The 55980-nt window shown below is 69.9% G+C and carries 55 protein-coding genes (2 of these 55 running past the window's edge); 23 read left to right on the top strand and 32 right to left on the bottom strand.

All coding sequences use genetic code 11. The annotated features are described in order from the left end of the window. Both ACFHYQ_RS16040 and ACFHYQ_RS16035 read left to right on the top strand, forming a co-directional pair. Window positions 1-2297, top strand: part of the annotated coding region (locus ACFHYQ_RS16040) for an RHS repeat domain-containing protein (protein WP_394301946.1) (this coding region is incomplete at its 5' end). Its footprint begins 251 nt before the window's first position; 2297 of its 2548 annotated nt are in view. A gap of 73 nt (window positions 2298-2370) precedes the next feature. Next, window positions 2371-2757 (top strand): pentapeptide repeat-containing protein, encoded by a 387-nt coding sequence (locus ACFHYQ_RS16035; protein WP_394301945.1) that lies wholly within the window; start codon window positions 2371-2373, stop codon window positions 2755-2757. A 203-nt stretch (window positions 2758-2960) separates the two neighbouring features. Here ACFHYQ_RS16035 and ACFHYQ_RS16030 read toward each other — a convergent pair whose 3' ends face one another. Together ACFHYQ_RS16030 and yczE are read right to left on the bottom strand one after the other, a co-directional pair. After that, window positions 2961-4715: a glycoside hydrolase family 15 protein gene (locus ACFHYQ_RS16030; protein ID WP_394301944.1), complete on the bottom strand. Its 1755-nt coding sequence runs from the start codon at window positions 4713-4715 to the stop codon at window positions 2961-2963. A gap of 12 nt (window positions 4716-4727) precedes the next feature. Further along, window positions 4728-5345 carry a membrane protein YczE gene (gene yczE, locus ACFHYQ_RS16025; RefSeq protein ID WP_394301943.1) on the bottom strand — a complete coding sequence of 206 codons (618 nt, stop codon included), beginning with the start codon at window positions 5343-5345 and terminating at the stop codon, window positions 4728-4730. A gap of 63 nt (window positions 5346-5408) precedes the next feature. Between yczE and yczR the strand changes: the two genes are divergently transcribed. Next, entirely contained in the window at window positions 5409-6848 is a 1440-nt protein-coding gene (yczR, locus tag ACFHYQ_RS16020; protein ID WP_394301942.1) for a MocR-like transcription factor YczR, read from the top strand. A gap of 12 nt (window positions 6849-6860) precedes the next feature. Here yczR and ACFHYQ_RS16015 read toward each other — a convergent pair whose 3' ends face one another. Next, window positions 6861-8327, bottom strand: coding sequence for a peptide MFS transporter (locus ACFHYQ_RS16015; RefSeq protein ID WP_204015704.1), 1467 nt, complete (start codon window positions 8325-8327; stop codon window positions 6861-6863). 154 nt (window positions 8328-8481) lie between these two features. Here ACFHYQ_RS16015 and ACFHYQ_RS16010 point away from each other — a divergent pair, with 154 nt between their 5' ends. The 3 genes from ACFHYQ_RS16010 (at window position 8482) to ACFHYQ_RS16000 (ending at window position 11357) form a co-directional block, all read left to right on the top strand. Further along, entirely contained in the window at window positions 8482-9423 is a 942-nt protein-coding gene (locus ACFHYQ_RS16010; protein WP_394301941.1) for a hypothetical protein, read from the top strand. Between the two features lie 174 nt (window positions 9424-9597). Beyond that, on the top strand, window positions 9598-10494 hold the full coding sequence (locus tag ACFHYQ_RS16005; protein ID WP_394301940.1) for a hypothetical protein: 897 nt from the start codon (window positions 9598-9600) through the stop codon (window positions 10492-10494). Between the two features lie 212 nt (window positions 10495-10706). Then, entirely contained in the window at window positions 10707-11357 is a 651-nt protein-coding gene (locus ACFHYQ_RS16000; protein ID WP_394301939.1) for a response regulator transcription factor, read from the top strand. Here ACFHYQ_RS16000 and ACFHYQ_RS15995 read toward each other — a convergent pair. From ACFHYQ_RS15995 to ACFHYQ_RS15915, 17 genes are all read right to left on the bottom strand, one after another. After that, complete coding sequence (locus ACFHYQ_RS15995) at window positions 11265-13085, bottom strand: ATP-binding cassette domain-containing protein (RefSeq protein WP_394301938.1); 1821 nt, start codon at window positions 13083-13085, stop codon at window positions 11265-11267. The genes ACFHYQ_RS16000 and ACFHYQ_RS15995 overlap by 93 nt on opposite strands. A 32-nt stretch (window positions 13086-13117) precedes the next feature. Next, complete coding sequence (locus ACFHYQ_RS15990; protein ID WP_394301937.1) at window positions 13118-14971, bottom strand: ATP-binding cassette domain-containing protein; 1854 nt, start codon at window positions 14969-14971, stop codon at window positions 13118-13120. Between the two features lie 82 nt (window positions 14972-15053). Next, window positions 15054-15185 carry a SapB/AmfS family lanthipeptide gene (locus tag ACFHYQ_RS15985; protein WP_394301936.1) on the bottom strand — a complete coding sequence of 44 codons (132 nt, stop codon included), beginning with the start codon at window positions 15183-15185 and terminating at the stop codon, window positions 15054-15056. A gap of 85 nt (window positions 15186-15270) precedes the next feature. Further along, on the bottom strand, window positions 15271-15408 hold the full coding sequence (locus ACFHYQ_RS15980; RefSeq protein ID WP_394301935.1) for a SapB/AmfS family lanthipeptide: 138 nt from the start codon (window positions 15406-15408) through the stop codon (window positions 15271-15273). After that, window positions 15408-18128, bottom strand: a complete 2721-nt coding sequence (lanKC, locus tag ACFHYQ_RS15975; RefSeq protein WP_394301934.1) for a class III lanthionine synthetase LanKC — start codon at window positions 18126-18128, stop codon at window positions 15408-15410. Before lanKC ends, ACFHYQ_RS15980 begins: the two co-directional genes overlap by 1 nt. Window positions 18129-18595: 467 nt before the next feature. Then, on the bottom strand, window positions 18596-19336 hold the full coding sequence (locus ACFHYQ_RS15970) for a sensor histidine kinase (RefSeq protein WP_394301933.1): 741 nt from the start codon (window positions 19334-19336) through the stop codon (window positions 18596-18598). A gap of 238 nt (window positions 19337-19574) precedes the next feature. Next, a complete protein-coding gene (locus ACFHYQ_RS15965; protein WP_394301932.1) occupies window positions 19575-20651 on the bottom strand; it encodes a hypothetical protein in 1077 nt (358 codons plus the stop codon). 114 nt (window positions 20652-20765) lie between these two features. Then, window positions 20766-21932, bottom strand: a complete 1167-nt coding sequence (locus ACFHYQ_RS15960) for an MAB_1171c family putative transporter (RefSeq protein WP_394301931.1) — start codon at window positions 21930-21932, stop codon at window positions 20766-20768. A gap of 3 nt (window positions 21933-21935) precedes the next feature. Next, on the bottom strand, window positions 21936-22436 hold the full coding sequence (locus tag ACFHYQ_RS15955; RefSeq protein WP_394301930.1) for a hypothetical protein: 501 nt from the start codon (window positions 22434-22436) through the stop codon (window positions 21936-21938). After that, window positions 22429-22869, bottom strand: coding sequence for a helix-turn-helix domain-containing protein (locus tag ACFHYQ_RS15950; protein WP_394301929.1), 441 nt, complete (start codon window positions 22867-22869; stop codon window positions 22429-22431). The genes ACFHYQ_RS15955 and ACFHYQ_RS15950 overlap by 8 nt, the downstream gene beginning before the upstream one ends. A gap of 109 nt (window positions 22870-22978) precedes the next feature. After that, window positions 22979-24514: a phytoene desaturase family protein gene (locus ACFHYQ_RS15945; RefSeq protein ID WP_394301928.1), complete on the bottom strand. Its 1536-nt coding sequence runs from the start codon at window positions 24512-24514 to the stop codon at window positions 22979-22981. After that, on the bottom strand, window positions 24511-26415 hold the full coding sequence (locus ACFHYQ_RS15940; protein WP_394301927.1) for an ABC transporter ATP-binding protein: 1905 nt from the start codon (window positions 26413-26415) through the stop codon (window positions 24511-24513). The genes ACFHYQ_RS15945 and ACFHYQ_RS15940 overlap by 4 nt, the downstream gene beginning before the upstream one ends. Then, the gene (locus ACFHYQ_RS15935; protein ID WP_394301926.1) at window positions 26415-27179 is read right to left on the bottom strand and encodes a class I SAM-dependent DNA methyltransferase; all 765 of its coding nucleotides are present in this window, start codon (window positions 27177-27179) and stop codon (window positions 26415-26417) included. Before ACFHYQ_RS15935 ends, ACFHYQ_RS15940 begins: the two co-directional genes overlap by 1 nt. After that, complete coding sequence (locus tag ACFHYQ_RS15930; RefSeq protein WP_394301925.1) at window positions 27172-27747, bottom strand: hypothetical protein; 576 nt, start codon at window positions 27745-27747, stop codon at window positions 27172-27174. The genes ACFHYQ_RS15935 and ACFHYQ_RS15930 overlap by 8 nt, the downstream gene beginning before the upstream one ends. After that, a complete protein-coding gene (locus ACFHYQ_RS15925; RefSeq protein ID WP_394301924.1) occupies window positions 27744-29693 on the bottom strand; it encodes an alpha/beta fold hydrolase in 1950 nt (649 codons plus the stop codon). Before ACFHYQ_RS15925 ends, ACFHYQ_RS15930 begins: the two co-directional genes overlap by 4 nt. A gap of 82 nt (window positions 29694-29775) precedes the next feature. Further along, complete coding sequence (locus tag ACFHYQ_RS15920) at window positions 29776-30021, bottom strand: hypothetical protein (RefSeq protein WP_394301923.1); 246 nt, start codon at window positions 30019-30021, stop codon at window positions 29776-29778. 26 nt (window positions 30022-30047) lie between these two features. Then, a complete protein-coding gene (locus ACFHYQ_RS15915; RefSeq protein WP_204015738.1) occupies window positions 30048-30284 on the bottom strand; it encodes a hypothetical protein in 237 nt (78 codons plus the stop codon). A 289-nt stretch (window positions 30285-30573) separates the two neighbouring features. Between ACFHYQ_RS15915 and ACFHYQ_RS15910 the strand changes: the two genes are divergently transcribed. The 4 genes from ACFHYQ_RS15910 (at window position 30574) to ACFHYQ_RS15895 (ending at window position 35004) form a co-directional block, all read left to right on the top strand. Beyond that, entirely contained in the window at window positions 30574-31746 is a 1173-nt protein-coding gene (locus tag ACFHYQ_RS15910; protein WP_394301922.1) for a cellulose binding domain-containing protein, read from the top strand. A 106-nt stretch (window positions 31747-31852) separates the two neighbouring features. Continuing rightward, window positions 31853-32866: a MurR/RpiR family transcriptional regulator gene (locus ACFHYQ_RS15905; protein WP_394301921.1), complete on the top strand. Its 1014-nt coding sequence runs from the start codon at window positions 31853-31855 to the stop codon at window positions 32864-32866. A 57-nt stretch (window positions 32867-32923) separates the two neighbouring features. Further along, window positions 32924-34354 carry an aldehyde dehydrogenase family protein gene (locus ACFHYQ_RS15900; protein WP_394301920.1) on the top strand — a complete coding sequence of 477 codons (1431 nt, stop codon included), beginning with the start codon at window positions 32924-32926 and terminating at the stop codon, window positions 34352-34354. Window positions 34355-34386: 32 nt separating this feature from the next. Further along, on the top strand, window positions 34387-35004 hold the full coding sequence (locus tag ACFHYQ_RS15895; RefSeq protein WP_394301919.1) for a class I SAM-dependent methyltransferase: 618 nt from the start codon (window positions 34387-34389) through the stop codon (window positions 35002-35004). A gap of 131 nt (window positions 35005-35135) precedes the next feature. Here the strand turns inward: ACFHYQ_RS15895 and ACFHYQ_RS15890 are convergent, their stop codons facing one another. Together ACFHYQ_RS15890 and ACFHYQ_RS15885 are read right to left on the bottom strand one after the other, a co-directional pair. Further along, window positions 35136-35549: a hypothetical protein gene (locus ACFHYQ_RS15890; RefSeq protein WP_394301918.1), complete on the bottom strand. Its 414-nt coding sequence runs from the start codon at window positions 35547-35549 to the stop codon at window positions 35136-35138. A gap of 389 nt (window positions 35550-35938) precedes the next feature. Beyond that, complete coding sequence (locus ACFHYQ_RS15885) at window positions 35939-36400, bottom strand: hypothetical protein (RefSeq protein WP_394301917.1); 462 nt, start codon at window positions 36398-36400, stop codon at window positions 35939-35941. Window positions 36401-36803: 403 nt separating this feature from the next. On the opposite strand from ACFHYQ_RS15885, the gene ACFHYQ_RS15880 reads away from it, so the two are divergent. Then, window positions 36804-37091, top strand: a complete 288-nt coding sequence (locus ACFHYQ_RS15880) for an SLOG cluster 4 domain-containing protein (RefSeq protein ID WP_394301916.1) — start codon at window positions 36804-36806, stop codon at window positions 37089-37091. 111 nt (window positions 37092-37202) lie between these two features. Here ACFHYQ_RS15880 and ACFHYQ_RS15875 read toward each other — a convergent pair whose 3' ends face one another. Both ACFHYQ_RS15875 and ACFHYQ_RS15870 read right to left on the bottom strand, forming a co-directional pair. Next, complete coding sequence (locus ACFHYQ_RS15875; RefSeq protein ID WP_394301915.1) at window positions 37203-37352, bottom strand: hypothetical protein; 150 nt, start codon at window positions 37350-37352, stop codon at window positions 37203-37205. A gap of 163 nt (window positions 37353-37515) precedes the next feature. Next, a complete protein-coding gene (locus ACFHYQ_RS15870) occupies window positions 37516-38670 on the bottom strand; it encodes an RtcB family protein (RefSeq protein ID WP_394301914.1) in 1155 nt (384 codons plus the stop codon). A gap of 211 nt (window positions 38671-38881) precedes the next feature. Between ACFHYQ_RS15870 and moaA the strand changes: the two genes are divergently transcribed. From moaA to ACFHYQ_RS15855, 3 genes are read left to right on the top strand one after another with little or no spacing between them, the layout of a single operon-like run. After that, the gene (gene moaA / locus ACFHYQ_RS15865) at window positions 38882-39871 is read left to right on the top strand and encodes a GTP 3',8-cyclase MoaA (protein ID WP_394301913.1); all 990 of its coding nucleotides are present in this window, start codon (window positions 38882-38884) and stop codon (window positions 39869-39871) included. Between the two features lie 14 nt (window positions 39872-39885). After that, window positions 39886-40542, top strand: coding sequence for a molybdenum cofactor guanylyltransferase (gene mobA, locus ACFHYQ_RS15860; RefSeq protein ID WP_394301912.1), 657 nt, complete (start codon window positions 39886-39888; stop codon window positions 40540-40542). Beyond that, complete coding sequence (locus tag ACFHYQ_RS15855) at window positions 40539-40796, top strand: DUF6457 domain-containing protein (RefSeq protein ID WP_394301911.1); 258 nt, start codon at window positions 40539-40541, stop codon at window positions 40794-40796. Before mobA ends, ACFHYQ_RS15855 begins: the two co-directional genes overlap by 4 nt. 230 nt (window positions 40797-41026) lie before the next feature. Here ACFHYQ_RS15855 and ACFHYQ_RS15850 read toward each other — a convergent pair whose 3' ends face one another. Continuing rightward, window positions 41027-41350, bottom strand: a complete 324-nt coding sequence (locus tag ACFHYQ_RS15850) for a DUF3099 domain-containing protein (protein ID WP_394301910.1) — start codon at window positions 41348-41350, stop codon at window positions 41027-41029. A 113-nt stretch (window positions 41351-41463) separates the two neighbouring features. On the opposite strand from ACFHYQ_RS15850, the gene ACFHYQ_RS15845 reads away from it, so the two are divergent. After that, window positions 41464-41679, top strand: a complete 216-nt coding sequence (locus tag ACFHYQ_RS15845) for a dodecin (RefSeq protein WP_394301909.1) — start codon at window positions 41464-41466, stop codon at window positions 41677-41679. 265 nt (window positions 41680-41944) lie between these two features. Here the strand turns inward: ACFHYQ_RS15845 and ACFHYQ_RS15840 are convergent, their stop codons facing one another. Continuing rightward, window positions 41945-43342: a metallopeptidase TldD-related protein gene (locus tag ACFHYQ_RS15840; RefSeq protein ID WP_394301908.1), complete on the bottom strand. Its 1398-nt coding sequence runs from the start codon at window positions 43340-43342 to the stop codon at window positions 41945-41947. After that, window positions 43339-44832, bottom strand: coding sequence for a TldD/PmbA family protein (locus ACFHYQ_RS15835; protein ID WP_394301907.1), 1494 nt, complete (start codon window positions 44830-44832; stop codon window positions 43339-43341). Before ACFHYQ_RS15835 ends, ACFHYQ_RS15840 begins: the two co-directional genes overlap by 4 nt. A 77-nt stretch (window positions 44833-44909) precedes the next feature. On the opposite strand from ACFHYQ_RS15835, the gene ACFHYQ_RS15830 reads away from it, so the two are divergent. Together ACFHYQ_RS15830 and fabI are read left to right on the top strand one after the other, a co-directional pair. After that, complete coding sequence (locus ACFHYQ_RS15830; RefSeq protein WP_394301906.1) at window positions 44910-45614, top strand: beta-ketoacyl-ACP reductase; 705 nt, start codon at window positions 44910-44912, stop codon at window positions 45612-45614. Between the two features lie 50 nt (window positions 45615-45664). Then, window positions 45665-46429, top strand: a complete 765-nt coding sequence (gene fabI / locus ACFHYQ_RS15825) for an enoyl-ACP reductase FabI (protein ID WP_394301905.1) — start codon at window positions 45665-45667, stop codon at window positions 46427-46429. Between the two features lie 23 nt (window positions 46430-46452). Here the strand turns inward: fabI and ACFHYQ_RS15820 are convergent, their stop codons facing one another. Both ACFHYQ_RS15820 and ACFHYQ_RS15815 read right to left on the bottom strand, forming a co-directional pair. After that, window positions 46453-47442, bottom strand: coding sequence for a hypothetical protein (locus ACFHYQ_RS15820; protein WP_394301904.1), 990 nt, complete (start codon window positions 47440-47442; stop codon window positions 46453-46455). A 206-nt stretch (window positions 47443-47648) separates the two neighbouring features. After that, window positions 47649-48587, bottom strand: coding sequence for an aldo/keto reductase (locus ACFHYQ_RS15815; protein ID WP_394301903.1), 939 nt, complete (start codon window positions 48585-48587; stop codon window positions 47649-47651). Window positions 48588-48622: 35 nt separating this feature from the next. Here ACFHYQ_RS15815 and ACFHYQ_RS15810 point away from each other — a divergent pair, with 35 nt between their 5' ends. From ACFHYQ_RS15810 to mshC, 6 genes are all read left to right on the top strand, one after another. Continuing rightward, window positions 48623-49441, top strand: coding sequence for an undecaprenyl-diphosphate phosphatase (locus ACFHYQ_RS15810; RefSeq protein ID WP_394301902.1), 819 nt, complete (start codon window positions 48623-48625; stop codon window positions 49439-49441). Next, a complete protein-coding gene (locus ACFHYQ_RS15805) occupies window positions 49438-50139 on the top strand; it encodes a histidine phosphatase family protein (RefSeq protein ID WP_394301901.1) in 702 nt (233 codons plus the stop codon). The genes ACFHYQ_RS15810 and ACFHYQ_RS15805 overlap by 4 nt, the downstream gene beginning before the upstream one ends. A 9-nt stretch (window positions 50140-50148) precedes the next feature. After that, a complete protein-coding gene (locus ACFHYQ_RS15800; RefSeq protein ID WP_394301900.1) occupies window positions 50149-50757 on the top strand; it encodes an Rv2134c family protein in 609 nt (202 codons plus the stop codon). A gap of 29 nt (window positions 50758-50786) precedes the next feature. Then, window positions 50787-51530 (top strand): Rv2133c family protein, encoded by a 744-nt coding sequence (locus ACFHYQ_RS15795; RefSeq protein WP_394301899.1) that lies wholly within the window; start codon window positions 50787-50789, stop codon window positions 51528-51530. A 324-nt stretch (window positions 51531-51854) separates the two neighbouring features. Next, entirely contained in the window at window positions 51855-52580 is a 726-nt protein-coding gene (locus ACFHYQ_RS15790; protein ID WP_394301898.1) for an NRDE family protein, read from the top strand. A gap of 28 nt (window positions 52581-52608) precedes the next feature. Continuing rightward, a complete protein-coding gene (mshC, locus tag ACFHYQ_RS15785) occupies window positions 52609-53820 on the top strand; it encodes a cysteine--1-D-myo-inosityl 2-amino-2-deoxy-alpha-D-glucopyranoside ligase (RefSeq protein WP_394301897.1) in 1212 nt (403 codons plus the stop codon). Between the two features lie 46 nt (window positions 53821-53866). Here mshC and ACFHYQ_RS15780 read toward each other — a convergent pair whose 3' ends face one another. From ACFHYQ_RS15780 to ACFHYQ_RS15770, 3 genes are all read right to left on the bottom strand, one after another. After that, window positions 53867-54610 carry a peptidoglycan recognition protein family protein gene (locus tag ACFHYQ_RS15780; RefSeq protein ID WP_394301896.1) on the bottom strand — a complete coding sequence of 248 codons (744 nt, stop codon included), beginning with the start codon at window positions 54608-54610 and terminating at the stop codon, window positions 53867-53869. 177 nt (window positions 54611-54787) lie between these two features. Next, window positions 54788-55267, bottom strand: coding sequence for a peptide deformylase (locus ACFHYQ_RS15775; RefSeq protein WP_394301895.1), 480 nt, complete (start codon window positions 55265-55267; stop codon window positions 54788-54790). 95 nt (window positions 55268-55362) lie between these two features. Further along, window positions 55363-55980, bottom strand: partial view of a PAC2 family protein gene (locus ACFHYQ_RS15770; RefSeq protein WP_394301894.1) — the 3' portion only. Its footprint extends 237 nt past the window's final position; only the last 618 of its 855 coding nucleotides appear in the window; its start codon lies off the right edge, out of view; the stop codon is at window positions 55363-55365.

The following is a 55980-nucleotide window of genomic DNA, read 5'->3' as shown; positions in this document are numbered from 1 at the left end:
GGATGGTCAAGCAGGTCGACGCGAACGGCAACGTCCGCACGTTCACCTACGACCTGCTCGGCCGCCGCACCGGCGGCCACGACCCCGACGCGGGCGACTCCCAGCAGGCCTACGACGACGCCGGGCACCTGCTGTGGGCGACCGATGGCAAGGGACAGAAGGTCTCCTACACCTACGACGACCTCGGCCGGAAGATCGCTACGTGGTCCGGGGAACCCGGCTCCGGGACCAAGCTCGCTGAATGGACCTACGACACGGCCACCAAGGGCAAGGGGCTGCTGGCCTCCGCCACCCGCTACACCGGCGGCAACGCCTACACAGACGCGATCACCAGCTACGACAGCATGAGCCGCCGCACCGGCTCCACCCTGACCGTCCCCTCCTCCGAGGGATTGCTGGCCGGGACGTATGCCTTCGCCACCGGCTACACCCTCACCGGGCAGGTCGCTACGTACACCATGCCCGCCGCCGGCGGCCTCCCAGCCGAGGTGGTCACCTCCACCTACGCCGACCTCGACCTCGACCTCCCCCACGCGATGACTTCCGATGTCGGCGGTGGGTTCACCTACGTGAACGCCACCGCCTACTCACCCACCGGACGGCTGACCGAACGGACCTACGGCGCGGGCGGGAAGATCAAACGCGCGTTGGAGTGGGACGAGTCGACCGGATGGCTCAGGGGGGTCACCACCTCGACCAAGGCCGACACCCTCAACCCGGTGATCACCCAGGACGACCGCTACACCTACGACATCTCCGGTGAGATCACCCGCATCCTGGACGCCGTCACCGCCACCGGCACCAGCCCCGGCCAATCCGAGTGCTTCACCTACGACGGGCTGCACCGGCTGTCCCAGGCCTGGACCACCACCGCCAGCGCCTGCGGGACGGGAACCGGCTCGGCCGACAACCAGGGCATCGACCCCTACGCCCAGTCCTTCGCCTACGACGGTGTCGGCAACATCACCGGCCTGACCGATGGCGGGCAGACCGCCGCCTATACCTACCCCCAGGCCGGTGCATCGGCTGTGCGGCCTAACGCGGTCGCCTCTATCACCCGCCCCACTGGCACGGATCCTTACTCCTATGACGGCTCCGGTCAGCTCATCTCCCGCGAAGTAGGAGGTATGAGCAGCGTCTTCACCTGGAATGAACTCGGTGAATTGGAGAAGGCAACCGTCGACGGCCAGGACACCACCATGGTCTACGGCGCCGACGGCGAACGCCTCATCCGGCGCGACCCGAACGGAAAGACCACCCTGTATCTGGGCTTGATGGAGATCGAGGTCAAGGGACAGACCATTACCGGCAAGCGCTACTACATCACCTCCGACGGTGCCACCGTGGCCATGAGGATCGGCGGGGACGGTGTTACCTGGCTCATGGCCGGTCTGCACGGCTCCACCCAGATTGCCGTCGATGACAATACTGGGCAGGTTTTTCGCCAACGTTACCTGCCCTTCGGTCGGCGTCGGGGCGCGGATAGCCTGCCATTTACAGATCACGGGTTTTTAGGTAAAACCGAAGACAAATCAACAGGCTTGGATTATCTCTCAGCCCGCTACTATGATCCGGACATCGGTAAGTTCGCATCCACCGATCCGGTCCTTGACCTTCGCTTGCCTCAATGGGCGAATCCCTACAGCTATGCCGGTGATAACCCCGTGGGCCTTTCTGATCCCACTGGCTTGACAATATGTACGAAAGAAAATTATCCCTCTGCAGACGATCGGAATCGATGTCGAGATCGTGAGACTGCCAAAATCCGGCATGCAAGCTGTGTGCAGGCACGTGGCGAGAAGCAGTGTTCCGAGGGCTCCAGTGAGCGTGATCGCTGTAAGGGAATTCATAAGGCATCCTGCAGCAAGGGGGGAGGGGCAGCCTATCGTCCTGGTAAGCAAAGGCCGCCAACTCTTTCTGCAGCCGAAAAGGAAGCGCTTAAGGCGCACGACGAGGGTAAGTCAAACTATGATAAAAAAGCATACAAGCGAGCTCTGCAGAAGCAAAAGCAAGGTGGTAAATATGAGAATAACCGAAATAGCGCTAAAAGAGATAACAATAAAAGGAATAATGGAAAAAAGAAAAAAGGAAAAATTAGAGAAAATGGCAATAAGGGAGAAGAGGGGAAGGGTAATAAATCTCACAGTGATGAGGTAGAGGATGATGGCGTGTCAGAATCGTCCGAGTCCTCGACTGCAGGTGATTTGTTCGGTACGGTTCTTGGAGGACTGGTCGCGGGGATAGCAATCGGAGCCGCATTCGTGGGAGGTGCTCTCACGGGAGGTGCTATGGCTTAACGATGCGAGGCATCGAACAAGTGGATCATCTAGAAAGGAAGAGATGGCAGCGAGTCCTGGTCGACTGGAGATCATGAATGCCCGCGTTCATAAATTCTTCGTCGCTGTTTCATTTGATCGACAGAACCTTGCTTCGGTCGCCGGTAACGAGTTGTTCTTTCGGCGTTGTTCATTCATTGAGAGCGACCTGCGGTTGGCCACTCTTGACGGGTGCTCGTTTATTCGTTGCGACTTCCAAGGGGCCAATCTTAGAGGAGCTTCTCTTCGCCATGCCAGTTTCGCCGGATGCTCCTTTCGGGATGCTGATTTGCGGGATACTGATCTGACCGGAGTTCAAATCACCTTCGCGGGCAGTCGCAACGATCCGAACCGCAGGGTGAGCAGCCTCCTGGGAGCGATGCTCGACAGGGCTGTCCTGGCCGAAGCCGAGATCGAAGCGGAGGCATGGCCGATGCCATAATCGGTCAGGATTAGATCATGATGGTTCGACTGGTGTCCTGATGTAGTGAGTATGAAACGGCCGACTCCGGTTTTGTCGGTAGCACTTGTGTTGCTCGATGGATGGAATCCGGAGCCCTGTCCCGGCTGAGTGACGGTCAACATGCATCGATACCTGCTCCTCGGACAGGCTGCCGGAGAGGAGGCTCAGCTCAGGGCCCGTGGTCAGCTGAGGGCCAGGGCGGTGCGGATGAGGTGGATGTGGCTGAAGGCCTGGGGGAAGTTGCCGAGTTGGCGTTCGGCGCCGGGGTCGTATTCCTCGGCGAGCAGGCCGACGTCGTTGCGCAGTTCCAGCAGGCGTTCGAACAGCTCGACGGCCTCGTCCTTGCGGCCGATCATGGCTCGGGCCTGGGCGAGCCAGAAGCTGCAGGCCAGGAAGGCGCCCTCGCCGCCGGGCAGGCCGTCCACGGCGTTGTCCTCGGCGACGGGGTAGCGCAGCACGAATCCGTCGACCAGCAGTTCCCGTTCGATGGCCTCGATAGTGCCCACCACGCGGGGGTCGTCGGGCGGCAGGAACCCGACGATCGGGATCAGCAGCAGTGACGCGTCCAGCTCGTGTGAGCCGTACGACTGGGTGAAGGTGTTGCGGGCTGGGTCGTAGCCCTTGTCGCAGACCTCGGCGTGGATGCGGTCGCGGATGGCCCGCCAGCGTTCGACCGGTCCTTCGCGGCCGAGTTCCTCCACGGAGCGCACCATCCGGTCGAAGGCCACCCAGACCAGGACCTTGGAGTGGACGAAGTGCCGCCGGGGTCCGCGGACCTCCCACAGGCCCTCGTCGGGCTGGTCCCAGTTGTGTTCCAGGTAGCGCATCAGTTTGCCGATCAACGCCCAGGTGTGGCTGTCGGCCGCGAGGCCCTCCCGGCGCGCCTCGTACAACGCGTTGACGACCTCGCCGTAGATGTCGAGTTGGAGTTGGCCGGCCGCGCCGTTGCCGAGCCGCACCGGGCGGGCGCCCTCATAGCCCGACAGCCAGTCGAGCGTGAGCTCCGGCAGCCGCCGCTCGCCGGCCACGCCGTACAGCACCTGGATGTCCTCGGGCCGGCCCGCGATGGCGCGCAGCAGCCAGGTGCGCCAGGCGCCGGCCTCCTCGACATAGCCCGAGCCGGTCAGCGCGTCGAGCGTCATCGCGGCGTCGCGCAGCCAGCAGTAGCGGTAGTCCCAGTTGCGCACACCGCCGAGGTGCTCGGGCAGCGAGGTCGTCGGCGCGGCGACGATCCCGCCGGTCGGGCTGTAGGTGAGCGCCTTGAGTGTGATCAGCGAGCGGACCACCGCCTCCCGCCAGCGGCCCTGATGTGCGCATCGGGAGACCCACTCCTCCCACAGCCGCCGGGTCTCGACGAACTCCTCGATCGGGTCGATCACCTCGGGTTGCGGCTGATGGGAGGGGTGCCAGGTGAAGACGAACGGCAGCCGCTGCCCGGCCGACACGGTGAACTCGGCGGTGTGCCGGAAGCCGCCGCCCTTCAACGGCACGGGGGAGTGGATCCACACCGAGTCGGGGCCGCCGATCGCGTGCAGGTGGCCGTCGATGCGGCGGACCCACGGCACGATGCGGCCGTAGTCGAACCGGATGCGGATCTCCGTGGTCATGTCCACGGTCCCGGACAGGCCCTCGACGATGCGCACCATGTCCGGGTTGGCGTGCCGGGGCGGCATGAAGTCGATCACCCGGGCGGCCCCGGTCTCGGTCTCCCACACTGTCTCCAGGATCAGCGTGTCCTCCAGATAGGCACGCCGTACGGCACGCTCCCGGCCGGCCGCCGCGAGGCGCCAGAAGCCGTTGGACTCGTCGCCGAGCAGCCGGGTGAAGCACGACGGGGAGTCGAACCTGGGCAGGCACAGCCAGTCGACCGAGCCGTCGACGCCGACGAGCGCCGCCGACTGCATGTCACCGATCAGGGCGTAGTCCTCGATCCGCATGCCGCCACGCTACTACCCGGCCTCCCGCCGGCGCGCCGGCCACAGTTTCATGAAGACCTGGGTGAGCGGGCCGATGGCGGCGGCGAAGACGAGCGTGCCCACGCCCACCGTGCCGCCGAGCAGCCATCCGGCGGCGAGCACGGTGATCTCCACGATCGTACGGCTCAGCCGGATCGAAAGACCGAGCCGGTTGAGGCCGGTCATCAGCCCGTCGCGCGGTCCCGGCCCGAAACCGGCGTTGATGTACAGCGCGGTGGCGGAGGCGATGGCCACGACGCCGCCGATCAGGAAGGCCCACTGGATCGGCCACGCCGACGGCGCGGGCACCAGCCACATGAAGAGGTCGGCGCAGGTGCCGACCAGCAGCACGTTGCTGATCGTGCCGAGGCCGGGCCGCTCCCGCAGGGGGATCCAGAGAAGCAGCACCAGCGCGCCGACCAGGGTGATGCACAGCCCGATCGACCATCCCGTGCGCACGGACAGGCCCTGGTGAAAGGCGTCCCACGGGGCGAGACCGAGATCGGCCCGCACGAGCAGCCCGATGCCGGAGCCGTACAGGGCGAGCCCCGCGTAGAGACGGACGAGCCTGACCGGAAGCGATCCCAGACGGGGGAGGGAGAGTTCACTCATAGCGGGCTTCATTTTCCAGGCCAGTGGCTTGAGATTAAAGAGCCAATTCGACAAAATGGCCTGATGGATCGGTACGTCACAAACCGATATGTCACCGAGACCCAGCTCGCGCGGCTGGTCCGGGTGCCCGCGGACGCCCGGCCGTACTACCGGGCGCTGGCGGAAGCCGTACGGAACCTGATCCTGGACGGGCGGCTGCCCGTGCGCGTACGCGTCCCGCCGGAGCGGCGGCTCGCCGACGCACTGGGGGTGAGCCGCACCACGGTCACCACCGCCTACGACCGGCTCCGCGAGCAGGGCTACCTGGAGAGCCGCCAGGGGGCGGGCAGCTGGACCGCCCTGCCCGACGCCGGCTCGCTCGGCACGGACAATCTGTGGATCGCCCCCGACGACGACGGCCTGCTGCCGCTGCACGTCGCCGCGCCGCCGGCGACGGCCCTGCTGGGCGAGGCGGTCGCCGAGGCGGGCCGCACCTACCACCGGTACGCGCTGGGGATGGGCTACGACCCGCTCGGTGTGGCCGCGCTGCGCGAGGCCGTCGCGCGGCGCTACCGGGAGCGGGGGCTGCCCACCCGGCCCGACCAGATCATGATCACCGCGGGGGCCCAGCACGCCACGCACCTGCTGCTGACCATGCTGGCCGGGCCCGGTGACCCGGTGCTGCTGGAGTCGCCGACCTACCCCCACGCCATCGAGGCGGTACGGCTGCGCGGCGCCCGCCTGGTGCCGGTGGGGATCCCGGAGGACGGCCGGCACGTCGACCTGATGATCTCCGCGATGCGGCAGTCGGCGGCCCGGCTCGGCTACCTCATCCCGGACTTCCAGAACCCCACCGGCCACCTGATGTCCGGCGAGGACCGCGCCGCGCTGGTGGCGGCCGCGCGGCGGCAGGGCGCCACGCTGCTCGCGGACGAGAGCTGGGCGGAGCTGGCCCTGGAAGAAGGGGAGGGGGCGCCGCCCCTGGCGGCCTTCGACACCGACGACCGGGTGATCAGCGTCGGGTCCGGTTCCAAACTGTGGTGGGGCGGCCTGCGCGTCGGCTGGATCCGCGCCGCCCCGGGGCTGCTGCGCCGCCTGGCCGTGCTGCGCTCGGTGGTCGACATCGCGGGCCCGGTCTTCGAGCAGCTCGTGGCCGCGCGGCTGTTCGACCGGATAGGGGAGGCCCGCGCCGAGCGCCGCCGCACGCTCGGCGCTTCGCTGTCGGCCCTGGTCGCGGCGCTGAATGCGGAGCTGCCCGCCTGGACGTTCACGGTCCCGCGCGGCGGCGGTTCGCTGTGGATCAGGCTCGGCGCCCCGGTCGCCGGCGCGGTGGCCGACGCCGCGGCCTCCCGTGGCGTACGGCTCGCGCCCGGCCCGTGGTTCGGCGTGGACGGGACGCTCGAACGGTACCTGCGCCTGCCGTTCACCCAGCCGCCCGACGTCCTGCGGGAGGCGGTGCGGCGCATCGCCAACGGGCAGCCCGGAACCTTCCACCCCCGCGAGCCGCTCATCCACGCCCTGTAAGCGGTGTACGGCTCAGCGCATGAGCGTCCGGAGCCGCCGGGAGAACGCGCCGAGGACCAGACCGGCGGCGATCGCGGCGAGGGCAAGGGTGAGGTAGTAGACCGGCATCGGCACCACGGACGTCATCCGGTAGACCTGGCCGCCGACCGCGTCGCCGAGCGCGACGGCGAGGAACCACACGCCCATCATCTGGTTCTCGAAGGCCCGGGGGGCGAGCTTCTGGGTGATGGACAGCCCGACCGGGCTGAGGAACAGCTCGCCGATGGTCTGGATGAGGTACACCGACAGCAGCCACATGACCGACACCCGGACACCCCCGGTGGCCAGGCTCGACGCGACGGACATCACGACGAAGCTCAGCCCGACCAGGACCAGCGCCACCGCGAACTTGAACGGCTCGCTGATCCGGTCGCCGGCCTTCAGGAAGACGTCGGCGAAGATCGGGGCGAGGACCACGATCGCGATCGAGTTGATGTTCGACACCCAGCCCGGGGGGATGTCGACGCCGAGGATGTTCAGATCGGTGTGGTTCTTGGCGAACAGCAGCAGCGCGCTGCCCGCCTGGTCGTAGATCAACCAGAAGATCGCGGCGGCGAGGAAGAGCCACACGTAGGCGCGCAGCCGGACCCGCTCCTCCGGCGTGATCTCGTGGGTGCCGGTGAACAGGAAGGCGAAGTACGCCACCGGCACGGCGGCCGTCACGATCGCCAGGACGAGCGCGAACCGCGCGACCGTGAATCCGCCCAGCCACACCCACAGCGCCAGGCCCATCGCCACGCTGGCCAGCCCGAGGCCGAACAGCGTCCTGAAGTGCCGCTTCTCCTCCGGGGTGAGCCGGTGGTCGGGCTCCTCGCCGACACCGCCGAGATGGCGGCGGCCCAGCACGTACTGCGCCAGACCGACGGCCATGCCGACGGCCGCCGCCCCGAAGGCCAGGTGCCAGCGGTCGCCCCGCTGCAGCCAGGGCACGATCAGAATGCCGACGAAGGCCCCGATGTTGATGCCCATGTAGAACAGGGTGTAGCCCGAGTCGCGCCGGGCGTCGGCCCCGTCCCGGTAGAGCTCGCCGACCAGGGTCGCGATGTTCGGTTTCAGCAGGCCGCTGCCGAGTGCGATGAGCAGCAGGCCGAGCCAGACGAATCCGCCTCCGATGGGAACGGCCAGGCTCATGTGCCCGCACATGATGGTGACCGCGGCCCACAGGACGGCCCGGCGCGGGCCGAGGAGCCGGTCGGACACCCAGCCGCCGACCAGTGCCAGGAGGTAGACCGAGGCGATGTAGATGCTGTAGATGCTGACCGCGGTCGTCTCCGGGAGCCCCATGCCGCCGCGCACCTCGGGCGCCGAGAGGAAGAGCACCAGGATCGCCCGCATGCCGTAGTAGCTGAAACGCTCCCACATCTCGGTGCCGAACAGCGTCGCCAGGCCCCGAGGATGGCCGAAGAACGTTTTCTCCCGAACGCGCTGCTGGGCCGTCATGCGCTCTCCCCCCGATTGCGCGGTGCCCTGTTCCTACCCGCTCGATCGGGGGCAGGTCCTTGCCCAGCGTACGACTGGCCGGGTTGAGGTTTTGCCTGGTGGGGAGTGTGTCGGGTCCGGGGTGATTGCCGGGGATTGCGTACCGTCCTGGGACATGATGAGACATACGCTGGCGACGTTGGCCCTCGCCGCGGCGACCCTGCCGGGCTCGGCCGGCGCCGCCGCCGCCTCCGCCGACGCGGATCTGGCCATCCGGTCCATCACGGTACGGCCGTCCGACCCCGTGGTCGGGCCGAACGATTCCGTCAAGCTCGTGATCGACGTGGTGGCGCGGGGCGCCGACAAGGTCGACGTCGTGCTCAATCCCACTCCCAAGAAGCCGGGAGAGCCCAAGGAGCCCAAGGAACCCAAGGAACCCAAGGAACCCAAGGAACCCAAGGAACCCAAGGAACCCAAGGAGCCGGAGGAGCCGGAACCCGCAGGAGACGAGGATGGCCCGGCCCCCGATCCGGCTCCCGATTCGGCGCAGGAGCCGGCGGCCCCGGCGCTGGTCTCCGCCCTTCCGCCGGCCACCCGGCTGGTGCCCGGCGGACAGGACCCCGCGCCGGAGTCATCCGACGTGGACGACGTGGACGACGCCGCGACGGGGCACGGGGATGGGTGGGAGGTCTGGCGCTTCCTGCCGCAGAAGGAACTGTCGCGGTGGTATCCCAGCGGCCCGTGGACGGTCACCGCCACCGCCGGGAACGGAGACGGCGACACCGTCACCGCCCAGACCACCTTCTCCCTCAGGCGCGCCACCGAGCTGGAAGGAGTGAAGGTGGCCCGCGACGGAGACGACGTGCGGATCACCGGCACCCTGCTGCGGGTGGACCCGCGGGGCCGGGTCGACTACCGGCCGTACGCCAAGCAGCGAGTGGTGTTCTGCTTCCGCCCCGCCGGATCGGACGACTGGCAGGACCTGGGCGGCGCCGTCACCAGGAGGGACGGCTGGTTCAGCGGCCGGGTGCGCGACGCGGGTGACGGAGAATGGCGCGCGAAATATGCCGGAAACCGACGCTATGCCCAAAATGTCAGTCCCAGCAAAAGCGCATAACTCCCCATGAAACCACTCATATGGTTGCTGGGGGATATCGCGTTATGGATTCGTTACTACCTGTGCCGGATTGACCCGGCAACTTTTCCCTTCCTTTGCGCGTCTCTTACATAGACGCGACCCACTCGGGGGTGCGTTCCTAACGGGGAAGGAAGTGCCGAAATGGTAAAGCGCGTGGCTACCGCGCTGGTGGCGGCCGCTCTGGGCACGGCGACGCTCGCGACGTCTCCCGCGTACGCGGCCCACCCAACGCCCACTCCGTCGAGTCATCACCCGGACTCCGGGGACAAGTCCTACGTGCCGGATCCGAGGATCCTGTCCGTCGACGTCAGCCCCAGCACGGTCGTCGTCGGGCGGCACGGCTCGGTCAAGGTCACCGCCACGGTGCGGACCAAGGACGTACAGAGCGTCTCCATCGAGCTGCGCGGGCCCTCGGGCCGGCACGGAGGAGACCACGGACGCGACTGGTTCGGCAAGAAGGGCGGTGGGAAGCACGACAGGGCGCGATACGACGTCGCCTCGAAGTCCTGGACGCTCACCTCTCGCGACAAGAGCGGCCTGTGGAAGGTCCACGTCGAAGCCGTCGGCGTGGACGGCAAGCGGGTGTCCGCCGACCGCGCCTTCAATGTGAAGCAGGACCGGTGGCGGCCGCAGCCGCCGAAGGGCCCGAAGGCGACCAAGATTGTCGGCTTCACCGCCAAGCCTGATCCGGTGCGCCGCGGCCACAAGCTCACCCTCCAGGGCAAGCTCCAGGTCGCCCAGTGCTACAGCGACTGGTACTACCGGGACTGGAACCGCCCCACCGGCGTCTACGGCGGCAGCAGGTGCCATAACGACCGCGCCTACTGGCACGACTGGAATGGGCTGGGCTACCAGAACATCGGCGTCTACTTCCGGCCCAGCGGTTCGCACAGCTGGAAGCACGTCGACACGCTCAAGACCAACCGCGACGGCGGCTTCTCCACCAGGGTCCGGGCCTCCCAGTCCGGCACCTGGGCGGTGAAGTTCGACGGCAACGGGCAGCTCAAGGGCTCCGAGGCGTCCGACTCCGTCCGGGTCGTCCGCTGGTAGTAGCTGTCGCGGATCCCTCAGGCATCCGCTCCGAACGCCCGGTTACCCCGTGGAGCCGGGCGTTCGGCATGCCAGAGGCGATCGGGGAGGCGCCGTCTGGGCGACCGCGGTAGGCCAAGAAGATCTACGGGACACGACTTACCGCCGGAAATATGGGTAGTCGGGGCCGGGTTTCCGCGTGGGCGACACCAAGTGCTTGGGGGACAGAAGAGTTGATCCGGTTGCTGCTCGCCGAGGACATGCACCTGATCCGCAAGGCCCTGATCACCCTGCTGGACTGTGAGGACGACCTCGAGGTGGTGGCCGAGACCGACACGGGCGAGGACATCGTACGGCTGGCCTGTCTGCGGCGGCCCGACGTCGCGATCCTCGACATCGGGATGCCGGGGAAGGACGGGCTGACCGCGGCCGCCGAACTCCGCCGGCGCCTGCCGAGCTGTCAGACGATCGTCCTGACCGGCCTGGGCACGCCGGTCGCCCTGCGTAAGGCCCTGGACGCGGGCGTGCGCGGCTTCGTGGTGAAGGACGCCCAGCCCGGTCACCTGGTCGACTGCATCCGCCGGGTGGCGGCGGGGGAGCGGGTCATCGACCCCGAGCTCGCCGTCGCCGCGCTCGACGCCGACGCCAACCCGCTCACCAGCCGGGAGCTGGCCGTCCTGGAGACCGCCGCGGTGGGCGCGACCGTCGATGAGATCGCCGAGCGGCTCTGCCTGTCCCGCGGAACGGTCCGCAACTATCTGTCCCGCATCATCGGCAAGATCGGGGCCCGCTCACGCGTCGAGGCGATCCAGATCGCCGCGGAATGCGGCTGGCTGTGGCCCACGAGGGACGTCGGCATCGTCCGGTACCGCGCCCGCCGCTGAACGGCCCGCCGTTGAATGGCCCGTCCAGTGGCCGACCAGGTCGGCGTAGAGCGTCGAGGCGGCCGTCATCTCGTCGTGCGTGCCGGACATCACCCGGGTCCCGTCCATGACGAGCACGCGGTGCGCCCGCAGCGCCGAGGAGATCCGGTGAGCGATCACGATCAGCGTGCCGCCGCGCGCCGCGAACGCCGCCTCCGCCCGGGCCTCGGCGGCGGGATCCAGGTGGCAGGTCGCCTCGTCCAGAACGATCAGGCGTGCCGGGGACAGGTAGGTCCTGGCCAGCGCGACGAGCTGGCGCTCGCCCGCCGACAGCGCCGCCGGGTCGAGGTCCGCGTGCATCCCGCCGCACCGCCGCGCCAGGTCCTCCAGCCCGAACAGCGCGACCGCCTCCGTCACCGCATCCGCTGAGTCGCCGGCACCGGAGGAGGCAGCGGAGTAGGCAGCGGAGACGAGGCCGGGCACGAGATAGGTCAGGTTCTCGGCGAGACTGCCGTGGAAAACGTAGGCCTCCTGCGGGATCAGCGCCCGCGCGGCGGGCACCACGTCCCCGGCCGGGACCCCGCCGATCACGACGTCGCCGTGCCGAGGTCGCAGCAGGCCGGCGATCAGGGCGGCCAGCGTCGACTTGCCGATGCCGCTCGGGCCGACCACGGCCAGATGCTCGCCTTCCGGCACCGTCAGGTCGAGCCCGTCGATGACGGGCTCCGCGGCCGGGCCGTACGAGAACTCGGCGCCGCGCAGTTCCACACGCACGCCGTCCGGCTCGCGATCTCCCACGGTGACCGGCGTTCCGCCGCCGCCGAGGATCCGCTCCAGCGTCACGGCCAGCCGCACGCCGCTGACGCCGAGGCCCTGTACCAGGCCGGACAGCGCCGGCGTCAGCGACTGCGTCAGGTAGGTGACCGTCCCGAGGATGATCCCACCGGTGACGCCGCGCTCCAGCAGCCAGGGCGCGCCCGCGAGCAGGAGGAGGATCGGCAGCCACCCGCCGACGGCGAGCGACAGCGTCCTGGCCGCGGTGATCCGCGCCAGCGCCTCCGCGGCTCGCGCCTGCCGGTCGACCCTCCCGCCGACGGCCTCGGCCACCCGTGCCTCCCCACCGCAGGCCGTGATGTCGCGCAGCCCGCCCGCCATCGCCGCGACGGCCGCCGTGGTCCGCTCGTCGGCCAGGAAGAACTCCCGCTGCCGCCGGGCCATGGCGGGCAGCGAAGCCAGGAAGAGCCCCAGCCCCGCGAGCACCGGGGGCAGCACGAGCGGGAGCACCTCCGGGGCCAGCGTGGCCATCCCCAGAGCCACGCTCACCAGCGTGAACGCGAATGACCGGATCACGGTGATGATCGCGCCGAAGGCGTCCCTGGCCAACTCGACCTGGTGGTTCATCCGGGCCACCACCTCGGTGCCGGGCCCCGCGCGGTCAGTGGTGAGGGCGGCGGTCACGACCCGGGTCAGCAGCTCGTCCCGGAACGGCTCGACGATGGCGGCGATCTCCAGCAGGATCCGCCGCGCGGCCACCGCCGCCACCAGCCACGCGACGGCCAGCACCGCGAGCCAGGCGAGGCCGGTGCCCGGGCGGCCGGCCGCGAAACCGTCGTCCACGGCCCGCGCGACCGCGTGCCCGCCCAGGAACGAGGGCACCGCCTCGGCCAGTGACCACCCCGCCAGGCGGACGATTCCGTACGGCTCGCGCAGCAGTGCTCGGCGCAGCAGGTCCTTCGCGACGTACCTCACGCGGCTCTTCGCGGCGTCTCTCACGCGGCTCTTCATGGCGCCGCCTGGAAGACGGCGCGGTAGTCCGGGTCGTCCCACAGCGTCTCGTGCCGCCCGCCGGCCCTGATCCGGCCCTCGTCCAGCCAGATCACCTGGTCGGCGAGGGCCGCCGTAGCGGCGCGGTGGGCCACGATGAGCCGGGTGCGGCCGGCCAGCCTCCCGGCCGTGAGAGCCAGGGTGACCTGGCGTTCGGTCACCGTGTCGAGGCTCGACAGGGCGTCGTCGAGGATGAGCAGCCGCCCGGCCTGCGCGAAGGCCCGGGCCAGGCCGATCCGCTGAAGCTCGCCGCCCGACATCGGGGCCTGCGCCACCGGCGTCGCGTACCCGAGCGGCAGGCGGCGGACGAACGCGTCGACGCAGGCGGCGGCCGACGCGGCGCGCACCCGGTCGCGGCCGGCCGCTGTGTGGTCCGGCCCGGCGCCGTCCGGCCCGCCCAGTCCGAAACCGATCGCCGCGCCGATCGTGCCGCCCATCGAGTCGCCCATCGAGCTGCCGGTCATTCCGTGCGCGGAGCCGTTCGCCGCGTCGTTCAACTGGTCCCGCTCATCCGGCGGCTCGCCGAACAGGACCGGCCGCTCGAACGCGTAACCGACAGCCCGGCGGAGCGTCGCGTGCGCGACCTCCGGCAGCGGGACCCCGTCCAGCAGGACCACGCCGTCATCTGGATCCACCAGTCTCCCCGCGACGGCGGCCAGCGACGACTTGCCCGATCCCGAGCGCCCCACGACCGCCACGCACGATCCCCCGGGGATCACCAGGTCGATGTCGCTCAGCAGCGGCGTGCCGTCCACCCGCATCGTGACCCCGCGCAGCTCCAGCCTGCCGGGACCGCCGGGCAGCGGGCGGGAGCCGTACGGCATGGCAGGCTCGGTGAGCAGCCGTTCGACGCGTCCGGCCGCCGAGCGCGCCCGGGCGATCCGCCCCACCTGGCCGATCGCGGAGCCCAGGCCCGCGCCGAGCGCGACGTAGCGCGCCGCGGCGAGCAGCTCGCCCACGGTGAGGTCTCCACCGGCGAGCCGCAGCCCGCCGACCGCGAGCACGGTCGTCTCGAGGAGGGGGATCACCACGGCGGCCTGGACCCCGGCCCGCGCGTGCAGCCGCCACAGTGCCAGGCCGTGGGCACGCAGGCGGGGAAGCGGGGCGAGCACGCGCCGGGCCTCCCGTTCGCCCGTCCCGGCCGCGGCGATGGTACGGGCGCCGGCGAGGGCGGTGACCAGCCGGGCCGCGATCTCCCCCTGGGCCTGCTGGTAACCGCTGGAGGCGGCGGCGGTCCGCCGCATGAACGCCCGGAGCACTGCCGTGATCACGACGAGCCCGGCGACGAGGGCGACCGCGAGCCAGGGATCGATCAGCGTCAGCGCCACGACGCTGCCCGCGGAGGGGATGACGAGCACGGTGGCGGTGACGGCCGCCTCCGGGGCGCGGGCGGCCTCCTCCACGTTGACGCCGGCCCGGGTGACCACGTCGCCCGGCGTGTGCCGTCCGGTCAGGGCCGGGCCGGCGGCCGGCACGTGGGCGACGACGCGGCGGCGCAGCCGGCGCGCGGCGCGTGCCCCGGTCACGCCGGACATGAGCACGACGATCGCGTCACAGGAGATCGCGAGGACGACGAGCGCGACGACGACGACGAGCGTGGGGGCCACCGCCCACGTCCAGGCCTGCCGGGCCGTGTCATCGGCCGTGCCCCCAGTGCCTCCTATGAGGGCGTCCACCGCGTGGCCGAGTGCCAGGGGGAGCAGCAGGTCGGCGACCGCGCCGAGCAGCGCCGCCGCCGCGAGCACCGCCGGCCGGCCGCCGCCGTGCCGTACGGCGTCGATGATCAGCCGGTCCGCCGCCCGCGACGTCATCCAGTCTCCCCGTGGGTCGCACGAAAAAGTCCGTCAAGCGAGAAACCTGGGCGGCCGGGCCGCCCAGGTCTCGCAGTCACCGTCAGCCGCAGAGCAGGCTGAGGCTGCTGTTCTCGTGCGGGGTGCAGGCGAGCAGGCTCAGGTTGCTGCCGCCGCCGTGGCCGCCGCCGTGGCCGCCGGGGGTCTCCAGGGTCTGCAGGTCGAGAAGCGCCATGTCGATCATCTCCTTCGTATGAGTGGTTTCAGCCGCGGATGAGGCCGTGACCTCATGGCTGTGATCTGTCGGGCTCACGTCGCCGTCAGCCGCAGAGGATGCTGAGGCTGCTGTTCTCGTGCGGGGTGCAGCCGAGCAGACTGAGGTTGCTGCTGCCGCCGCCGCCGTGGCCGCCGCCGTGGCCGCCGGGGGCCTCGAGGGTCTGCAGGTCGAGGAGCGCCATCACGTACACCTCCTTCCCATGCTGGTCGGGACCGTGGACCCGGCGGTGGTGCGCGGGGAAACCCGCGCCTGGCACCGCTGGGAAGCTTGAGAAACGGGGGGCTCGAAGAACGGGAGGCGCACCGGCTCGTCGTGCAGCGCGGCGCCGAGTGCGAAGAGCACGCCGGCGCTCCCGGTGGCGAAGTCCATGGAAAGGCGCAGCAGCTGCGCCCCCGGGAAGGCCAGGCCGTCCCGGTACGGAAGCTCATGCCAGGCCAGGCGGGCGATCTGCGCGGTGATGTGCCCGGCGAGCTCTCCGGGTTGTCCCGCTCTGTCGCGGCCCCGCCAGGCGGCCAGGCAGGCGATCATCCCGGCCCGGCCGGCGAACAGCCCCGGCTGGATGTAGTACGGGAGCGTGGCCACCGGACTGATGGCCGCCAGGGCTTCGGCGAACGCCTCGTCGTCCCGATGGGCCAGATAGCGGGCCAGGACGAGCCCGATGCCCGCCGATCCCTCGTCGAGGTACGGATTGGTCCGCCACCCCTGCTCCACCTGGAGTTGGCCGTCGTCCCGGGTGACGCAGCGGCGCAGGTCCTGTCGCAGCGCGGTGGCCGCCAGGTCGAGGAGCGCGGGGTCGCCCGTGCGCTCGTAGGCGTGCAGGAACATCAGCGCCGGGCCGGCCGAGCCGTACATGAGCCCGGCGTGCGGGTGCCGGCCGCCGCTGATCTCGGGGACGTCGTCCGGCCCGCCGAGCCGGTCGGCCACCGCGGCCACGAGCCGGTCGGCCTGCTGCCGGAAGTACGGCTCGCCGGTGACGTCGTGCAGGTGGAGGAGGTTCAGCGCCATTCCGGCCAGGCCCCGGTAGAGACTCAGGTCGAGGCCAACGCTCTCCGGGAACGCGGTGCTTGCCGGGGGCGCGGTGTGCCGGGAGGCCAGCTCGGCCACGTCGAGCGCGTCCTGGCGGCGGCCGAGCGCCAGCAGGGCGTAGGCCACGCCGTGCAGCCCGTTGTAGAAGCCCGCCTCCCGCCGGTCGGCGGGCGCCTTGGCCCGCCGGACCAGCCACTCCTCGTGCTCGGGGAACCGCCCGGCCCCGGTCGCCGCCAGCGCGTGGAGCACGCCCGCCGCCCCGTTGGCGAGGCCGAGCCCGCCGCCCGGCTCGAACTGCACGATGTCGCCGGGGAACAGACGGTCGTCGCGCTCGGGGGTCGCGCTCGCGATGATCGCCCTCGCGATGGCGTCCCGTACGGCCGGCCAGTCTCCCGCCGTACCGTCCCCGGCCTTCTTGGGGGACTGGGAGGGCTTGGGGGACTGGGAGGGCTCAGAGCGCTGGGGCTCGGGCCCGAGGATGGTCCGTACGGCGGCGTCGACCGTCTCCGGCGGCACCGGGAAGGTCTCGGCGACGAGCCGCCCGATCTCCATGGCCTTCGGCCGGTGCAGCTGCAGCAGCATCGTCGCCATCGGCGCGAACACGGCGAGCTGCAGGCACGCCAGCGCATACTCGTCGGCCGCCACGCCGGCCCGGTCGGGCGGCGGGACGAAACCCGGGTTCGCCAGCGTCGGCCGCCTGCGCTCGGCGGCGAGCGAGGACACCTCGAAGTCGATGAGCACCACGCGGTCGCCGTCGACCAGGATGTTGAAGGGATGCAGGTCGCCGAAGACCACGCCGCGCCCGTGCAGGGCCGACACCGCCCGCCGGACCCGGTCGAGCATCCCGGTGGCCCAGTCCGCGTAGTCCTTGATCATCTGTGGCGTCCGGTCGGCTCGCGTCAGCGGATGCCGCTGGGCGATGAGCTGGCTGAGCGTGATCCCGTCGATGTGCTCCTGCACCAGGAAGTGATGGCCGCCCAGGACGAAATGGTCGCGGAGGGCCGGCACGGCGTCCAGACCGGCGAGCCGCTCCATGATGTCGGTCTCGTGCCGCAGGCGGGTGACCGCGTCGCGTCCGGCCGCGTCGAGACCGGCGTGCGGCCGCGCCTCCTTCAGCACCACACGCTCACCCGTCCGGGTGTCGTGTCCCGCGTACACGCCGCCGCCGTTGGAGAAGTGCAGCACGCCGTCCACCTGGTACGGCACGCCCTCCAGCGTGACCGAGTTCCGGGCGGCCAGGTGTGGTTCGAGGAAGGCGGGCAGCGTGACCCAGGACGGCAGGGCGAAGGCGGGTCCCCGCACGTCGGGTACGAGCCGGCCGTCTGGGTCCTCGATCGCGAGCACCCGCTCCCCGGAGTCCGACACGCAGTGGCGTTCGGCGAATCCGCCGTACCGGACGAACAGCGGGCCCTCGCCGTACCGCAGGTCGCTCAGGATGTACGGACCCTCGACGCCGTCGAGGACCTCGGCCAGCTCCTTCAGGACGAGTTCGAGACGGGCCTCGTCCTCCGGATAGATGGTGACCAGCTTGCCGCTCGAGCCGCGGAAGGCGTACTTGGAGTTCTGCATCGTCATGACCCGCCGGCCGCGGAGAAACTTGAAGGGCAGCCCGCCCGCCGTGCAGTAGTCCCACGCGGTGTCGAGCACCCGCTCCGCCTGCTCCCGGCAGGAGGAAATGTGGATCTTCCAGCCCTGTGTCGGCAGGGTGACTCCGGTCGGCGCGTAGTGCATCCAGGTGTCCGTCGCCTGGTGCGCCCACCCTTCGGGTACGGGTCGCCCAGTTATCGCGAAATCGGGATGCTCTGTGCGCTTGCGGTCAAGAGTGTCATAAAACGCGGGATCTGCGAGGCAATAAATCTCATACTTACTAATCATCAGATGTCCCCTCAGGCCGGTCGCAACAAAGAATTCCGGAAATATCTGGACCGGCCAAGTTACTTCAGTCAACATCCACGTGTGAGAACATCACAGGACTAACCATGATTAGCGTCACGGGTTCCATATGAGTGACCTCCCCGAACCCCCCCGACGCCCCCCTCTCCGCCGTGATCTTGCAAATACTTGCAGACCATGGCGCTGAGCAGGCGCTTTGATATTCGTGATCTTGCAGTTTCTCGCATGCCTGCTGTGTGACCAGGCGAAATCTCTTTGGTGATCTTGCACTCCGGTGCCGACTGTAAGATCACGGAGTGAATAGGCGCAGGTCGGATGGCCTGCTTGCGAGTTTCTGCAAGATCACCAAATGGATCCGGGCAGCTCAGGGGCCCACTCTGCGAGAAACTGCAAGATCACGACAAGGTGGGGGTGCCAATATGGTGTTACCGATGGGTAACAAGGTGGGGTTAGCGGGGGGACGGGGTCGGGATCTCGGCGATCAGCTGGAACCAGCCGTCCGGATCGATGACCGTGGTGACGGTGCCGCCCAGCTCGGCGGCCCGGCTGCGAAGGTTGTGGATGCCGCTGCCGGCGCCCGGCGCCGTGAGGGGGCCGGCGCCGTCGTTCGCGACGCTCAGGCAGACCCGGGAGTTCGTCCCCTTCACCTCGCCGGCCCCGCGCATCTCGACCAGCGTCATCTTGATCACACAGAGGCTCGCACGGCTGTGCCGCAGCACGTTCGTCACGGCCTCGCGCACGGTGACCGCGAGCATCGCGTTCAGCTCCGGCGCCAGCTCGACCTCGGACGCCTCGACCTCGCAGCCCGTGCCGTACGCGGTGAGCACCGCCCTGGCGTTGGTGAGCTCCGACCACAGCGAGATCTCCTGGTACGACCGGGTCACGTTGCGGATGTCGGTCGCCGCCTGCCGGATCGACTCGATCACCTCGGCCAGCGCCGCCCGTGTGGGGGAGTCCTCGTCGGCGCGGCGATAGGCCAGTTCGCTCTTCAGGGAGGCCAGCCACAGGCGGCTGCTGAGCAGGTCGTGGACATCCCTGGCGAGCCGTTGCCTGGCCTCGGCGGCGGCCTGCCGTACGGCCTCGGCCTGCAGTGCGCTCAGCCGCCGTAATCGCCGCACCAGCACCATCGGCAACACGAAGAGCGGCACACCGATGAGGACGAGCGTGATGAGCGCAATCGGACTGGACATGTCTGCGCTGGGCAAGTGGTGATCCTCCAGTCGGCCGCGCCGGAAGATCGGCCTTGCCTTTCGGTTTACCTGCTCGATCTTGTCATACTAATCCTGAAATAGGATGGCTTGGCGAACGCCGGATTCCGGTCCACCGCGTCTTCCCAGGAGAATCCGTGAATTCATGGAAATCACCGGTAATTCGGATGCCCGGAAATATGCCGGGAAAATCCGGGGACGCACGGTCTCCCACTCGCCGTCACGAGACCGATCGAGAGGCCGTGTCCCCGGCGGGCAGTGACCTGGCGCCGATCACGGCGAGCATGAGACCGCACAGCAGGAGCGCGATGACTTGCGCGACGGTCACAGCGTTCATCGTCTCGGTGATCTGGTCGCCCGAGCCCGGGTTGAGGTAGGAGAGCCGGGTCAGCGCCACGGGCACGGTCAGGATCGCCAGCGCCAGCGCCACGGCGGGGGAGCGCCGCCGGGGCGCGGACAGGTGCGCCACGAAATATCCGGCACTCGCCACCAGCAGCGCCAGGCAGGACAGACCGGAGGGCAGCAGCCATGGCCATACCCACGCCCACATGCCGGGCCCTGAGCGGCCCGCCGCAGGGTTCCAGGCTGACAGCACCATGAAGATCAGGAAGAGCGCCGCCCCGGCGATCAGGGGGAGCGCGGCCACCCGTCCGGGGCGGCGGCGCGCAGGGGCGTCGCGATGGAATCCGACCAGCAGGGCGAGCGCGGGGACGACGAGCATGAGGGACTGGATCACCCACTGGGTGAGAAACGGCGGGTAGTGCGCACCCGCCCATACCACGGCGAAGTCGGCGCAATGTGCGATGAGGCCGAGCACCGCGGCGACCTTCGCGACGCGTGGACGGCCGCGGACCAGGGCGACATAGCCGACGATCCACAGGGCGGGCGCGAGGTCCTTGAACAGGTACCACGCCCGCTCCGCCGACCCGGGCTCCCCGAACGGCATCTCGCCGTGCGCGTACGGCATGGGGAACACGCCATAGGCGCCCAGGGCCTGCGCCAGGTAGACGCAGCTCATCGTTGCCTGGAAGGCCAGGCCGAGCAGGGCGGTCAGTCGTACGGCCCGGCCCCAGGCGATGCTCCTCGGCGCCGCGCCCGCGCCACCCAGACGGACCCGTACCGCGAGCGCGGCGATGCTGGCGATCTCCGGCCAGCGCGGCCGGGCGTCGTCGTCGTCGTCCGCGGCCGGTCCCGCGCCGTCCAGGAACGCCGAGACCATCTCCTCCTCGCGCTCGGCGCGGTAGCTCGCCGGCAGCAGTCGCAGCACCCGGCGGTAGCGATCCTCCAGAAGGCTCATGCCGTTCCTCCCGCGTGCCGGGCGCGCAGCCGTTCCGTCGCGTAGCGGGCGTGCTCGGCGAGCCGTACGGCCTCCGCCTCCAACGCGCGGGCGCCACAAGCTGACGTGAACGCCTCAGTTTGTGATGGGGAGGGTCGCTTCGGCGGCGGCGCGTTCCCGCACCCGCGCGACGACCGCCGACTTGGTGAACTCCCGGTTCACCCGAACCAGCCAGGCGCTCTCCGAGGTGAGCGAAGGATCCACGTCGTGGAAGGGGTGCTCGGCGTCGTAGCTGTGCCCGGTGGCGTAGCCGATCAGGGACGCCGCGATCACGGCGGCCTCCAGGGTGGCCGGATCCACCGCCGGTCCCACCCACTGTGGCACGGCCGGGTGCGCATATGGCCGGAGCGTGAGCTGCGCGTCCCGGATCTCGATGATCCGTCGATAGAGGGCGAACTCGGCGTTGCGCAGCACGTTCGCGGTTGTGATCAACGCGACCTGCGGTTGGGCTGTCCGCAGAGCCGTCCACAGAGGACCTATCTGTCGATGCCGGATGAAGGTCCGCACCCAGCGCAGCGGTGCGGCCAGCCATGTGCCCCAGGCGGTGAGAGTCGCCCCGATGAGCCAGAGCGGTACGCACATGGAGCCGATGATCGAACCGACCGGAACCATCGTGGCCAGTGACTGCCCGGTGAGCAGCGTGATCACCGGCCGGACTCCGGACCAGGCGGCCCAGATGATTCCGATACCGGCTCCAGCGACGACGAACCGCAATCCGACCCGAAGGGTGGTGGTTTCAGCGTGCGGCACATAACGGCCGATGGTACGCATGAACGCCATCGCACAAACCGTGACATAGAGGAAAAACACCACCAGGTAACCCACCACCAGTGGGTTGGTGGAGTAGACGTTGACGAAGTTGAGCGTGTAGGTGGTGCCGGCGGCGATCAGAAGTGCGGCCATCAGGGTCACCGCCGCGGCGAGGATGATTCCGTACCGGCGCAACCACCGTTTCGTGCGCTCCGGGGTGGCGACGCTGTAACCGAGAGCGCCGAGAAAGTAGGCCGCCGCCATCTCCAGGGCATTGCCGACGAACCGGGCCGTGTTGGGCACCGGTTCGAAGCGGCTGACCAGGTTCAGCGTCGGGTGAGCCATGATCGCCATGGCCAGCCCCATGCAGAGGAAGAAGGCCGACAGATAGTGCAGGCCCAGCGCCCGCTGGTCACGGCGTACGCGGAACAGTTTGTAACCCGCGACGACGGCGGCGAGTGCGCAGGCGCTGTAGTTCGGCCAGTGAGGCATCTTTCACCGCGTATCGAAGATCGAGCCCACGCGGGCCAGGCCGTCCGCGATCTCGGGGGCGACCGATCCGGCCTGCCGCCGACGGGCCCGTTGCGCGATCATCGAGGCGACCAGTTCGGCCTCCTGCTCCTCCGCCGCGGAGTAATCGGTCCGGCCGAGCACCCGCCGGACCAGGTCGCCGCTGAGGTGGGGAAAAAGGAGTTTGGGCAGGAAGTCGAGCTTGGCGTCGCCGATGTGTCCGCAGAGCAGATGTCCAGCCTCGTGTAGCAGGATGTGCTCCCGGTGTAATCGGGTGGTGCTGGTAGCATAGAAAATGTAGTCGATCTCGTCGGTGGCGACGAGCACACCGCATTGCATGGCGGCGTCCGGCATCGGCACCAGTTCGACGACCCGGCCACGCTGCTCGGCGAGCGCGGAGATGAACCGGTCGGGATCGAAGGGTGCCGGGATCGATAACTGATCGACGATCAACTGGCACTTGCGCCAGACGGCTCGGTCAATCACCGGCGTGCTCCGTCGTCCCCTTGCGGAGTTCTTCCCGCCGCCTGATCGCCTCGATCACGTCGCTGATCGTGTCGAGCCCTTCGGGTGACAGCGTGACCGCGCGCAGCGCGATCTGGCGTACCGCGTTGTCGCGTAGTGCCCCGAGGAGTTCCAGCTCTTCAGCGATCCGCTCACTCTGCTCGTCGTCGAAGAAGTAGGCCGGTGGAACCTGAAAGAACTGGGCGAGCGCTTCCAGGTGACGCTTTGTCGGATTGGTCCGGCGGCCATTGCGCAACTGCCACAGATAGGTGGCGGAGAAGGTTTCCCCGGTCGCCTCCCGGCAGGCGCCGGCCACTTCCTCGTTGCGGTACTGCTCCCGGTCTGGGCGCAGGACAACCTCGAAAAGCCGGTCGATCTTTTCGGCGAGGGACGATCGGACGGGTGGCTCGACCATTCGGTCACTCTTCCCTTCCGTGACGCACGAATGCCGCCGTGCCGGTTGGCGGGCCGCCGGTTCCGGTCATTGTAGTGCCGCGGCCGCCGGCCCTTGCCCGGCCGCCGTGTCAGGCCGCGTTCGCTCCGTGCCCCGACACGGCGGACGCGACGAGATCAAGCGGATCGGTGTGAACGCCGAACCGGTGGCGCAGAGCTCGACCGGCCGCGTGCACCCCCGACATCCCGTGCACCGCCTGACCCGGCGGAGTGGAGGAGGAGCAGAGGTAGACCCCGGGCAACGGCGTGCGGTACGGGTCCCAGCGGGGAGCCGGACGCATCATCAGCTGCCACAGGGTGGTGGCGCCGCCGGAGATGTCCCCGCCGACATAGTTGGGGTTGTGCCGCTGCGCCTGCGCGGCGGTGACGACGTGCTTGGCGAGGATCAGGTCACGAAATCCGGGTGCGAACCGTTCCACCTGGGCGATGACCTGTTCGCTGACATCCCGGGGGGACCCGTTCGGCACATGCGCGTATGTCCACAGTACGTGGCGATCGGCGGGCGCACGACCGGCGTCCACGACGCCGGGTTGCACCGCCAGAACGTACGGCCGCCGGGCATGCCGACCGGCGGCGACCACCTGTTCCGCGGCCAGTGCCTCATCCCGCGAACCGACCAGATGCAGTGTGCCGGCCCGGGCGCAGTCAGCGGCCGCCCACGGCACCGGGCCGGCGAGCGCGAAGTCGACCTTGCAGGCGGCGCCACCGGGCCGGAACGCGCGCAACTGGCGGCGGTACGGGTCCGGCAGCAGATCACCGGCGATGCGCAGCAACCCGGCCGGCGCCACGTCCAGCAGCACCGCACGGGCCGGAGGCAACTGCGCCAGGGTGTCGATCCGCTCGCCCGTGATGATCTGCCCGCCGAGGCGGGTCAGTTCCGCCGCCATCGCCCGGGTGATGGTGTGGCTGCCGCCCTGCGGCACCGGCCAGCCGACCGTGTGGGCGAGGGTGGCCAGCACGAGACCCACTCCGGCGGGGGCCATGGCCCGGGGTGGGGCGATGGCGTGCGCGCCGACACCCGTGAGCAGAGCGGGCGCCACGTCGCCTCGGAACCGCACCCCCCACAGAGCCGAGCCCTGTTCCAGCACCCGCAGCGCCATCCGCAGCGCCGTGCCGGGATGACGGGGGAGACTGCGGAAGTCGGACATGGCCGTGTCGACGAGGGGCCGCCACCGCTCTACCAGGGGGCCGAGCAGCGAGCGCCACGCCGGGCCGTCGACCCCCAGGCCCTGCGCCGTACGGTCCAGGTCGCGCCAGGCCAGCCCGGCGCGACCGCCGTCGAGCGGATGGGCGTACGGGATCTCCGGCTGCAGGAGCCGCACGCTGTGCCGGGACAGGTCGAACGCTCGGAAGAACGGGGACGCCAGCGCCATCGGATGGACCGCGGAGCAGACGTCATGCCAGAAACCGGGCAGGGTCAGCTGTTCGGTACGGGTGCCGCCGCCGATGGTGTCGGCGGCCTCGTAGACCCGCACTTCGAGGCCGGCCGCGGCGAGGACGAGCGCCCCGGCCAGGCCGTTGGGGCCGGAGCCGACCACCACGGCGTCGATGCCGCCCCGACCGGAGCCGGCGGGCCCCGATTCCCGGATCACGGGTTCCCGGCTCATGCCAGCGCCTGCTCCGCCGCGAGTTCGGCGTAGAGCGGGGATTTCCGCAGCAGTTCGGCGTGCGTTCCGGACGACTGTGCCGTACCGTCCTCCATCACCACGATCTGCACCGCGTTGAGCACGGTGGACAGCCGGTGGGCGACCATGATGACGGTGGTGTCGCCGGAGATTTCCCGGATCACGTCGCGCAGTGCGGCTTCGTTGGCCGCGTCGAGCTGCGAGGTCGCCTCATCGAGCAGGAGCAGGCGGGGCCGGCGCAGCAGGGCCCGGGCGATGGCGACGCGCTGTCGTTCGCCGCCCGACAGCGACACGCCCCGGTGCTGGATCTCCGCGTCGAGGTCTCCGCCGAGGCGTTGTAGGAGCGGGTCGAGCCGGGTCGTGCGCAGCACAGCCCGGATGTCGGCTTCGTCGGCGTCCGGTGCCGCGTACGCGATGTTCTCGCGGAGGGTTCCGGCCAGCACGGTGGCATCCTGCTCGACGTAGCCGATGTTCGCCCGAAGGCTGTTGAGGGGCCAGCCGGGCAGGCTTCGCTCATCGAAGACCACCTGGCCCTGCTGCGGGTCGTAGAACCGTTCCAGCAGTTTGAGCACGGTGGTCTTGCCCGAGCCGGACGGCCCGACGAGTGCGGTCAGCCCACCGGCGGGTACGGTCAGGGTGAAGTCACGCAGGGCCGGTTCGGCCCGGCCGGGATAGGTGAAGACGACCCGGTCGAAGATCACGGAGGCCGGTGTGGTCGGGACGGTGCCGCCCGGCTCCGTACGAGGTTCCGCCGGCGGCGTCGGCTCGGCCGGGGTGGCCTGAGAGGGGATCGGCAGGTCGAGAGGTTCGGCCGGCAGCGCGTTCACCTCGGCGATCCGGCTCAGCGCCGCCCGGCCCGTCTGCAGATAGGTGGTCGCGCCGATCAGTTGGATCACAGGGTGGGTCAGGTAGGCCACGTAGAGCAGGAAGGCCACCAACCCCGACACCGTCATGGCACCGCTGGCCACCCGGGCGCCGCCGAACCCGAGGACGACCAGGAAGGCGACCTGGATCGCCAGCCCGGCGGTGGTGCCCGCCACCGATCCCCAGCGGGCCAGGGAAACGCCCTGTTTGAAGGCGGTACGGGCCGAGACGTCGACACGGGCCAGTTCGGCGGATTCCATGCCGGAGGCCTTGACCGTGGTGAAGGCTCCAAGGATCCGCTCCAGTGCGGCGCCCATCTGCCCGACCGCCTGCTGTGCGCGCAGGGCCGCGGTGCGGATCCGCGGCATGATCACTGCCATGACGACCACGAGCAGCAGTACGACGACGACGGTGACGCCGAGCAGTACGACGTCGACCACCGCCATCAGGGCCACCGCCCCGAGAAGCATCAGGCCGCCGGTCATCAGGTCGATCAACGCCTGGCTGGCGATCTGGCGCAGCAGCATGGTGTCGGTGGTGACCCGGGCGAGCAGGTCGCCGGGCTCCTGGCTGTGCAGGCTCGGCACAGAGAGGCGGAGCAGGTGGCGAATCAGCCCGCGACGGCCGTCGAGGACGACCGCTTCGGCGGTCCGCAGCGTGAGATAGTTGCCGACTCCGAGCAGGACGGCGGCCACCGCGACGAGCGCCGTCAGCACGGCCAGGGCTCGGCCGGCCTCGGTCCCGGTGGTCAGCCCGTCGATGAGGGCCCGTACGGCGAGCGGCTGCAGCAGGCCCAGCACGCTGGAGGCGAGGAGCAGGACGGCGGCCGTGACGAAGGTTTTCCGGTGCGGCCGGACATAGCCGGCCAGCATCGTCGTCCAGTGGGATGCCCGGTCTTTCGCCGCTGGGGCCTGCTCGGCGGATGCGGCTGTCTCCGCTGTCCCGTCCGGTCGTGTCCCGTCCGGCTGTGCCCCACCGGGCCGTGTCCCGGCAGGCTGCGCTTCGGTCGTCTGCGCCATCACGCGGAACCCTTGCGGTAGACGGAGACGTACATCGGCTCCTGGCCGCTGAATTCGGTGCCGAGCCAGTCGCTGTAGCGGCCCGCCGGCTTCAGCCCGGCCCGCTGGGCATACCCGTCGACGTCTTCGGGTGTGGTCAGGCGGCTCAATTCCGAGGCGATCCGGGAACGACCGTTATCGATCCAGATGTGCGCGAGATGCCAGATGCGGTTGTCGATGTCGATGGTGGAGTAGGAGAGGAGCCCGGTGTCCGGCGCCGGGTACGGGACGAAATACGAGTCACGTACCCTGCCCTGGTTGAGTGCCTGAGCGAAGCTCGGGTTGTGGGTTTCGACGACCACGCAGCCGCCGGGGGCGAGGTGGGCTGCCGCGACATCGAGCACCTGCTGTTGCTCGGCGGGGTCCAGCAACATGGACAGGGTGCCGCAGACGCAGTAGATGAGCCCGTAGCGGCCGTCGTCGGCGTAGTCGCGGATGTCGCCGTGTACGGGAGTGACCGGGCGGGGCCGTTCGGCGAGGGCGCCGCGCAGGACGTCCAGCATCTCAGGCGAGGAGTCGACGCCCACGATCGGGCCGATCAGGTCGGCCAGGGGGAGCGCGATCCGCCCGGTGCCCACCCCTAGTTCCAGTGTCGGCAGGTCCCCACCGGGGTGCAGATCGGCGAGGAAGGCCGCGGTCGTGGCCACGGCCGGGCCGCCGGGGAAGAGGCGGTCGTAGAAGTCGGCGAACTGGGCGCCGTAGCCGATGTCGGGGATCTCACTCATGGTGGCGGTCTTCCTGCAGTGGAATGAATTGGGAGATCAGCAGGTAGTCGGGATTGTCCGACTCGTCGTAGCCGGCGCTGCGGGCGATCACGAACTGGAAGCCCTTGGGTGTCGGCTTCGCCCGGTGTTCCTCCCGTACGACGAGCTCGACGTGGTCGCAGAGCACCTGGTAGGCGGAGACCCTGGTGATGTCGAGTCCGGGCTGACCCAGGGAGATGATCAGTTCGGCGCAGATGTCGAAGACCGCCTTGTCCTGCCGCCGTTCCGGAAACCAGACCATCTGCCGCCAGACGCGCCTGGGGATGTGGGTGGTCTCGACCCAGGGGGTCTGGACGTCGTCCGCCAGGAGCACCCGGTGCAGAACGTGGAAGTCGTGCTGCGCCGGCTCGGGGGCGAAGAAGCGCCAGTTGCCGATGAGGAGGCCGGTGTAGTCGTAGCGCCGGAACCGGTCGAAGATCTGCTGGGGGTGCTGGCTGAGGACGGTCACACCGAACCAGGCGGCCAGACCGCCGATCACCAGTGCGGTGACCTGGCCACGGTCGGCCTGACGTGACGGCGGGAGTTTCATCGCCGCTCGCCTCCATTCCGGCTGTCGTCGCCGAGGGAGGCGTCTCGCAGGTCGTCGAGGAACGCGGTGAGGATCGTGCTCACCTCGGCGGCACGTCCGGCGTCGGTGAGGATCTCGTCGTGGTCGGCGCCCTGGATGAGGTGCTGCCGCGCCTGCGGGGCGGCGGCGGCGAACTCGTCGTGCAGATCCACCTGCACGGTGTCGGTGACCGCGGTCTGGCCCGCCGTGATGACCACGAGGGGTGCGGTGATCCGGGGCAGGACGCCGTCGAACCGCTCGAATTTCTCCTTGACGACTTTCCATTCCCGCCGGGCGGCGGCCCACAGTTTGGCGTCGCGGTACTGGGCCAGGGCGGTGGTTCGCGCCTCAGGCGGGAGCCGATTCACCCATGCGGGGCATTCCAGCAGCGAGCCGAGCCCGAGATCCAGCGATGCGGGCATGAGTGCCAGCGAGTTGGTCAGCGCGCGGCCACCTTCGGCCTGCCGGATGGAGCGCTGCAGTTCGGCCGGGTGGCTGGAGTCGATGAGTGCGACGCCCCGCACCTGCGCGCCGAGTCGTTCGGCGGCCAGCAGGGCGAGGTAGCCGCCGAGGGAGTGGCCGACCAGCACGATGGGCCGGTCACCGGCGACATGCCGGGCCACCTCGGTCAGGTCGTCCACTATGGCGTCGAAATGGTATTCGCCGCCGGCCTGGTATCGGCTGCCGCCGTAACCGGCCCGCTGATAGGTGACGGTGGTGAAACGTCGCGCCAGTTGGGTGGCGATCCGTTCCCAGTGTTCGGTGGTGGCGGCCATGCCGCTTTCCAGGATGACCACCGGGCCGCTCGCGCCCTCGCTGAGAACGTCCTCGCCGAGAACGCGGTAGGCCAGGGTGTTGCCCGCGCTGGTGGTCACCGTACGCTCGTCGCCCCGTCCACGGGTGACGATCCGCCGCCGGTGGGCACGCGCCGCCTGACCGGCGGCGAGCAGGGCGAGCCCGGCGGCGGCCACGGTGCCCGGCAGGGCGTCGTGGCGACGGCTGACCGTGCCGTCCAGCGCGGTGCGTACTCGTGGCCCGGTCGTGTAGAGCACCGCCGGATAGGTCGCGGCGAATGCCCAGAAGAACCGGCCGAGTCCCATCATTCGTGCGTTGACGAGGTGGAACGCCCCGGCGGCGCCGAGCATGTACGGCGCGAGCCTGCCCCGGCCGGCGAAGACGAGGGGGAACGCGCACTCGAAGGCGAGGACGCCGTGCGCGGCGAGCCGGGTCAGCCGGGGGTAGCGCCGCATCAACTCCCAGGCGTCCGGGTCGCCGTAGGTGTGGGTGCGGATGATGTTGGGCAGGGCGCGCCCGCTGCGCCAGGTGTCGCTGGGGAGTTTGGCCCACCCGGAGACCGTGTACGACAGCACCGACTGCAGTGAGACGAACCACAGGGCGGCGTCGGCGATGGCGGGCCGGCGGTGGCTTGCCCGGGCGACGGTCGTCAGTGCCTGCACCAGGAAGGAGATCTGGTCGGCCCCGTCGCTTCCGTAGAGGTGCTGGGCGTGCAGGGCCGCCTGGCTGCCGGCGAGCACCGTATTGGCGGCGACGCGTTGCCGCGGGGACAGCGGAAGCCAGAGCGCGGCAGCGGCGGCGGCACGGCTGAGGTGCAGGGCGGTGCTGACCCGTGGATGGGCGACCAGATCCATGGCTCGGGCGAAGCGGGGGGCCTGTTCGTGGAACATGCGGCGGTTGACGTCCCAGTTGTTGGCGCCGCCCCATTCCCGGTCCTTACGGCGGGTGAGGTACTCCAGGCTGGCGAGAAGGTGGGTCACCGAGTTCAACCGCTCGGTCCAGGTCAGTGCCTTCGATCTGGACAGTGTGGACAGCGATCCGATGGAGGCTCGGATGCCGCGGCTGGACTGGGCGCCGCGGCTGGACAGTGCGGGCAGCAGCCCGGGGCGGCGGCGCTTGTCCGGTCTCTTCATGGGAGTTGCGTTTCCTGACTTGTTTCTGGACCGACCCGTCGCCGGGGCGCCGCGGTCGGCGACGCCCCGGCAACGCGCTTGGTTAGGATGGGAGCTGCTGATCGCTCCGAGGCGGCTTGGTGCCACCCAGGGCGCGGCCCATCGCGTAGCCCGCGGCGAACAGGCCGGCCACCGAACCGACCAGGCCCACGCCGGCCGCCACTGTCACGATCGTCGCGGGCGTGGCCAGCACCGGCGCCCCGCCGATTTCGTGGCAGGGCTCAGCGCTGTGGATCGAGATCGCGGCGAGCGCCGGGTCGGCGTTCACCCTCTCGGCCAGTAATGGCATGGTTCATCTCCCTTGTGGTGAGGGCGTCACTGCGGCAGCTCCTGCGGAACCTTCGGGTACTTGCCTTCGGCCATGTTGCGGGCGATGCCCACCATGTAACCGGCGTGCAAGGCGACCGCGCCGATGGCGACGCCGAGGGCCACGGCCGTCGGGGTCGCCAGCACGGGGCTGACCGCCGTCAGGCCGTGACCATCGGCGGCGTCCGTCAGATCACCGAACATCTCGGGGGAGACGTTGTTGGTGTAGTCGACGAGGATGCTCATGATTCACCTCCTTGAAGTTCAGTAGCTGAGATGAAGAGGAAAGGCAGTGTTCTTAATATCAGCTAATAGGTGGAATCGCTAGTGCCGCATCCGTAGGCGTTTGCCCCGTCCTGCGACAGCGTTGATCAAGGTTTCCCGGCGACCTGTGTGGTCCACGCAGGGTGAATCTCCGGAGGGGTGGGAGGGCAGTTGACTCCCGAACCGGTTGACCGGATGATCGCTGCGGGGGGTCGACCCGGCCCAGATCCGGAGCCGGGGTCCGATCGAGCGATCGAGGTGAGCCTCTCTCATGAGACCGCGCAGGAAACACAGGCCGATGCTGTGGGCGGGGGTGGCGAGCGCGGCCCTCGCCGTCGTACTGATCGGTTCCATCGGGAATCCCGCCCTCGCCCGACAGGACGCGACGCTGAACGCCGTATCGCACACGGCGACCCCGACGACTCCGAGCCCGAGTCCGACCGGGCCGCCCCGCGGCGACATTCCCAGCAGGCCCGGGGGGCTGTTCGCCTGCCCGCCGCCCGCACCTCCGGGAGGCGACTTCCCGGCCATGGTCGGGCTGTGCTGGGCGGCGTCGAGCGACGACGTCGGTGTGACCGGATACGAGGTCTACCGGCTGACCGCGGACGGTTTCGTCAAGGCGGCGAGTCCGACCGGGACCAACGCCATGATGTCGGGCGGTCTCGTCATGGGCCGCTTCTACACCTTCTACGTGGTGGCCAAGGACGCGGCGGGCAACACCAGCGAGCCGTCCGAGCTGATCACCGCCACCGCGACGACCGGACCGCGGCCGACCACCACTCCCAGCCCGAGGCCCGGCGACGTCACACCACCGACCATGCCGACCGGGCTGCGCGACTACTGTGTCGCCGACGGTGCCGGGGTGAACTTCTGCTGGAACGCCTCGACCGATGACGTGGGCGTCACCGGTTACGACGTCTACCGGCGGACCGCGACCGGTTATGTCAGGGCCGGCAGCCCCACGACCACGTGGTTCCATGAGACGGACGTCGCCACCGGCCGCCACTACACCTACTTCGTGGTGGCGAAGGACGCGGCGGACAATCTCAGCTGGCCGTCCGACCCGCTCTCCGCGCTCGCCCACGAGGGCTATCCGACGCCGAGCCCGTCCCCGACCCCGCCCCCGAACTGCAAGGTGGCGTACGACACCTGGACCTGGAGTGGCGGATTCGGCACGCAGGTGCGGATCATCAACATCAGCCCCGACCCGATCCGCGACTGGACCCTGAAGTTCAGGTTCTCCGACACCGGGCAGAAGATCGCCGGCGGCTGGTCGGCCTCCTGGTCCCAGGAGGAGACCTACGTCTCCGCGGCCGCGATGCCGTGGAACTCCGTCATCCAGCCAGGGACGTCCGTCGAGATCGGCTTCAACGCCGCTCACACGGGTGCCAACCCCGTCCCGCCCGCCTTCACGCTCAGCGGCGTCTCCTGCCTCCGTTCCTGACCGCGTCGCTCGCGGCCGTACGGCGCGCCGGAGTCCGGCGACCATCCGTACGGCCGCGCCGATCGGCGGCACATACGCTGATCTCACGCAAGATAGGCTGCACGCGATGACTGAGAACGACGGCACCGCCCAAACCGCCCCGATCGCCCTCCCGGTCGTCCCGCCGAGCATCCCTTCGAACGCCCCTTTGAACGCCCCTTTGAACGCCCCTTTGAACGCCCCTTTGAACGCACAGGTGAACCCGATCGCGGTGGTACGTGCCGTGCTGCCCTCGCTCACCCCTGCCGCCCAGACCGTCGCACGCCTCATCCTCGACGACCCCGCCCTGGTGGCGAGCAGCACCATCACCGAGATCAGCGCGCTGTCGGGGATCAGCGAGGCGACGATCGTGCGCACCGCCCGGTCCCTCGGTTTCGCCGGCTACTCCCAGCTCAGGTTCGCCCTCGCGGCGGCCGTGGCGAGGCAGGCGCCCGAGCGGCTCGTTCCCGGCGATCTCGCCCCTGACGACCCGCTCACCGACGTGATCGCCAAGGTCACGAGCGCCGAGTCCCAGGCGCTCGCCGACACCGCGGCCCAGCTCGACCCGGACCGCCTCGGCGCGGTGGTGGACGCGGTGGCCGCCGCACGGAGGGTGGACGTGTACGGCGTCGGCGCCTCCGGTCTCGTCGCCGCCGACATGGCGCAGAAGCTGCTGCGCATCGGTCTGCCGGCCCACTACTTCACCGACGCGCATCTCGCCCTCACCAGCGCGGCGCTGGTACGGGAGGGCGACGTCGCCGTCGGCGTGAGCTGCACCGGCGAGACCCCCGACGTGCTCGGGCCGATGCGGGTCGCGCGCAAGGGCGGCGCGGCGACCGTGGCGATCACCAACAACCCGCGCTCCTCGCTGGCCGAACTGGCCGACCACGTGCTGGTCTCGGCCGGGCGCGAGACGGCGTTCCGCCCGGGCGCGCTGGCCAGCAGGATCAGCCAGCTCCTCATCGTCGACTGCGTCTTCGTCGGCGTCGCGCAGCGCACGTTCGACGCCTCGGACACGGCCCTGCGCGCGACCCGCGACGCGCTCGACGACTACCTCGACGGCGTCCGCCGCAGAACCAGGTCCAGCAGAACGATGGATTGACGCCGGACGACGGGGGAACCCGTTCCTCGCTGGACTCGGATACCAGGGAGGGCCGCCGTGCGGGAATGGGATCAATGGGTGCTGACCGAGGCCGGGTGGACGGCGAGCGCGAGCCCGGAGCGGCTGACCGTCGACGATCCGGCGACGGGCGAGCCGGTCGGCGAGGCGCCGGCCGGGTGCGCCGAGGACGTCGAACGGGCCGTGGCGGCGGCTCGCCGCGCCCGGCAGGGCTGGGCCCGTACGGCTCCGGCCGACCGGGCCGCGCGCCTGCACCGCGCGGCCGACCGGATCGAGGCCCGCGCCGGCGAACTGGCCGAACTCGTCACCAGGGAGATGGGCAAGCCGATCGGCGACTCGCGGGGCGGGGTGGCGGCCGGCATCGGGACGCTCAGGCAGTACGCCGAGCTGGGCCCGCTGCACCGGGGCCGCAGCCTGCAGGGCGGCTGGGCGGCGACTGACCTCATGGTGCGCGAGCCCCGCGGTGTGATCGCGGTGATCACGCCGTGGAACGACCCGGTCGCCATCGCCTGCGGGCTCGTCGGCGCCGCCGTGGTCACCGGCAACTGCGTCGTGCACAAGCCGTCCGAGCGCACCCCGCACGCCGGGGCGCTGCTCGCCGAGCTGATCGCCGCCGAGCTGCCCCCGGGCGTGCTCACCGTGGTCAGCGGCGACCGCAGGGCGGGGGAGCCGCTGGCCGGCCACCCCGCCGTCGATCTCGTGTCCCACGTCGGCTCGACCGCGACCGGCCGTTCGATCGCCGCCGCGGCGGCACGCACCGGCGCGGCCACGCTGCTGGAGAACGGCGGCAAGGACCCGCTGATCGTGGACGCGGGAGTCGACGCGAAATGGGCCGCCGCGCAGGCCGCGACCGGCTGCTTCGCCAATGCCGGGCAGATCTGCACCGCCGTGGAGCGGGTGTACGTCCACCGGGACGTCGCGGACTCCTTCCTCGCCGCGCTCGTGCAACGGGCCGAGGAGCTGCGGATGGGCCCCGGCCGCAACGAGGAGACCACTCTCGGCCCGCTCGTCGACCGGGCACAGCGTGAGATCGTGGACCGGCAGGTGCGTGCCGCCGTGGCGTCGGGGGCCCGGGTGTTGACGGGCGGCGGGGCGCCGGACGGGCCCGGCGCGTTCTACCCGGCGACCGTGCTCAGCGGCTGCACCGACGACATGGAGATCATGCGGTCGGAGACCTTCGGCCCGGTCGCGGCCGTCCGCGTCGTGAACTCCTTCGACCAGGCGCTCGACTTCGCCTGCGCCTCGCCGTACGGCCTGGCCGCCACCGTGCTGACCCCGTCGACGGCCAACGCGCAGCGGGCCTGGCGCGAGCTGCCGGTCGGCACCGTGAAGATCAACGCGGTCTTCGGCGGAGCTCCCGGCGGCGCGGCGCAGCCGCTGCGGGCGAGCGGCCACGGCTTCGGGTACGGCCCCGAGCTGCTCGACGAGATGACCCACACCAAGGTCGTCCACTGGACGCCGCACCCGTGACCGTCATGGCGTGACCGTTATCGTGGACAACCGTGGAGAGCACTGACTGGGACCGTCGTTATGAGTCGAAGGACCTGCTGTGGTCCGAGGGGCCGAACCGGTGGGTCGAGGAGGTCGCCGCCGAGCTGCCGCCCGGCCGCGCGCTGGACCTCGCGGCGGGGGAGGGGCGCAACGCCCTGTGGCTGGTGGAACGGGGCTGGACGGCCACGGCCGTCGACTTCTCCCCGGTGGCCCTGCGGCGGGCGCGCACGCTGGCCGGCGACCGGATCGGCGGGCGCGGCGACCGGCTCGAGCTCGTCGAGGCCGACCTGCGCGCGTACGTCCCGGAACCGGGCGGGTACGACCTGGTGATCTCCGCCTATCTCCAGGTGGGCGCCGAACTGCGGCGCCAGGTCATGCGCGCGGCGGCCGCCGCGTTGGCCGGGGGCGGCCTGCTGCTGGTCGTCGCGCACGACAGCGACAACCTGGCCCACGGCGTGGGCGGCCCGCAGGACCCGGCGGTCCTCTATACGGCCCGTGATGTGGCGGCCGACCTCGACGGCTGCGGACTGGAGGTCGTACGGGCCGAGACCCGGGGCCGCGAGGTGGAGACCGACGACGGGCGCCGTACGGCCCTCGACGCCTTCCTGCTCGCCCGCCGCCCCCGGTAGGCCGACGCTGGCGTTCAAGGAACCGGCGCAGCCCGTTCCGTACGCCGTCGGTGGGCACGGTGGCCGCGAAGCAGGCCGACACGGCGAGTCGGGTCTATGTTGAGCCGGCCGCCATGGGTCTGGTGCGGGCATTAAAAGGAAGCGAACCTCCACGTGGCGTCGGTGATGCGTGTCACGTAGTTGGGGTTCTCGAACTGGGCGAAGGCGGGACGGCTCAGATCCAACTGGTCGGCCGTGCAGCCGGAGCAGAGGTCCCCGATCGGCACTTTGATGGTCTTGCCGCGGTAGCTGATCCGCACTGCCTTCTTGCAGAGCGGGTCGTCGGAGTGTTCGGGGGCGGTCCAGTAGGTGGCCGGTACGGCGGCGAACAGTCCGGTTCTGGCGTCGATCTGTGTTCCGCAGGCGCCATAGCCCGCCGTGACGTACCAGGTCAGGACGCTGTTGCCCGAGAATCCGTACGGGCTGGGGGCGGCTTGGGCGGAGCCGGGCAGCACGCAGGCCACGAGGCATACCGCGATGGCGGCGGGCGCGAGGATGCGCTTCAACGAGATCGCCTTCCCATGAAGACTCTTTGCACGTACAGTGCCTGTTCAATCACTTTACGTTATCGATCCGTGGTGTCATCGTCTTTCGTCTTCACTGGGTGGCGGGCGCGGCGGTTGTCGGCAGGTGTGTCCGGGCGGCGTGGAAGATCGCACGGTGGGCGAGAGGCTCGGGAGCGTCAGAGCCCCTCTTGTTGGGGTGAAGCCGGTCAGAGATCGCCCCACAGGGTGGGCGGCTGAAACTCCAGGTAATTGATCGTTCACACAGCGGTCGTCGCCGATGCCGGTCCAGGAGTAGCAGTGGAGGTCCAACCGGGGGGCTCCCTACAGTGGGTGGAGTGCGCCCCCTGCCTGCTTGCATCGGGCAGGGACCGTACGCTCGATCACAACTTTCAGTCGTCAAGCCAAGAAATCGTGCTGTAGTCCGTCGCAAAGTCGACCTTGTTCCACAGCTTTACGTTCTCTGGATTCTTTTCGTTCATCCGCACAACAAGAAGGAGGCCGCCAACGTCACGACGTATTGTTCCATCCGGGGAGCTGAACTCGCCACAAAGGTTAGTACCGTGGCCGGTCTTTTCCTGAGCACAGACAACAACCGAGCCAAAGAATGCCTGCCCGTATCGCCGTCCTCCATCTACTTCGTAGATCTTGTACGACATCAGATGGAAGCCGGGTGGGAGTTCTTTCGGGAGTGGGACGACGAAGCCATCATGCTGTGCGACCTTCTCCTGCAGCTCAGCCCTTCCCAGATGCCTGACCTTCTCGTTAGATGGGCGCGCGCAAGCGACAGCAACAGCTCCAAGAACGACAGCAAGCGCTGTCCTGTCGAGGTGCAGTCTTAAAGAGCTACTCACGCTTCCCCCTTGAAATTTGAAACATTCACCCCGTACATCGCAAACTCTACCGGTGGTGTTCCCGAGCGACAACGCCTCTTCTGTAAACCTGACATTTCTATGAGTCACAGGCGTGGTCGGGATGGACCCACGCTTGCAGCTTTCCTCCAGCTAGACAGCTGAAGGACTTATTAGTCACCGCCATATTTATAACCGTTTCATAACGACCGCATGCAGTGCTGTGAGCTATCAGCCTGGAGGAGTGGGCGTCAGCCTCGATGACGCAGTGGCCGGCTGAGTGCCGTGAAGCTCTCCGCTCGCTGGAGGTGGTCCGCGGGGTGGTGCGGTCGCTCATTCCCTTGTCACTGTCGTCGGCATCCTGTCCCGGCCCGACCGGGAGCACGCCGACCCCGATCTGAGCATCGTGATCCCGACCGGGGCCGGTGAGGCCCGCAACACCATCATCGTCAACTCCGGCGACGCCGTGATCGTCATCGGCGGTTCCTGGGGCACGCTGTCCGAGCTCGCCCTGGCCATGCGTCACGGCCGCGCCCCTGTCGTCCAACTCGGCGGCTGGCGACTCCTGGACCAGAACGGAGACCCCGTCCCCGGCCGGCGTACGGCACGCCACCTCACCCGCGCAGGCGGTGCGACTCACGGGCCTGTGGCCCTGAGACCTGTACGCTCCCGGGTGCTCGTCCTCGCCCGGTGAGCGTGGCGGTCCCACCGCTTCCCGGCCTGCTACCAGATGGTCAGTTCGCGGCGGAGTCGCCCCGGAGCAGGTTCGCCCCGAGAGGGGTGAGCGTGTGGAGTACGGCACCGCCTATCCGGGCCCGGGCCCCACCCCCGGCTGCCGGATCGGGCAGACGGCGAGCCGCAGACGGATGTTCAGCACGATTTCCATCAGCGGATCCGGGGCCGGTGCGAGCGTGATCCGACGCAGATCGGCTGCCTCGAAATGCAGGCGCATCATGCCCGTGATTCTCACCGATTCCGCCCCTTTCGGCGAGGAATGAAAGGCATTGCGGGTGGCATCCCGTTGAAGCCAGTCTTTGAACGTGTGCGGGCGGGGGCGTGCACACCACCAGGGGGGACGTCCGGCCGACGCCGACGGCGCCGGCGTCGGCCGGACGGGATCAGCCCTTGTAGTTGAACACCTGCCGGAGCGTGTGCTGGATCTCGACGAGGTCCTTCTGGTCGGCCATCACCTGGTCGATCGGCTTGTACGCCTCGGGGTGCTCGTCGACGAGGGCGGCGGCCCGGTTGGCGTTCCAGGTCCGCCCGCGCATCGCCTCGGTCAGCGACGTGGCCGACAACTCCCGCCTGGCCTGCCCCCGGGACATCCTGCGGCCGGCGCCGTGGGAGCAGGAGTTGTAGGAGGCCGGGTTGCCGAGCCCGCGCACGATGTACGACCTCGTCCCCATCGACCCGGGAATGACGCCCTCATCACCCCGGTCGGCCTTGATGGCCCCCTTCCGGGTGATCCACAGCTCCGCGCCGTGGTGCGTCTCCATCTGCGTGAAATTGTGATGGCAATTGATGGTCCGTACCCGGGCGCCCTTGCCGACGACGCGGAACAGGGCCTCGACCAGCACCCTGTCCATCCGCGCCCTGGAGGCCATGGCGTACCGCTGGGACCACAGCATGTCCTCGATGTACGCGTCGAACTCCGGCGTCCCCTGCGAGAAGTAGGCCAGATCGGGGTCCTCCAGCCCGATGAGACCCCGCTTCATCAGCTTCTTGGCCCCGACGATATGCCTGGTGGCGAGCTGGTTGCCGATGCCGCGCGAGCCGGAGTGCAGCACGGTCCAGACCCGGTCCCGCTCGTCGAGGCAGACCTCGACGAAGTGGTTGCCGGACCCGAGCGTGCCGAACTGGGTCGCCACCGTCGTCTCCTGCTTCGGGGTCAGATCGGTGTACGGCAGGCCGAGCTCGCCGAGCGCGCGGTCCACGGCGCGATCGGCGTGCCCCTTGCCGACGCCCGCCGGGATGCGCCGCTCCACCAGTGGCATCAACGCGTCGAGCGTGTCGGGCAGGTCGGCGGCGGTGAGCGTCGTCTCGGTCGCGATCATGCCGCAGCCGATGTCGACGCCGACGGCGGCCGGGATGATGGCGCCCTCGGTGGGGATGACCGATCCGACGGTCGCGCCGATGCCGATGTGCGCGTCCGGCATGAGCGCGACGTGCCCTGACACGAACGGCAGGCGGGCGGTTCTGGCGGCCTGCTCGATCGTGCCCGCGTCGATCTCACTCGCCCACGACAGGAGGTTGTGCGCTACCTCGTTCGGCATGATGATCCCTTTCTGATCGAGATCCACTTTGCCGACATTCCCCGTGGTTTCCCACCGATTATTCCTTCCGGTCGCCTCGAGCGCCCTACCGGCCCCACCGGTGATGATCATGGGGAATCCCGATGGCGCCGCCGTGGTTGGCGGGATATGTGAATGCCACATTGACGGCGGCAGGCCGTAGGCTGAAGGTTCTCGCACAAGGGAGGTCATCTTGCTGGTCGACTCCTTCGGCCGGGTCGCGACCGATCTGCGGGTTTCGCTGACCGACCGGTGCAACCTGCGCTGCACTTACTGCATGCCCCCCGAGGGTCTCGACTGGCTGCCCAAGCCGGACCTGCTGACCGCCGAGGAGATCATCCGTCTGGTACGTCTCGGCGTCGAGCGGCTCGGCATCACCGAGGTGCGTTTCACCGGCGGTGAGCCGCTGCTGCGTCGGGAGCTCCCCGAAATCGTCGCTGCGGCCGCGGCACTGCGGCCGCGTCCCCAGATCTCGCTGACCACCAACGGCATCGGCCTCGCCCGGCTGGCCGGGGTCCTCGCCGAGGCGGGCCTCGACCGCGTCAACGTCTCGCTGGACACGCTCGACCGTGAGGTCTTCGTACGGCTCGCGCACCGCGACCGGCTCCGGGATGTGCTCGACGGGCTGGCGGCGGCCGACGAGGCCGGGCTCACCCCCGTCAAGGTGAACGCGGTGCTGATGCGGGGGATCAACGAATCCGAGGCGGTCCCGCTGCTGCGCCACTGCCTGGACCGGGGATACGAACTGCGCTTCATCGAGCAGATGCCGCTCGACGCCCAGCACGGCTGGCGGCGCGAGAACATGGTGACCGCCGATGAGATCATCGGCCTGCTCAAGGACTCCTTCGACCTCACCGAGGACGACCCGGCGGCCCGGGGCAGCGCCCCGGCCGAACTGTTCCTCGTGGACGGCGGTCCCGCCCGGGTCGGCGTGATCGGATCGGTCACCCGCCCGTTCTGCGGCACCTGCGACCGCGTCCGCCTCACCGCCGACGGTCAGATCCGAAACTGCCTGTTCGCCAGGGAGGAGTCCGATCTCCGTACGGCGATGCGCTCGGGGGCGTCCGACGACGACCTGGCCGCACGCTGGATCGCGGCGGTCGCCCGCAAGAAGGCCGGGCACGGCATCGACGACCCGGGCTTCCTCCAGCCGGCCCGTCCCATGTCGGCCATCGGCGGCTGACCGCCGGTCCGGGCATGAAGCACGACGATATCCGGCCCATCGGCTACGACGCGGTGATCCTGGCCGGGGGACGGGCCAGCCGGCTGGGCGGCCTGGACAAGCCGGGCGCCGTCGTCGGCGGCGTGCCCCTCATCGAACGGGTGGCCGCGGCGGCCGCCGACGCCCGCACGCTGGTGGTGGTCGGCCCTGCCAGGCCGTCTCCGGCCCGGGCGGTCTTCACCCGGGAGGACCCGCCCGGCTCCGGCCCGGTTCCGGCGTTGCGTGCCGGCCTCGCCGAGGTCACGGCCGAGTGGGTGGTCCTGCTCGCCGCCGACCTGCCGTTTCTCGCCTCCGCGCACGTGACGGCGCTGCTTCGGGCTGCCGGGGCTGCCGGGACGGCCGGAGCCGTACTGGTCGACGACGACGGCGCGGAGCAGTGGCTGACCGGGGCGTGGCGCACCGAGGCACTGAGCGAAGCGCTGCGCGGATACGCGGGCGGCTCACTGCGCGGCCTGCTCGGCCCGCTGGAGCCGGTGCCGATCCGGCTGCCCGCCGGGCGCGGCGGCCGTGCGCCGTGGTTCGATTGCGACACGATGGACGCTCTCAGGACGGCGGACGCTCTCAGGACGGCGGACGCTCTCAGGACGGCCCGGGAGCGAGAGGGACGAGACGGAAGCGAGGATCAGGCGTGAACGTGCTGGAGGAGTGGACCGCACTGGCGTGCCGGGAGTTGGGCGTCGACCCGGACCGGGTGGACCGGGCCGCGGTGCTCGACCTGACCAAGGACGTCGCTCATGGCGTCGCCCGCCCTGCGGCTCCGCTGACGGCCTACCTGCTCGGGCTTGCCCAGGGCGCTGGTACGGCCCCGGCGGACGCGATGGAGCGGCTGTCACGTATGGCGCGCGACTGGGAGAAGGCCACGGCCGAAACGCTCGAAGATTCTTGACATCGCAAAAACTTTTCGAAAATTAGTACCAGAAATCCCGAAGAACGGCTCTCGGGAGAGATGGACAGATAAAAAGGGCGACGCCGGGTGGTTACGGGGGCAAACCACCCGGCGTCGCATCATCGGCGTTCCGACGGGGGCCCGGAACGCCGGTACCAGCGCCCCGACGGGGGACCGGAGCGCTTGGATAAACTGTACACCTCTAACCCTTGGGTTGCGTCAAGAGTTTGTCACGACCCGATCTCGCGTCGATGGCGTGGTATCTCGTTTTGGTTAGGTGAGGTCATGTCCAGTGCAGGTGGGACGTCCTTGCCTCGCTGATTGGCCCCGATCACGGCAAGGTATGGCAAAAGAACGGCGCCGGCGACGAGCAGGAGTTTGACGGGCCACGGGGCCGGTACGGCCACCGCGAGGATGAGGCAGACCAGCCGGATGCCCATCTTGATCAAATAATTGCGCTCGCGGCGCTTGATGTCATCGGTGAGCGACGGTTGGGCGTCCGTAACCTGATGAACGACGCCCCGGTTCCGTCGCGATTCACGCCAGGAATTCACGCCCTCCACGGTAACCCGCCCACCTGCCGGGGGTGACGGGCGCACGGCGATACGATCACCGGAGGTGGCGGCACCCGTACGGCGGCCAGGAAACACGACGTAGGAGGACGAAGATGTCGGATCGTACCTATCGGGTGACCGAGATAGTCGGGACCTCGGGGGAGAGCGTCGATGAGGCCATCCGCAACGGAATCCGGCGGGCGGCCGAGACCCTGCGGCATCTGGACTGGTTCGAGGTGACGGAGGTGCGCGGGCACATCGTGGACGGTGAGGTGGCCCACTTCCAGGTCGGCATGAAACTGGGCTTCCGCCTCGAAGACGCGAGCTGACCCGGCCCACTCGGGGAGAACGGAACCCCCAGACCCCAGCCCGTGATCTTGCAGTTTCTCGCCGGCTGGCTGCCTGACCTGCGCTTACACTATCCGTGATCTTGCACTTAAGGATGCAAGATCACGGACGCTGTTGTCGCTGCTCGGAGCCTGTGTCTGCGAGAAACTTCAAGATCGCGAAATGTGAAATGCCTGGTCAAGGGCCGTGCGTGCGAGTATTCGCAAGATCACGGGGGTGTGGGGGTGTTGGGGAGGTGGTGGTGGGTCAGTTCGCCTGGCTCACTGTCGACATGTTGAAGTCGGGCACGCGCACCGGGGGCATGACGGCGCGGGTGAAGTAGTCGCTCCACTCCCGCGGCAGCGTCTGCCCGCTCGCGCCCACCTCGGTCAGCCGGCCGAGCAGGTCGACCGGCGACTCGTTGAACCGGAAGTTGTTGACCTCACCGACGACCTCGCCCTCCTCGACGAGATAGACGCCGTCCCGCGTCAGGCCGGTCAACAGCAGCGTCTGCGGATCGACCTCGCGGATGTACCACAGGCAGGTGAGTAGCAGACCGCGCCGGGTGTCGGCGATCATCTCCTCCAGCGAGCGGCCCCCCTCCGGCCCCGTCATGATGAGGTTGTCGACGCGCGGGGTGGCGGCCAGCTCGGTCAGCTCGGCCGAGTGCCGGGTCTGCACGAGACCCGACAGCGTGCCGCCGGAGATCCAGTCCGTCGAGCCGAGCGTCAGGCCGTTGTCGAACACCGACTCCTCGCGGCTGGAGGCGTGCGCGACCACGAACGGCGCGCACTCGATGCCGGGATGCACAGGGTCGCTGTAGAGCCGCAGCGGCAGGTCCGACAGCCGGTCGCCGACTCGCGTGCCACCACCCGGCCTGGAGAACACCGTCCGCCCGTCGGCCGCGTCACGGGCCCCGGCCGACCAGTACAGGTAGATCATCAGGTCGGAGACCGCGGTCGGCGGCAGGATGGTCTCGTAGCGCCCGGCGTCCAGGCTGACCCGGCGCTTGGCCCACTCCAGCCGCTGGGCCAGCGTGGTGTCGAGCGCGGCCACGTCCACGTCGCGAAAGTCCCTGGTGGCGACACCGGTCCAGGCGGACCGGGCCATGTCGCGCGACTTCGCGTTCAGCTCCAGACGGCCCGTGGGCTGGTCGTGCCGCAGCCGCAGGCCGGACGACGACCCCACGAACGTCGACGTCAGCGTGTGCTCGGCGAAGCCGTACAGCCTCCGGCCGGACGCCTCGGCCGCGGCGAACGCCCCGCCGAGCGCGGGCGCGAAGTCGCGGAACACCTCGATGGTCGTCGGCTCGACCGCCCGGTCCCAGTCGGCGGACGCCGTACCCGGGACGAGCGGCCGCGCGTCCTCGGACGGCTGCGCCTCGCGGGCGGCCCGGTCCGCCGCCGCCACCACGTCGGCGAGCTGGTCGGGCCGTACGGCGGAGCGGGACACCACGCCCACGCCCTGCCCGACGATCGAGATCACGGTGAGCCGCGACGAGCGGGCGACGCCGTTGGTCGTCAGCGTGTTGCCGGCGAAGCGCAGGTTGGCCGTCGATCCCTCATCCGCGATCACCAAGCGGTCGTCGGCGCCGCTCAGCGCGAGCGCGCGCTCCACCGTCTCCTGCGGTGTGGTCACCACCACGTCGCTCACTTGGTCGCTCACTTGCCACCCTCCTGGACGGTGTTGAGGATCCGTACGCCGCGGAACAGGGCCGAGGGGGCGCCGTGGCTCACCGGTGCGATCTGGCCGGGCTGCCCCTTGCCGCAGTTGAACGCCCCGCCCAGCACGTAGGTCTCCGGCCCGCCGACGGCCTCCATCGACCGCCAGAAGTCCGTCGTCGTCGCCTGGTAGGCCACGTCGCGGAGCTGCCCGGCGAGACGGCCGTTCTCGATTCTGTAAAACCGCTGGCCGGTGAACTGGAAGTTGTACCGCTGCATGTCGATCGACCAGCTCTTGTCGCCGACGATGTAGACACCGCGCTCGACCCGGGAGATCAGCTCCTCGGTGGAGGGGCCGCCCTCGGCGGGCCGCAGCGAGACGTTGGCCATCCGCTGGATCGGCACGTGGCCGGGGGAGTCGGCGAAGGCGCAGCCGTTCGACCGGCCCAGGCCCTTGAGCAGCGCCATCCGCCGGTCGAGCTGGTAACCCACGAGCGTGCCCTCGCTGACGATGTCGAACGACTGGCCCGCCACGCCCTCGTCGTCCCACCCGACCGTGGCCAGGCCGTGCTCGACGGTGCGGTCGCCGACGACGTTCATCACCGGGGACCCGTAGTGCAGGTTGCCCAGCTTGTCGAACGTGGCGAACGACATGCCGGCGTAGGCCGCCTCGTAGCCGAGCGCCCGGTCCAGCTCGGTCGCGTGCCCGATCGACTCGTGGATGGTCAGCCACAGGTTGGACGGATGGATCACCAGGTCGTACGCGCCCGCCTCGGCCGAGGGCGCCTTCAGTTTCTCCGCGAGCAGCTCGGGGAGTTCGGCGATCTCGGCGGGGAAGTCCCAGCCGACCCCGGTCAGGTACTCGTACCCCCGCCCCACGGGCGGCGCGAGCGTGCGCATGTCGTCGAAACGCCGGCCGTCGGCCTTCATCGCGGTCAGCACCGGGTGGATCCTGACCCGCTGCTGGGTGGTGACCGTGCCGGCCGTGTCGGCGTAGAACTTCTGCTCCTTGACCTGCATCAGCGAGGCCGAGACGTGGTCCACCCGGCCGAGCATGCCCGCCGACCAGTCGCCGAGCAGCGCCGCCTTCTCCGGAAGCGGCACCTCGAACGGGTCGACCTCGTAGGACGACACCCAGGTCACGTCGGCGTGAACCGGCTCGGGCGCGAGCTCGACGGGCTCCCTGTTGATGGGCGCGCTGACCGCGGCCACCCGTACGGCCTCCTCGGCCGCCCGCGCGGCGGCCTCGGGGGTCAGCTCGATGCCCGAGGCGAACCCCCATGTGCCGTCCTTGACCACCCGTACGGCGAAGCCGAGGTCGTCGGCGTCCATCGCGCCTTCGAGCCGGGCGTCGAACAGCCGCAGGTTCTCGGCGCGCACCCGTTCCAGGCGGAACGACGCTTGCTCTGCTCCGAGATCGCGGGCACGCTGCAGGGCGGCGTCCGCCAGGCGCCTGAGCGGCAGGGCGAGGAAGTCGGCATCGATCTGGCGCATGTCCACGATCCTAACCCCGTGATCTTGTGTCCTGCGGACAAGTGGCCTACCCCTCGGTAGCCGATACGGTCGCTTGCATGGTTCGCTCTGTTCTCGTCACTGGTGGGAATCGCGGCATCGGCCTCGCGATCGCCCGCGAACTCGCCGCCGCCGGAGACGCGGTCGCCGTCACCTACCGCTCAGGAGAGCCGCCCGAGGGGCTGTTCGGCGTCCGCTGCGACGTGACGAGCACCGCCGACGTCGACGCCGCCTTCGAGAAGGCCGAGGCCGAGCACGGCCCGGTCGAGGTCGTCATCGCCAACGCGGGGGTCACCAAGGACACCCTGCTGCCGATGATGAAGGAGGAGACGTTCACCGACGTCATCGACACCAACCTGACCGGGGCCTACCGCGTGGCGAAGCGGGCCGTGCGCCCCATGCTCCGGCTCAAGCGCGGACGCATCATCCTGATCTCCTCGGTGGTGGCGCTGTCCGGCTCGGCCGGCCAGACCAACTACGCCGCGTCCAAGGCCGGCCTGATCGGCTTCGGCCGGTCCCTGGCGCGTGAGCTCGCCTCGCGCAACATCACGGTGAACGTGGTCGCGCCGGGGTTCGTGGACACCGACATGACCGCGGTGCTGGACGAGGCGCAGCAGGAGCGGATCCGCAAGAACATCCCGCTCGGACGGCAGGCGACGCCGGACGAGATCGCGCGGGTCGTGCGGTTCCTGGCGAGCGACGACGCGTCCTACATCACGGGCGCCGTCATCCCCGTCGACGGCGGCGTCGGCATGGGGCACTGAGAACATGGGGCACTGAGAAACTGAGGCACCACGAGAGACTGGAGCTGTACATGGGTTTGCTCGAAGGCAAGCGACTGCTGGTCACCGGTGTCCTCACCGACTCCTCCATCGCCTACAACGTGGCGAAACTGGCCCAGGAGGAGGGCGCCCAGGTCGTGCTGACCGGCTTCGGTCGTCTGAGCCTGGTCGAGCGCATCGCCAAGCGGCTGCCCGAGCCGCCCCCGGTCGTCGAGCTCGACGTCCAGAACGGCGAGCATCTCGACACGCTGGCCGACCGGGTCGGCGAGCACCTCGACGGCCTCGACGGCGTCGTCCACTCCATCGGTTTCGCGCCGCAGACCTGCTTGGGCGGCAACTTCCTCAACACCGCCTGGGAGGACGTCGCCACGGCGGTGCATGTGTCCACCTTCTCGTTCAAGTCGCTGGCCGTCGCGTGCCTGCCGCTCATGAAGGAGGGCGGCGCGATCGTGGGCCTGGACTTCGACGCGACCAAGGCCTGGCCGGTCTACGACTGGATGGGCGTGGCCAAGGCGGGGCTGGAGTCCTGCTCCCGCTACCTCGCCAGGGACCTGGGAAAGCACGGCATCCGCGTCAACCTCGTCGCGGCCGGTCCGCTGCGCACGATGGCGGCCAAGAGTATCCCGGGGTTCCAGGAGTTCGAGGAGAGCTGGCCGGACAGGGCGCCGCTCGGCTGGGACCTGGGCGACACGGCCCCGGCCGCCAGGGCGTGCGTCGCGCTGCTGTCGGACTGGTTCCCGGCGACCACCGGTGAGATCGTCCACGTCGACGGCGGCGTGCACGCCATGGGCGGCTGAGCGTCCCGCCCGCGCCGGAGGCTTCAGGCGAGCCGGTGCCGTCCTGACCGGCTCGGCAGCTGGATTCCGCCTTCGAACGGGATCGACTCCCGCTGCTCCGCGCGTGCCCGCCGGGCCGAGACCACGCGTGTGGCGAGCAGCGCCGACAGCAGCAGCGCCGCCGTCAGAGCCGTCCCGACCGGGTCGTGCGACCTGCCCGGGCGTACCGTCTCGCCGCGGTTGCGGAGCATGATGTCCGGGATCCGCTGCCCGGGCCACAGCAGCGGGATGACGCCGTCGGTGTCGGGGCTCACCCGCTTGCCCTCGGCCTCGGTCCGATGCCCCGTGGGGACGAACCGCGGGCGGTACGGTTCGACCGGGAGGGCCCCCTCCCGGGACGCCCGCGGCGGCGTCCCGTCGACGTGCCCCCCGGGCTGCGCCTTCCCCTCCCGGGAGTCGGCGCACCGGGTTCCGCTGACCAGCGGCAGGCAGGTGTCCCGTACGGCGCCGGTCAGCCCCTCGGTGAGATGCTTGGCGGTGGGGGCGACACTCGGGACCACCTCGCCCACCGTCTCACCGACCCCCCGTGTGGTTCTGCCGACTGTCTCACCGACCGTCCGCGTGGTCTTGCCGACCGTTTCGCCGACCGTCTGTCCGGTCTTGCCCAGGGTGCCGCCCGCCGTGCCGCCCAGTGTGCCGCCCAGGGAGTCGACGGTGCCGTCCACGGTGTGGCCGACGTTGTCGAGTGTCGTGCGGGCCGCGCCGTCCACTGCGCCGAGGGTGCCGTTCACGGTCTGGCTGAGCGGAGCCGTCGTGCCGCCGGTCGCGTGGTCGACCGTGTCGGTCACCTGGTTCACGGTGCCGGTCACGCCGCCCACCACCGAGCACAGGGTGTTGGTGACGCCCGATATGAGGCCGCCGCCGGTGCAGTCCAGCGCGTACGCCGGTGTCGCGTTCAGAACGGGCAGTCCTCCGCCCAGGGCGAGCGCGAGCGCCCCCCCGGAGATCGCGGAGGCCTTGCGTCCGATCCCCATTGAATCCCTCTCCCTAAACCCTCACGTCTCGCCCCAGCCCCCCGAACCCCTGTCAGTGCCCCGAACAACGCCGGTCCCCCCGATATCCGGGCCCCGAAGTGTTTCTTGCCGCCTCTGTACTCTTCGCCACACTGCCGGGGTTATGCAGTAGAAAGTTGCGGTTCGGTATCGATGTGTGATACGTGAATGGGTTTCTCGTTCCGCGGTCAGGAGTCGGAGACGTCGTCGAGGGCCTCGCGGATCTCCCAGGGGAGAGTCAGCTTCTCGGCCTGCAGCACGCCGAGGAGTTGCGCGTGGGTCCGCGCGCCGACGATCGCCGACGACACGCCCGGCCGGTCGCGGATCCAGGAGAGCGCCACCGTGAGCGGCGACACGCCGAGGCCGTCGGCGGCGGTCGTCACGGACTCCACGATCCGCCGGCACCGCTCATCGAGATAGGGCCGGACGAAGTCGGCGAAATGCGGCGTGGCCGCCCGGGAGTCGGCGGGGACGCCGGTACGGTACTTCCCGGTCAGCACGCCCCGCCCGAGCGGCGACCAGGCGAGCACGCCGACTCCCACGTGCGCGGCGGCCGGCAGCAGTTCCAGCTCCGCGTCGCGGGCGAGCAGGGAGTATTCGGCCTGGGCCGACACGACAGGAGCCCGGGCCTCACCGCACCGCTGCCACACGGCCGCCGCGGCGAGCTGCCACCCCGCGTAGTTGCACACCCCGGCATATGCCGTACGTCCGGTGGAGACCGCGAAGTCGACGGCGGCGAGGGTCTCCTCCAGGGGGATGGCGTGGTCGAAGGCGTGGAGCTGCCACAGGTCCACCTCGTCGATCCCGAGCCGGGCCAGCGAGGCGTCGAGGGCGCGGATGAGGTGGCGGCGTGAGGCGTTGCGGCCGCCCTCCGGGGTGAGCACCGCCTTGGTGGCGATCACCAGTTCGGATCGGGGCACCACGTCGCGGATGAGCGTGCCGAGCAGACGCTCCGCGTCGCCCTCGCCGTACACGTCGGCGGTGTCGATCAGCGTGCCCCCGGCGTCGGCGAACGCGGTGAGCTGAGCGGTCGCCTCCTCGGCCGAGGTGTCCCGGGCCCAGGTCATCGTGCCGAGCCCGATCCTGGACACCGAAAGACCGCTGCGCCCGACTAATCGCTGGTCCATTGCCTGGCAAGACTAGCCGATAGGCTGTCGGCACCATGGACGTACTGCAAGCCATCGTGCTCGGCGTCGTGCAGGGGCTGACGGAGTTCCTGCCCATCTCGAGCTCCGCGCACCTGCTGATCGTGCCGAAACTGGCCGGATGGGCCGACCCCGGTGCGGCGTTCACCGCGGTGATCCAGCTCGGCACGATGCTGGCGGTCGTCATCTTCTTCTGGCGCGACATCGTCAGGATCTTCTGGACCTGGCTGCGCAGCCTGTGGACGCCGGAGCTGCGTGGCGACCTCGACGCGCGCATGGGCTGGTACATCGGCCTCGGCACGATCCCGATCGGCGTCGCCGGCCTGCTCTTCAAGGACACGATCGAGGGCCCGGCGCGCAACCTCTGGCTGAACGCGACGTTCCTGATCGTGTTCGGCATGCTCCTGCTACTGGCCGACCAGTGGGGCCGGAAGAAGAAGGAGGTCGCTCACCTCACCATGCGGGACGGCCTGATCGTCGGCCTGTGGCAGATGGCGCCGCTGATCCCCGGGGCCTCGCGCTCGGGCTCGACGATGACCGGCGCCATGTTCCTCGGGTACACGCGCGAGGCGGCCGCCCGCTACTCGTTCCTGCTGTCGGTTCCCGCCGTGGTCCTGTCCGGCCTGTTCGAACTGCGGCACGTGGGCGACGGCGGCGGCGTGCCGGTGACGCCGACGGTGATCGCCACCGCGGTCTCGTTCATCGTCGGGTACGCCTCGATCGCCTGGCTGTTGCGTTACGTCGCGAAGCATTCGACGATCCTGTTCGTGGTGTACCGAGTCTTCGCCGGGGCGTTCCTGCTCACCCTGCTCACCCTCGGGGTGATCTCGTCATGACGACCCTTCTTCTCCTGCGGCACGGCCTCACCGAGCTGACCGGGCCCGTGCTCGCCGGGTGGACCCCGGGCGTGCATCTCGACGAGCGCGGCCGCGAGCAGGCCGGCGCCGTGGCGCGGCGACTCGAACCCCTCGAACTCGACGCGATCGTCTCCAGCCCACTGGAGCGGTGCCGGGAGACGGCGGCGGCCGTCGCGCACGGCCGGGCCGTGTCGGTGGAGACCGACGAGCGGTTCGGGGAGTGCGGGTACGGCGAGTGGACCGGCAGGCCGCTCGAGGATCTCGCCAAGGAGCCGCTGTGGCAGGTAGTGCAGGCCCACCCGAGTGCCGCGGTGTTCCCCGGCGGCGAGGCCATGGCCGACGTGCAGAGCCGGGCCGTGCGCGCGGTACGCGAATGGAACGAGCGGCTGGGCGAGAAGGCGACCTACCTCGTGTGCAGCCACGGTGACGTGATCAAGGCGATCGTGGCGGACGCGCTCGGGCTGCACCTGGACCAGTTCCAGCGGATCACCGTCGACCCGGCCTCCGTGACCGTGATCAGGTACACCTCGCTGCGGCCGTTCCTGCTCAGGGCCAACGACGTCGGGGGGGAGGTCGCCAATCTGATGCCTCGGAGTGAGGTTCCGGAGGATACGGGCGGGGGAGAAAACCTCACCGGAAGCGACGCCGCCGTCGGCGGCGGACCCGGAACCACGTAAGGTCAGGCTATGCCGGTCTTCGACTACGATCCGCCTGACAGGTTCGTGGCCGGTGCCGTTGGGCAACCGGGCGCGCGAGCCTTCTTCCTGCAGGCCCGGGGCCAGGGCAGGATCACGACGGTCGCACTCGAGAAGTTCCAGGTCGCCGTGCTCGCCGACCGCCTGGACGAGTTGCTCGACGAGGTGCTGCGCCGTACTGGCGGCCGCGCGCCCGTCCCGGCGGTGGCGCCGACGGAGTTGACCGATGAAGGCCCCCTCGACCTGCCGGTGGATGAGGAGTTCCGGGTGGGGACGATGGCGCTCGCCTGGGATCCGGAGACCTCCCAGGTGATCATCGAGGCGCAGGAGGCGACCGACGAGGACGAGGAGGATGACGAGGATGACGTCGCCTCTCTTCTCGGTGACCGGCTTCTCGGTGACCGGCCCGAGCCCGCCGTCCTACGGGTGCGCATCAGCGCCGCCGCCGCCCGCGCGTTCAGCAGGCGCGCCCTGGAAATCGTCGCGGCCGGCCGCCCGCCCTGCCCGCTGTGCGGCAGACCGCTCGATCCGGGGGGCCACATGTGCGTCCGGCTCAACGGCCACCATCCGGGGGGACTGACCGGGCAGGGGACTGTATGACCGCCGGAGGCGAGCCGGGTTTCAAAAATATGGGTTTCACAGAGATGGAGGGACCGGCGCTCGACGACGCCACCGCGCTGCGGCTGCTGCGGGACGGTGTGATGGAGGTGGCCGGACGGCTGGTCGAGGCCAGCAACATGACGCTCTACTGCACGATCAGGAACGGCGAGCACACCGCGGCCTGCGTGTACAAGCCGGTGCGGGGGGAGCGGCCGCTGTGGGACTTCCCCGACGGCACCCTCGCCGCCCGGGAGGTCGCCGCCTACGAGGTCGCCGCGGCGACGGGCTGGCGGATCGTGCCCCCGACGGTCTACCGCGACGGCCCCTTCGGACCCGGCATGGTGCAGCTGTGGATCGACGCCGATCCTGAGGCCGACCTGGTGGCCCTGATGCGCAGCCGCAATTCCGCGCTGCGCCGCATGGCGGTGTTCGACGCCGTGGTCAACAACGCCGACCGCAAGGGCGGCCATCTGCTGCCGCTGCCCGACGGGCACGTGTACGGGGTCGATCACGGGGTCTGCTTCGCCGTGTCCGACAAGTTGCGCACGGTGCTGTGGCAGTGGCGGGGCAGGCCGCTTCCTCGTGAGGCGGTGTCGGCGCTGGTGCGGCTGGAGCGTGAGATCGACAAGGGCAGGCTCGGCCGCAGGCTGCGGGAACTGCTCGTCCCGGCCGAGGTCGCGGCCACCCGGGACCGGGTCAGGCGCCTCACCGAGACCGGCGTCCACCCCCACCCCTCGGAGGACTGGCCGGCGATCCCCTGGCCCCCCGTCTAGCCGACTGCCCGGCGATAGACGATCAACCTTCTCGGCCGTTCGTGCCGAGGCGCGCGTCCCGTGCCCGGGCGATCGCTTCGGCCCGGGTGGCGAGCCGAATCCGTCCGTACGCGACTGCCGTCGTTTCCGAGAGTGTCGGCCTGCCCGTGTCCCGTCCACCAGGGACGCGGCTCTCGACGTGCGGGAACCCGACCGCCCGGGGCGGGATCTCGCTGCGCCGCCTGGGGCACTAGGCTGCGAGGGCTCTTGCATAAATCGTAGGGATTGTGCACTCTGCAGAAGTCTCTACCGTTATGGAGGGAACACGCAGTGTGTACGGTCATCGTGAGCGTCGATCCGGAGGCCTCGGCACCGGTGCTCCTCGCCGGTGTGCGTGACGAGATCGTCAGCCGCCCCTGGATGTCCCCCGCGCGGCACTGGCCCGATCACCCTGGACTGATCGGCGGCCGGGACCTGGAGGCCGGGGGCACCTGGCTGGCCACCCACCCGGCCGTGCCACGGGTCGCCGCGTTGCTCAACGGCCGAGGCGTCCCGGCGCCTGCCGCCGCTCGCCGGTCGCGCGGCGAACTCCCGCTGCTGGCCGCCGAGACAGGCGAGCTCCCGCCGGTGGAACTGGATCGCTATGACCCGTTTCATCTGCTGGTCGGCGGGCTCGACGGGGTGCGCCTGTGGAGCTGGGACGGCGATGGCCTCACCGAGGACAAGCTGCCTCCGGGCCTGCACATGGTGGTCAACTCGGGCTGGGAACGCGGCGACGGCAACCCCCGGGCGTCGTGGTTCCTGCCCAGGTTCGCCGCCGAGGCACGGCCGCGGTGGCGGGAGGACTGCTCGCCGGCGCGTTTCTGGGGCGAGTGGCTGCGCCTGACCTCCCAGGCCGCGCTGCCCGGCGACGATCCCCGCGCCCTGCTGGTGCGGCACATGCTGCCCGACGGGCGGGTCTTCGCGAGCCTGTCGGTCACCCTGGTCGCCCTGGCCGAGCGCGGCATGCGCTACGACTTCTGCCCGCTGCCGGATGACCTGTCCTCCTGGCATCAGGTCGAGACCGGCTGAACCGCACCAAGCGGATAGGCTTCAGACCATGCGATCGTGGTCTGTCCCGAATATCCCCAAGTTGCCCGGTTCAGGTCTACCGCTCCGGCTGTACGACACCGCCGCACGTGAGATCCGCGAGACCGCACCGGCCGGGGAGGCCCGGATGTACGTCTGCGGCATCACGCCATATGACGCGACCCATCTCGGGCACGCGAACACCTATCTCGCCTTCGATCTGGTCAACCGCGTCTGGCGGGACGCCGGCCACGACGTCCACTACACGCAGAACGCCACCGACGTGGACGACCCCCTGCTGGAACGTGCCGAGGCGACGGGCCGGGACTGGCAGGAGCTCGCCGAGGGCGAGATCGAGCTGTTTCGGTCCGACATGGAGGCGCTGCGCATCCTGCCGCCCCGCGAGTACGTCGGCGTCACCGAGGTCATCGAGCAGATCACGGACCTGATCGGCCGGCTCGCCGAGCGGGGCGCCGCCTACGAGATCGACGGGGACGTCTACTTCCCGGTCGCGGCGGCACCCAAGTTCGGAGCCGTCTCGGGACTGCCGGAGGAGACCATGCTGGAACTGTTCGCCGAGCGGGGCGGGGATCCCGGGCGCGAGGGCAAGCGTCACCCGCTCGACTGGCTGCTGTGGCGGCGTGAGCGCCCCGGGGAGCCCTCCTGGCCCTCACCGTTCGGCCGCGGCCGCCCGGGCTGGCATGTCGAGTGCACCGCCATCGCGCTGCGCAACCTCGGCAGCGGCTTCGACGTCGCCGGCGGCGGCTCCGACCTGATCTTCCCCCACCATGAGATGGGCGCCTGTGAGGGGCATGTGGCCACCGGTGAGTGGCCGTTCGCACGGGCGTACGTGCATGCCGGCATGGTGGGCCTCGACGGCGAGAAGATGTCGAAGTCCCGGGGCAACCTCGTGTTCGTGTCCCGGCTGCGGGAGACAGCCGACCCGATGGCCATCCGGCTCGCGCTGCTGGCCCGCCACTACCGAGCCGACTGGGAGTGGACACCGTCACAGCTCGCCGAGGCCGAGGCCAGGCTGGCCCGGTGGCGGACGGCGGCGGCCCGGCCCGCCGGACCGGACGGCGCGGCCCTGCTGGCGGCGGTGCGTGAGCGGGTGGCCGACGACCTGGACGCGTCCGGGGCGCTCGAGCTCATTGACGCGTGGGCGGCGGCAGAGGGGGACGACGCCACCGCCCCCGGGCTGGTCCGTGACACTGCCGACGCGCTCCTCGGCATCGCCCTCTGATCGGCGCCCTCTGACCGGCGCCCTCTGACCGATGACGGCAGGCCGCTCACCGGTCTTCCGGCGCGTCGTCGGTTTCGTCCGGATCGGGCGGCTCGCCGTCCGGCGGCTCGTCCTCCGGCGGGCGGCGGCGGCCCAGCTTGCGGGCCACCCCCGCCCGCAGTTCCGGCAGGTATGCGTAGAAGCGGTCACCGGGGCAGGCGGTCTTGTTGAGATCGCGGTGACCGATGATGGCGACCTCGGGGTCGAGCCGGTAGGTCGAGCAGAGCCAGGCCAGCAACGTGGTCAGCGAGGCGAGCTGGGCGGGCGGGGGCAGCTCGGCGGTATAGGTGCCCTCGGTCTCGATCCCGAGCGTGTGGCGGTTGTGGCCGGCGGCCTGCGCGCCCACCACGTTGCCGCCCCGGGAGATCGCGGGCAGCGTCCGGTTGCGGCCCTCCATGATGTGGCCGCCCCTGCTGACCGTGAGCTGCTCGCCGATGTCCGCCCAGCGGTTGTGCCGCATGTGGTAGCGCTGGATCGCGCGGGAGAGCCGGTAGGCCGCATCGAGGCTCAGATCGGTGGTGTTGGCCGTGGCCGTGTGGTGAATGACGATCCGGTCCGGCGGGGTGTCGAGCACGATGGCCTTGCTCTTCGGCGCGACGGCGTCCCACTCGTCCCTGGTGCGGATGCGGGGGCGCGACGGCCCGTCCGCCGCCGTCCCCGCCACGCCGGCCTCGGCCCGCGCGCCGCTCAGGACCGCCAAGGCGATTCCGCTTCCGGCCGACAGGAATGACCGGCGTGTGATCGCTGGCAAATGCGCCCTCCCAGGAAAGGTCCGTCGGGAGGATGCATCGGTAGTCCCCCGCGCCCGGCCCGGCTATTCCTGCAGGTCGCGAACCGGTCACATGTCGACCGAAATGTCTAGCGAAATGCCCGAATTGCTCGGAAACGCGAAAGCGTCATACGAGAAATGCGACTATGTAGGGATAAATCACCCGGAAATTTCGGAGTGGAAGCGCTGCTGCTCCTCGGCGGGCAGATCATCGATGAAGAGCACGCCGTCCAGGTGATCGACCTCGTGCTGGAGGACCCGGGCCAGGGTGCCGATCGCCCGCAGCGTCACCGGCCTGCCGTACATGTCCCTGCCGCGGGCGACGGCGGAGAACGACCGCTCCCTGGGCCACCAGACGCCGGGCGCGGAAAGGCACGCCTCGTCGGCCACCACGGTCCGCGCCGAAAGCTCCAGGCGCGGGTTCACGACGTGACCCGCCCTGCCCTCGACGGCGTAGGCGATCACCCGGAGCGGGACCCCGATCTGCGGCGCGGCGAGCCCGGCCCGGCCGGGACCGGCACGCAGCGTCGCGGTGAGCGACTTGACGAGATCACGCAGCGACCGGTCGAAGGTGGTGACGGGCTCGGCCGGGGCGCGCAGCGCCGGATCGGCGAACATCAGGATCTGCCGTACGGCCATGCACGCTCCCCGCGGCGACGAAGATCACAGAGAAGACGATCACAGAGAAGACGATGCCCGCTTAGGCGGGAGGCCAACCTTTCGCAAACGCCGGCTCAGCGGTCGGTGCCGCGGTCGCGGCGGCGCAGGTAACGCTCGAACTCGGCCGCGATGGCGTCCCCGCTCGCCTCGGGGAGCTCGGCCGCGTCCTTGCGCTCCTCCAGCTCCCTGACGTAGTCGGCCACCTCGCTGTCCTGCGATGCGAGCTCATCGACGCCGTGCTCCCAGGCTCGAGCCTCCTCGGCCAGGTCGCCGTACGGCACAGGGACGTCGAGGACGTCCTCGATGCGGCGCAGCAGCGCCAGCGTGGCCTTCGGGTTCGGCGGCTGGGCGACGTAGTGGGGGACCGACGCCCACAGGGAGACCGTACGCAGCCCGGCATGGCCGAGTGTGTGCTGCAGCACGCCCACGATGCCCGTGGGGCCTTCGTATTTGGTCGGCTCGAGGTTGAGCGAGCGGGCCATGCCCGGGTCGCTCACCGAGCCCACGATGGGCACCGGCCGGGTGTGCGGGGAGTCGTTGAGCAGCGCGCCGAGCAGGATGGCGAACTCCACTCCCAGGTCCTGGCACAGACCGACGATCTCCGCGCAGAACGACCGCCAGCGCATGTTGGGCTCGATGCCGCGCAGCAGCACCACGTCACGCTCGGCACCCGGCGGACGAGCCAGCAGCAG

The organism is Sphaerimonospora cavernae (assembly GCF_042435035.1).
GTDB lineage: Bacteria > Actinomycetota > Actinomycetes > Streptosporangiales > Streptosporangiaceae > Sphaerimonospora > Sphaerimonospora cavernae.
This window is presented reverse-complemented; position numbering and strand designations above follow the sequence as displayed.

Coding starts and splice junctions, on each gene's coding strand:
- ACFHYQ_RS16035 (WP_394301945.1), top strand. CDS start 2,371: ATGAATGCCCGCGTTCATAAATTCTTCGTCGCTGTTTCATTTGATCGA.
- ACFHYQ_RS16030 (WP_394301944.1), bottom strand. CDS start 4,715: ATGCGGATCGAGGACTACGCCCTGATCGGTGACATGCAGTCGGCGGCG.
- yczE (WP_394301943.1), bottom strand. CDS start 5,345: ATGAGTGAACTCTCCCTCCCCCGTCTGGGATCGCTTCCGGTCAGGCTC.
- yczR (WP_394301942.1), top strand. CDS start 5,409: ATGGATCGGTACGTCACAAACCGATATGTCACCGAGACCCAGCTCGCG.
- ACFHYQ_RS16015 (WP_204015704.1), bottom strand. CDS start 8,327: ATGACGGCCCAGCAGCGCGTTCGGGAGAAAACGTTCTTCGGCCATCCT.
- ACFHYQ_RS16010 (WP_394301941.1), top strand. CDS start 8,482: ATGATGAGACATACGCTGGCGACGTTGGCCCTCGCCGCGGCGACCCTG.
- ACFHYQ_RS15990 (WP_394301937.1), bottom strand. CDS start 14,971: ATGACGTCGCGGGCGGCGGACCGGCTGATCATCGACGCCGTACGGCAC.
- ACFHYQ_RS15985 (WP_394301936.1), bottom strand. CDS start 15,185: ATGGCGCTTCTCGACCTGCAGACCCTGGAGACCCCCGGCGGCCACGGC.
- ACFHYQ_RS15980 (WP_394301935.1), bottom strand. CDS start 15,408: ATGGCGCTCCTCGACCTGCAGACCCTCGAGGCCCCCGGCGGCCACGGC.
- lanKC (WP_394301934.1), bottom strand. CDS start 18,128: ATGATTAGTAAGTATGAGATTTATTGCCTCGCAGATCCCGCGTTTTAT.
- ACFHYQ_RS15970 (WP_394301933.1), bottom strand. CDS start 19,336: ATGTCCAGTCCGATTGCGCTCATCACGCTCGTCCTCATCGGTGTGCCG.
- ACFHYQ_RS15965 (WP_394301932.1), bottom strand. CDS start 20,651: ATGAGCCTTCTGGAGGATCGCTACCGCCGGGTGCTGCGACTGCTGCCG.
- ACFHYQ_RS15960 (WP_394301931.1), bottom strand. CDS start 21,932: ATGCCTCACTGGCCGAACTACAGCGCCTGCGCACTCGCCGCCGTCGTC.
- ACFHYQ_RS15950 (WP_394301929.1), bottom strand. CDS start 22,869: ATGGTCGAGCCACCCGTCCGATCGTCCCTCGCCGAAAAGATCGACCGG.
- ACFHYQ_RS15945 (WP_394301928.1), bottom strand. CDS start 24,514: ATGAGCCGGGAACCCGTGATCCGGGAATCGGGGCCCGCCGGCTCCGGT.
- ACFHYQ_RS15940 (WP_394301927.1), bottom strand. CDS start 26,415: ATGGCGCAGACGACCGAAGCGCAGCCTGCCGGGACACGGCCCGGTGGG.
- ACFHYQ_RS15935 (WP_394301926.1), bottom strand. CDS start 27,179: ATGAGTGAGATCCCCGACATCGGCTACGGCGCCCAGTTCGCCGACTTC.
- ACFHYQ_RS15930 (WP_394301925.1), bottom strand. CDS start 27,747: ATGAAACTCCCGCCGTCACGTCAGGCCGACCGTGGCCAGGTCACCGCA.
- ACFHYQ_RS15925 (WP_394301924.1), bottom strand. CDS start 29,693: ATGAAGAGACCGGACAAGCGCCGCCGCCCCGGGCTGCTGCCCGCACTG.
- ACFHYQ_RS15920 (WP_394301923.1), bottom strand. CDS start 30,021: ATGCCATTACTGGCCGAGAGGGTGAACGCCGACCCGGCGCTCGCCGCG.
- ACFHYQ_RS15915 (WP_204015738.1), bottom strand. CDS start 30,284: ATGAGCATCCTCGTCGACTACACCAACAACGTCTCCCCCGAGATGTTC.
- ACFHYQ_RS15910 (WP_394301922.1), top strand. CDS start 30,574: ATGAGACCGCGCAGGAAACACAGGCCGATGCTGTGGGCGGGGGTGGCG.
- ACFHYQ_RS15905 (WP_394301921.1), top strand. CDS start 31,853: ATGACTGAGAACGACGGCACCGCCCAAACCGCCCCGATCGCCCTCCCG.
- ACFHYQ_RS15875 (WP_394301915.1), bottom strand. CDS start 37,352: ATGATGCGCCTGCATTTCGAGGCAGCCGATCTGCGTCGGATCACGCTC.
- ACFHYQ_RS15870 (WP_394301914.1), bottom strand. CDS start 38,670: ATGCCGAACGAGGTAGCGCACAACCTCCTGTCGTGGGCGAGTGAGATC.
- mobA (WP_394301912.1), top strand. CDS start 39,886: ATGAAGCACGACGATATCCGGCCCATCGGCTACGACGCGGTGATCCTG.
- ACFHYQ_RS15845 (WP_394301909.1), top strand. CDS start 41,464: ATGTCGGATCGTACCTATCGGGTGACCGAGATAGTCGGGACCTCGGGG.
- ACFHYQ_RS15835 (WP_394301907.1), bottom strand. CDS start 44,832: ATGCGCCAGATCGATGCCGACTTCCTCGCCCTGCCGCTCAGGCGCCTG.
- ACFHYQ_RS15830 (WP_394301906.1), top strand. CDS start 44,910: ATGGTTCGCTCTGTTCTCGTCACTGGTGGGAATCGCGGCATCGGCCTC.
- fabI (WP_394301905.1), top strand. CDS start 45,665: ATGGGTTTGCTCGAAGGCAAGCGACTGCTGGTCACCGGTGTCCTCACC.
- ACFHYQ_RS15820 (WP_394301904.1), bottom strand. CDS start 47,442: ATGGGGATCGGACGCAAGGCCTCCGCGATCTCCGGGGGGGCGCTCGCG.
- ACFHYQ_RS15815 (WP_394301903.1), bottom strand. CDS start 48,587: ATGGACCAGCGATTAGTCGGGCGCAGCGGTCTTTCGGTGTCCAGGATC.
- ACFHYQ_RS15810 (WP_394301902.1), top strand. CDS start 48,623: ATGGACGTACTGCAAGCCATCGTGCTCGGCGTCGTGCAGGGGCTGACG.
- ACFHYQ_RS15805 (WP_394301901.1), top strand. CDS start 49,438: ATGACGACCCTTCTTCTCCTGCGGCACGGCCTCACCGAGCTGACCGGG.
- ACFHYQ_RS15800 (WP_394301900.1), top strand. CDS start 50,149: ATGCCGGTCTTCGACTACGATCCGCCTGACAGGTTCGTGGCCGGTGCC.
- ACFHYQ_RS15795 (WP_394301899.1), top strand. CDS start 50,787: ATGGGTTTCACAGAGATGGAGGGACCGGCGCTCGACGACGCCACCGCG.
- mshC (WP_394301897.1), top strand. CDS start 52,609: ATGCGATCGTGGTCTGTCCCGAATATCCCCAAGTTGCCCGGTTCAGGT.
- ACFHYQ_RS15775 (WP_394301895.1), bottom strand. CDS start 55,267: ATGGCCGTACGGCAGATCCTGATGTTCGCCGATCCGGCGCTGCGCGCC.